General features: G+C 62.0%; 46 protein-coding genes (1 of these 46 only partly in view). 15 read left to right on the forward strand and 31 right to left on the reverse strand.

Translation table 11 applies throughout. The features are described from left to right. The 3 genes from J2S96_RS16610 to J2S96_RS16620 form a co-directional block, all read right to left on the reverse strand. Positions 1 to 315: the beginning of an alpha-1,2-fucosyltransferase gene (locus J2S96_RS16610; protein ID WP_306865848.1), read on the reverse strand. 507 nt of this gene lie to the left of the window's left edge; the window shows 315 of its 822 coding nt (coding positions 1-315); its start codon is at positions 313 to 315; its stop codon lies off the left edge, out of view. Then, positions 315 to 1,649, reverse strand: a complete 1,335-nt coding sequence (locus tag J2S96_RS16615) for a hypothetical protein (RefSeq protein ID WP_306865850.1) — start codon at positions 1,647 to 1,649, stop codon at positions 315 to 317. The genes J2S96_RS16610 and J2S96_RS16615 overlap by 1 nt, the downstream gene beginning before the upstream one ends. Positions 1,650 to 1,761: 112 nt before the next feature. Then, positions 1,762 to 2,574 (reverse strand): glycosyltransferase, encoded by an 813-nt coding sequence (locus J2S96_RS16620; RefSeq protein WP_306865852.1) that lies wholly within the window; start codon positions 2,572 to 2,574, stop codon positions 1,762 to 1,764. A 519-nt stretch (positions 2,575 to 3,093) separates the two neighbouring features. On the opposite strand from J2S96_RS16620, the gene gmd reads away from it, so the two are divergent. From gmd to J2S96_RS16655, 7 genes are all read left to right on the forward strand, one after another. After that, on the forward strand, positions 3,094 to 4,122 hold the full coding sequence (gene gmd / locus J2S96_RS16625) for a GDP-mannose 4,6-dehydratase (protein WP_306865945.1): 1,029 nt from the start codon (positions 3,094 to 3,096) through the stop codon (positions 4,120 to 4,122). Then, on the forward strand, positions 4,122 to 5,096 hold the full coding sequence (locus J2S96_RS16630) for a GDP-L-fucose synthase family protein (RefSeq protein WP_306865854.1): 975 nt from the start codon (positions 4,122 to 4,124) through the stop codon (positions 5,094 to 5,096). The genes gmd and J2S96_RS16630 overlap by 1 nt, the downstream gene beginning before the upstream one ends. 38 nt (positions 5,097 to 5,134) lie before the next feature. After that, on the forward strand, positions 5,135 to 6,571 hold the full coding sequence (locus tag J2S96_RS16635) for a sugar transferase (protein ID WP_370873146.1): 1,437 nt from the start codon (positions 5,135 to 5,137) through the stop codon (positions 6,569 to 6,571). 44 nt (positions 6,572 to 6,615) lie between these two features. Next, positions 6,616 to 7,929 carry a UDP-glucose dehydrogenase family protein gene (locus J2S96_RS16640; protein ID WP_306865858.1) on the forward strand — a complete coding sequence of 438 codons (1,314 nt, stop codon included), beginning with the start codon at positions 6,616 to 6,618 and terminating at the stop codon, positions 7,927 to 7,929. 2 nt (positions 7,930 to 7,931) lie between these two features. Next, positions 7,932 to 9,815, forward strand: a complete 1,884-nt coding sequence (locus J2S96_RS16645) for a DUF4012 domain-containing protein (protein ID WP_306865861.1) — start codon at positions 7,932 to 7,934, stop codon at positions 9,813 to 9,815. 181 nt (positions 9,816 to 9,996) lie between these two features. Beyond that, positions 9,997 to 10,614 carry an LPXTG cell wall anchor domain-containing protein gene (locus J2S96_RS16650; protein WP_306865863.1) on the forward strand — a complete coding sequence of 206 codons (618 nt, stop codon included), beginning with the start codon at positions 9,997 to 9,999 and terminating at the stop codon, positions 10,612 to 10,614. 315 nt (positions 10,615 to 10,929) lie between these two features. Next, complete coding sequence (locus J2S96_RS16655) at positions 10,930 to 11,532, forward strand: arsenate reductase/protein-tyrosine-phosphatase family protein (protein ID WP_306865865.1); 603 nt, start codon at positions 10,930 to 10,932, stop codon at positions 11,530 to 11,532. On the opposite strand, the gene galU is transcribed toward J2S96_RS16655, so the two are convergent. Beyond that, a complete protein-coding gene (gene galU / locus J2S96_RS16660) occupies positions 11,529 to 12,419 on the reverse strand; it encodes a UTP--glucose-1-phosphate uridylyltransferase GalU (RefSeq protein ID WP_306865867.1) in 891 nt (296 codons plus the stop codon). The two genes, J2S96_RS16655 and galU, sit on opposite strands and share 4 nt — an antisense overlap. 243 nt (positions 12,420 to 12,662) lie before the next feature. Here galU and J2S96_RS16665 point away from each other — a divergent pair, with 243 nt between their 5' ends. Beyond that, positions 12,663 to 12,857, forward strand: coding sequence for a hypothetical protein (locus J2S96_RS16665; protein ID WP_306865869.1), 195 nt, complete (start codon positions 12,663 to 12,665; stop codon positions 12,855 to 12,857). 25 nt (positions 12,858 to 12,882) lie between these two features. Here the strand turns inward: J2S96_RS16665 and J2S96_RS16670 are convergent, their stop codons facing one another. After that, a complete protein-coding gene (locus J2S96_RS16670) occupies positions 12,883 to 13,365 on the reverse strand; it encodes a carboxymuconolactone decarboxylase family protein (RefSeq protein WP_306865871.1) in 483 nt (160 codons plus the stop codon). Between the two features lie 47 nt (positions 13,366 to 13,412). Next, on the reverse strand, positions 13,413 to 14,843 hold the full coding sequence (locus J2S96_RS16675; RefSeq protein ID WP_306865873.1) for an LCP family protein: 1,431 nt from the start codon (positions 14,841 to 14,843) through the stop codon (positions 13,413 to 13,415). Positions 14,844 to 15,056: 213 nt separating this feature from the next. On the opposite strand from J2S96_RS16675, the gene J2S96_RS16680 reads away from it, so the two are divergent. Beyond that, positions 15,057 to 15,584 carry a DUF2127 domain-containing protein gene (locus J2S96_RS16680; protein WP_306865876.1) on the forward strand — a complete coding sequence of 176 codons (528 nt, stop codon included), beginning with the start codon at positions 15,057 to 15,059 and terminating at the stop codon, positions 15,582 to 15,584. Positions 15,585 to 15,697: 113 nt separating this feature from the next. Then, complete coding sequence (locus J2S96_RS16685) at positions 15,698 to 17,215, forward strand: HNH endonuclease (RefSeq protein WP_306865878.1); 1,518 nt, start codon at positions 15,698 to 15,700, stop codon at positions 17,213 to 17,215. Between the two features lie 23 nt (positions 17,216 to 17,238). On the opposite strand, the gene J2S96_RS16690 is transcribed toward J2S96_RS16685, so the two are convergent. The 6 genes from J2S96_RS16690 to J2S96_RS16715 all read right to left on the reverse strand — a co-directional run bounded on the left by J2S96_RS16690 (position 17,239) and on the right by J2S96_RS16715 (position 25,578). Continuing rightward, a complete protein-coding gene (locus J2S96_RS16690) occupies positions 17,239 to 17,880 on the reverse strand; it encodes a cation diffusion facilitator family transporter (RefSeq protein ID WP_306865879.1) in 642 nt (213 codons plus the stop codon). 101 nt (positions 17,881 to 17,981) lie between these two features. Next, on the reverse strand, positions 17,982 to 20,972 hold the full coding sequence (locus tag J2S96_RS16695) for an alpha-mannosidase (protein WP_306865881.1): 2,991 nt from the start codon (positions 20,970 to 20,972) through the stop codon (positions 17,982 to 17,984). Further along, a complete protein-coding gene (locus tag J2S96_RS16700) occupies positions 20,965 to 22,422 on the reverse strand; it encodes a family 20 glycosylhydrolase (protein ID WP_306865883.1) in 1,458 nt (485 codons plus the stop codon). Before J2S96_RS16700 ends, J2S96_RS16695 begins: the two co-directional genes overlap by 8 nt. Further along, complete coding sequence (locus J2S96_RS16705) at positions 22,419 to 23,324, reverse strand: carbohydrate ABC transporter permease (RefSeq protein ID WP_306865885.1); 906 nt, start codon at positions 23,322 to 23,324, stop codon at positions 22,419 to 22,421. Before J2S96_RS16705 ends, J2S96_RS16700 begins: the two co-directional genes overlap by 4 nt. Further along, the gene (locus J2S96_RS16710) at positions 23,321 to 24,268 is read right to left on the reverse strand and encodes a carbohydrate ABC transporter permease (protein WP_306865887.1); all 948 of its coding nucleotides are present in this window, start codon (positions 24,266 to 24,268) and stop codon (positions 23,321 to 23,323) included. Before J2S96_RS16710 ends, J2S96_RS16705 begins: the two co-directional genes overlap by 4 nt. Positions 24,269 to 24,297: 29 nt before the next feature. Next, positions 24,298 to 25,578, reverse strand: a complete 1,281-nt coding sequence (locus J2S96_RS16715) for an extracellular solute-binding protein (protein ID WP_306865889.1) — start codon at positions 25,576 to 25,578, stop codon at positions 24,298 to 24,300. A gap of 162 nt (positions 25,579 to 25,740) precedes the next feature. On the opposite strand from J2S96_RS16715, the gene J2S96_RS16720 reads away from it, so the two are divergent. Beyond that, positions 25,741 to 27,027 carry a glycoside hydrolase 5 family protein gene (locus J2S96_RS16720; protein ID WP_306865891.1) on the forward strand — a complete coding sequence of 429 codons (1,287 nt, stop codon included), beginning with the start codon at positions 25,741 to 25,743 and terminating at the stop codon, positions 27,025 to 27,027. Positions 27,028 to 27,060: 33 nt separating this feature from the next. Here the strand turns inward: J2S96_RS16720 and J2S96_RS16725 are convergent, their stop codons facing one another. After that, the gene (locus tag J2S96_RS16725) at positions 27,061 to 28,083 is read right to left on the reverse strand and encodes a LacI family DNA-binding transcriptional regulator (RefSeq protein WP_306865893.1); all 1,023 of its coding nucleotides are present in this window, start codon (positions 28,081 to 28,083) and stop codon (positions 27,061 to 27,063) included. 152 nt (positions 28,084 to 28,235) lie between these two features. Between J2S96_RS16725 and J2S96_RS16730 the strand changes: the two genes are divergently transcribed. Both J2S96_RS16730 and J2S96_RS16735 read left to right on the forward strand, forming a co-directional pair. After that, on the forward strand, positions 28,236 to 29,933 hold the full coding sequence (locus J2S96_RS16730; RefSeq protein ID WP_306865895.1) for an EndoS/ChiA family endoglycosidase: 1,698 nt from the start codon (positions 28,236 to 28,238) through the stop codon (positions 29,931 to 29,933). After that, positions 29,933 to 30,355 (forward strand): hypothetical protein, encoded by a 423-nt coding sequence (locus tag J2S96_RS16735; RefSeq protein WP_306865897.1) that lies wholly within the window; start codon positions 29,933 to 29,935, stop codon positions 30,353 to 30,355. The genes J2S96_RS16730 and J2S96_RS16735 overlap by 1 nt, the downstream gene beginning before the upstream one ends. On the opposite strand, the gene J2S96_RS16740 is transcribed toward J2S96_RS16735, so the two are convergent. From J2S96_RS16740 to J2S96_RS16775, 8 genes are all read right to left on the reverse strand, one after another. Beyond that, entirely contained in the window at positions 30,345 to 31,124 is a 780-nt protein-coding gene (locus J2S96_RS16740; protein WP_306865899.1) for an enoyl-CoA hydratase/isomerase family protein, read from the reverse strand. The two genes, J2S96_RS16735 and J2S96_RS16740, sit on opposite strands and share 11 nt — an antisense overlap. A gap of 11 nt (positions 31,125 to 31,135) precedes the next feature. Next, positions 31,136 to 32,371 carry a 1,2-phenylacetyl-CoA epoxidase subunit PaaE gene (gene paaE, locus J2S96_RS16745; RefSeq protein ID WP_306865901.1) on the reverse strand — a complete coding sequence of 412 codons (1,236 nt, stop codon included), beginning with the start codon at positions 32,369 to 32,371 and terminating at the stop codon, positions 31,136 to 31,138. A gap of 10 nt (positions 32,372 to 32,381) precedes the next feature. Beyond that, positions 32,382 to 32,921: a 1,2-phenylacetyl-CoA epoxidase subunit PaaD gene (gene paaD, locus J2S96_RS16750; RefSeq protein WP_306865903.1), complete on the reverse strand. Its 540-nt coding sequence runs from the start codon at positions 32,919 to 32,921 to the stop codon at positions 32,382 to 32,384. Between the two features lie 5 nt (positions 32,922 to 32,926). Next, entirely contained in the window at positions 32,927 to 33,886 is a 960-nt protein-coding gene (paaC, locus tag J2S96_RS16755; RefSeq protein WP_370873148.1) for a 1,2-phenylacetyl-CoA epoxidase subunit PaaC, read from the reverse strand. Beyond that, positions 33,883 to 34,203, reverse strand: coding sequence for a 1,2-phenylacetyl-CoA epoxidase subunit PaaB (gene paaB, locus J2S96_RS16760; protein ID WP_306865905.1), 321 nt, complete (start codon positions 34,201 to 34,203; stop codon positions 33,883 to 33,885). The genes paaC and paaB overlap by 4 nt, the downstream gene beginning before the upstream one ends. Next, positions 34,200 to 35,195 carry a 1,2-phenylacetyl-CoA epoxidase subunit PaaA gene (gene paaA, locus J2S96_RS16765; RefSeq protein WP_306865907.1) on the reverse strand — a complete coding sequence of 332 codons (996 nt, stop codon included), beginning with the start codon at positions 35,193 to 35,195 and terminating at the stop codon, positions 34,200 to 34,202. The genes paaB and paaA overlap by 4 nt, the downstream gene beginning before the upstream one ends. Before the next feature lie 605 nt (positions 35,196 to 35,800). Beyond that, positions 35,801 to 36,193 carry a hypothetical protein gene (locus tag J2S96_RS16770; RefSeq protein ID WP_306865909.1) on the reverse strand — a complete coding sequence of 131 codons (393 nt, stop codon included), beginning with the start codon at positions 36,191 to 36,193 and terminating at the stop codon, positions 35,801 to 35,803. A gap of 249 nt (positions 36,194 to 36,442) precedes the next feature. Continuing rightward, positions 36,443 to 37,642, reverse strand: coding sequence for a sensor histidine kinase (locus tag J2S96_RS16775; protein ID WP_306865915.1), 1,200 nt, complete (start codon positions 37,640 to 37,642; stop codon positions 36,443 to 36,445). Here J2S96_RS16775 and J2S96_RS16780 point away from each other — a divergent pair. Beyond that, a complete protein-coding gene (locus J2S96_RS16780) occupies positions 37,629 to 37,964 on the forward strand; it encodes a hypothetical protein (RefSeq protein ID WP_306865917.1) in 336 nt (111 codons plus the stop codon). The genes J2S96_RS16775 and J2S96_RS16780 overlap by 14 nt on opposite strands. Before the next feature lie 432 nt (positions 37,965 to 38,396). Then, positions 38,397 to 39,239: a response regulator transcription factor gene (locus J2S96_RS16785; protein WP_306865919.1), complete on the forward strand. Its 843-nt coding sequence runs from the start codon at positions 38,397 to 38,399 to the stop codon at positions 39,237 to 39,239. Between the two features lie 24 nt (positions 39,240 to 39,263). Here the strand turns inward: J2S96_RS16785 and J2S96_RS16790 are convergent, their stop codons facing one another. From J2S96_RS16790 to J2S96_RS16835, 10 genes are all read right to left on the reverse strand, one after another. Then, on the reverse strand, positions 39,264 to 39,719 hold the full coding sequence (locus tag J2S96_RS16790) for an Hpt domain-containing protein (RefSeq protein ID WP_306865920.1): 456 nt from the start codon (positions 39,717 to 39,719) through the stop codon (positions 39,264 to 39,266). A 126-nt stretch (positions 39,720 to 39,845) separates the two neighbouring features. Further along, positions 39,846 to 40,730 (reverse strand): type II secretion system F family protein, encoded by an 885-nt coding sequence (locus tag J2S96_RS16795; protein ID WP_306865922.1) that lies wholly within the window; start codon positions 40,728 to 40,730, stop codon positions 39,846 to 39,848. 8 nt (positions 40,731 to 40,738) lie between these two features. After that, a complete protein-coding gene (locus tag J2S96_RS16800) occupies positions 40,739 to 41,671 on the reverse strand; it encodes a type II secretion system F family protein (RefSeq protein WP_306865924.1) in 933 nt (310 codons plus the stop codon). A 7-nt stretch (positions 41,672 to 41,678) separates the two neighbouring features. Next, positions 41,679 to 43,205: a CpaF family protein gene (locus J2S96_RS16805; protein ID WP_306865926.1), complete on the reverse strand. Its 1,527-nt coding sequence runs from the start codon at positions 43,203 to 43,205 to the stop codon at positions 41,679 to 41,681. Further along, positions 43,205 to 44,398 carry an AAA family ATPase gene (locus J2S96_RS16810; RefSeq protein ID WP_306865927.1) on the reverse strand — a complete coding sequence of 398 codons (1,194 nt, stop codon included), beginning with the start codon at positions 44,396 to 44,398 and terminating at the stop codon, positions 43,205 to 43,207. Before J2S96_RS16810 ends, J2S96_RS16805 begins: the two co-directional genes overlap by 1 nt. Further along, positions 44,395 to 45,144: a Flp pilus assembly protein CpaB gene (gene cpaB / locus J2S96_RS16815; protein WP_306865929.1), complete on the reverse strand. Its 750-nt coding sequence runs from the start codon at positions 45,142 to 45,144 to the stop codon at positions 44,395 to 44,397. The genes J2S96_RS16810 and cpaB overlap by 4 nt, the downstream gene beginning before the upstream one ends. Positions 45,145 to 45,186: 42 nt before the next feature. Continuing rightward, positions 45,187 to 46,218, reverse strand: a complete 1,032-nt coding sequence (locus tag J2S96_RS16820; protein WP_306865931.1) for a Tad domain-containing protein — start codon at positions 46,216 to 46,218, stop codon at positions 45,187 to 45,189. Beyond that, on the reverse strand, positions 46,206 to 46,580 hold the full coding sequence (locus J2S96_RS16825; RefSeq protein ID WP_306865933.1) for a TadE/TadG family type IV pilus assembly protein: 375 nt from the start codon (positions 46,578 to 46,580) through the stop codon (positions 46,206 to 46,208). Before J2S96_RS16825 ends, J2S96_RS16820 begins: the two co-directional genes overlap by 13 nt. Positions 46,581 to 46,704: 124 nt before the next feature. Continuing rightward, on the reverse strand, positions 46,705 to 46,950 hold the full coding sequence (locus tag J2S96_RS16830; protein WP_306865935.1) for a Flp family type IVb pilin: 246 nt from the start codon (positions 46,948 to 46,950) through the stop codon (positions 46,705 to 46,707). A gap of 75 nt (positions 46,951 to 47,025) precedes the next feature. Beyond that, complete coding sequence (locus tag J2S96_RS16835; RefSeq protein ID WP_306865937.1) at positions 47,026 to 47,253, reverse strand: Flp family type IVb pilin; 228 nt, start codon at positions 47,251 to 47,253, stop codon at positions 47,026 to 47,028. Positions 47,254 to 47,735 lie beyond the last annotated feature (482 nt).

Consider the following 47,735-nt stretch of genomic DNA (forward strand, 5'->3'; position numbering starts at 1 on the left):
GTTAACCAACCGCGGCGAAGCATCGATTCTTCTAGGCGGCAACTCCTGCTCTTCAATCCGCACAAATCCATTCTTGCGAAGGAATGACATCGAATCAGATGCCCCTACTTTGCGCCAAAAGAAACTCGGCAGCGAAACGAGCTTCGAGTTCGGAATCAGGCCGCGCAATGCGAATCCTCGTCCAAGCTGGTTTCCTCGATCGTAAAGGACAAGATGACCTTCGCGATTCAACCTCTGCCCGTACGCCCAAGCAAAAAGCTGATTTCCAAATCCACCACGCAAAGCCACGACGCTTACAGGGCGAAGGAAAGACATTAGGCCACTTCTCTCAAGTTCGACTGTAATTTCTTATAGACAACCATATAAATACCGATTAGCCCTGCTGAGAAGATAGCGCCCGGACTGACGACCCCCAAGATCGCATAACTTAAGAGCGGTAGACCCGAAACTATAATTGAGATGCAAACACTCAATATCACTGCAGGTTTTTCGACAATGATACTGGATCTCTTCAGAGCAAGAAGTGTCGCGGCGAGCGTGACTACGCTCGCCGAGACCAATCCGGCGACAATCGCGAAGACACCCACCGTCGAGGCGAACACAAGTGCCACGGCTGCTTGGACGCTAACCGTTAGCAGGCCTACGACCAGCCAGGTTCTTCTTTGGCCAAGGGGCAAGAAGCACGAACCCGCTATCCACGCCAACGCACGAAGAGGTTCGCCAGCAAACGCGAACACGATCAGTGCAGTTGACGAATGAACCAGGGTCGGTACAAAAAGGATGCTGACTGCGAAGGGCGAGAGTGCAATTACAAGCGAGATAATCAATCCAAAGAACGGGAGGATCCTCTTCGCGATCTCTGTGATCCTTTCGCCTATCAAGCCTCTATTGTCGATACTTGCAAGTTCCACAAGGGACGATGTAGCAACGGCTCCGAGGATCAAACTCATCGAGGTCGTCACGAGGAGAGCAACGGGCTGATACGGCGCGAGCTCGATCAACCCACGAAAATGGACGACAGTCGATCTTGAAGCCAACTCCGCGCCGGCAGCAAGCGCCCCCAGAACCAGGCTGGCTGATGCGAGGACAATGACCTCCTTGCGCCGGATTTTGTCCAGGCGTGGAAAGGCCAAGAACCCACGCCGCGCCGTCCGGCAGATGAAAACAATCACAAGAAGCTGAACTCCGGGACCGCAAACCAGACTTAGAGCGGCTAGGGAACTATCCCCTGTGGCCATCAGTGCGGCAACTACAGCTCCGCCAACGAGAGCTGCGGTTAGAGCCGAAGCAACCAGTCTGCTAGTTTCTCGGCCTGCCTGAGCGGCAGCCAGGACTATCTGACCTGCCACAGCAAGCGGAATGCCAGCTGCTGCAAAAATAGATTCCAATCCATACGCACTGCTGCCGAGGACAATCTGTGAAACCCCGGCATTGAGCGCTGTAATAACCACGACGAGCCCGAGCGAGAATGCAGCAGGCACCCACAGCAACCAACTCTGGGCCTGATCACGGGCCTTTCCGCTCAAGTCATTTCGTGCGAGAATCACTCTCGTCGCGGTAGCAAGTCCCGCGCCTCCGAGGGTGATCAGAAGCGTCTGCATTTGAGATAGCTGGCCAAACAGAGCTATGCCGTGGGCGCCCATTGTCATTCCGGCGACTTTGGTTCGAATGAGGCCTGGGACCATGAACCCAATGGACGCCATCGTCAGAAGGACGCTCGAAGTGAAAACCTTTCGTCCTGCCGAAGTTACGTCAATAGAGCTAACCATGGTGGTCGTCACCGATTACAATCCGGCGAAGAGCGAGATCGCGCGCGTACCTCAGTCTCTGGCGAACATATTGCTTTGAGCCGTCGATCATCCATGAACCGCGTATTTGATTACCGCCAGTGTGCCGTTCTTCTACTCGACTGCGCCAATAATTAGCATGCATGACATAGGCCGCAGAATCGAGCCGTGCTCGCTCGTACACCACGCTCTGAGTTCTTGAATTAGTAAACTTCAAATCGGAGTGTGTTTGCCTTAATCGCAACATAAGGTCCAGATCTTCCGCAACCGGGAAGGTTTGATCATACCCCCCGACCGATTTCAAAAGTTCGGTTGGAAGCAGCATAGAAGGATGGGCAACTGGTGTTCTGAACGTTGAGAGCAGAGCCTCCGTATCGGCGAAATTATCAGGCCAACGAGCTCCGGAATAAACGCCTTTGCGTTTGTCCTTCCATACAAGTTGGGTTCCTACGACTGACTTCCCATCTAGAGCAAGCGGAATCGTTTCCTGAAGTCGATGCGGAAGGGAGTAGTCATCAGCATCTTGGATTGCAACAAAGTCAGTTGTAATCGCTTCGAGCCCACGGTTTCGAGAGCCAGATCGACCGAGGCGCCGTTCATTTCTAATTACTTCCACGCCATCTAGCGAAGAAGCGACATAAAGCGTTCGATCTGCCGACGCATCATCAACAACAACCACATGGACAACGCCATCGTAATCCTGGCTCAGAGCGGATTCCGCTGCTCGCCTAATCGTTGTCTCAGCGTTTCTTGCTGCTATTAAAAAAGAGACTGAGGGCGTCAACATAGATTCAAAGACCACCTTATGGATTACGGATCAATAGACACTGATCATTTGAATTCGAGTGACTTTCGCGCCCGTAGCTTGCAACTGGATACGAGATCTTGCGTCAATCGTCCTAAATCCGACCCTGTCGCGGTCCACGCTGTGATGGTGCCAGACCTAGGCAAATTTCCCCCAAAGTTTCCTAAACTGCCGACTATAACGCTGGAGACTGGTAGACGTGCTCGTCCCTATCGCACAGCGTGAACAAATCGGCTGTAGCTATAGACCCACACAGCTCATTGCTTCGTGCACGTCGGATACGAGCTGAAGACACCCCCAAGACGCCGATCTCCATTCCCTGAACCGCTGGCCGCAGTGATGACTGACTTCGTAAGTGTGACACACACGGGATACCGTTACGACCGGCTTTTGGTGCCGGGGGTCCTCCCTTATGATGAACTCGCATCTACAGGTCTAGTGCCTGCGCATTCGTTGCTGGTGTTGCTCACGGCTACATCACTTCTCTTACTGGGGGCCCTCTTGACTAAACGCGCATTCATCACCGGCATCACAGGGCAAGACGGGTCCTACTTGGCTGAGCTACTTCTCAGTAAAGGCTACGAGGTCCATGGACTCATTCGCCGAGCATCGACATTCAACACCGCGCGTATCGATCACCTTTACGTCGACCCTCATGATCCGAAGGCAAAGCTCTTCCTCCACTACGGTGATCTCAGCGATGGAGCCAGGCTCGTCACGTTGTTGGCGGATATCAAACCGGACGAGGTCTACAACCTCGCGGCGCAGTCTCACGTCAGAGTGTCTTTCGACGAGCCCGAACACACTGGAGACACGACTGGAGTCGGATCCATCCGACTACTTGAAGCGGTCAGGATGTCTGGGATTGACACCAAGTTCTATCAGGCGTCTTCTTCTGAGATGTTCGGCGCTACACCCCCGCCACAGAATGAGGAGACTCCGTTCTACCCCCGTTCTCCCTATGGCGCAGCCAAGGTCTACAGCTACTGGGTGACAAAAAACTACCGTGAAGCATATGGGATGTTTGCGGTCAACGGAATCCTGTTCAACCACGAGTCACCCCGACGCGGTGAGACTTTCGTGACACGGAAGATCACCAGGGCGGTGGCCGCGATCAAGGCCGGTCAGCAAGACTTGCTCTACATGGGGAACCTCGACGCGGTCCGCGACTGGGGCTATGCCGCTGAGTATGTAGAGGGCATGTGGCGAATGCTCCAAGTTGACGAACCGGACGATTACGTCTTGGCTACCGGCGGCGACTACACCGTCCGAGACTTCCTGCAGATCTCCTTTGAGCACGCTGGCCTCAATTGGGAGGACCACGTTCGCTTTGACGAGCGTTACCTCCGTCCGACAGAAGTAGACGCGCTCGTGGGCGATGCATCGAAAGCACAGGAGAAACTCGGTTGGAAGGCAACCGTCCATACCCCTGAGCTCGCTCGAATTATGGTGGATGCTGATATTGAAGCTTTGAAGCACGCCGGAAATCAATGGATTGATGGCGTAGACCTCGATAGTTGGAAGAACTGATGTCACAGACTGCCGCATTCAAGCCCGGCGACCTAGACCGCGACTCGACTTTCTATGTTGCTGGACACCGCGGGCTTGTGGGCTCCGCCATCTGGCGCAGGCTGGAGAACGAGGGCTTTATGGACCTTGTCGGTAAGGCTTCCAACGAACTGGATCTAAAAAACCGCGAGGCTGTTTTCAACTTCTTCGCCCAAACCAAGCCACGCTATGTGGTCTTGGCGGCCGCAAAAGTGGGCGGGATCCTCGCGAATAGCACATACCCCGTGGACTTCCTGAGCGACAATTTGCGAATCCAGGTGAATGTTCTTGATGCGGCGCGCGAGCATGGGGTCGAACGGCTACTCTTCCTTGGGTCATCCTGCATCTATCCGAAGTTCGCTGAGCAACCTATCCGCGAAGATTCACTGCTCACAGGCCACCTTGAACCGACCAATGACGCCTATGCGATCGCGAAAATCGCAGGCATCATGCAGGTGCAGGCAGTCCGCCGGCAGTATGGGCTCCCGTGGATATCTGCCATGCCCACTAACCTTTATGGAGCGGGCGACAACTTCTCGCCGGAAGGCTCTCACGTCCTGCCAGCACTGATTCGCCGCTACGACGAAGCTGCCAGGTCCGGCACTCCAGTGGTCACCAACTGGGGCACCGGGTCGCCCCGCCGAGAATTCCTCCACGTAGACGACATGGCCGCGGCTTGCCTTCACCTGCTCGAGAACTACGACGGGCCGGAACAGGTCAACGTCGGAACCGGGATGGACGTAACTATCAAGGAACTCGCCGAGATTGTGGCAAAATCCGTTGGCTTCTCCGGTGCCATCGAATGGGACACTTCCAAGCCCGACGGCACGCCACGAAAGCTACTAGACGTTTCCAAGCTGTCCGACGCCGGATGGTCTGCTTCCATTGGTTTGGAAGAAGGAATCACGGCGACGGTGGACTGGTACAGATCAAATTTGACCGAAATCCGTAACTGAGAAGTCTGAGCGGCACTCAAGTTTGAATGGGGGATCCTTTGAGTCAGGAGGCAAATTGGAGGGTACGCACATCGCGTACTCTCCGAATAGTCGACGCCTTTGTCATTATCTGGGCGGTGGCAGGTGCGTACGGCATCCGGTTTGGCCTTGACTCGGGTTTCACCGTCTCCGGACGAGATTCCAGCTACGTCTGGCTCTCAATAGTCCTGGCCATTACTTGGTGGCTCATGCTTGGGGCGTGGAGCACGAGGCAAAGCAGAATCCTCGGTTCCGGACCTGACGAGTACAAGCGTGTAGCGGCGGCGTCCCTTTGGCTGTTCGGTTTTGTTGCAATCTTCTCTTATGTCTTTCGTGTGGATACGGCTCGCGGGTATGTAGGAATCGCCTTACCGGCTGGCCTTGTCGGGCTGCTTTTGGCTCGATGGCTCCTCCGTCAGCATCTGAGCGTCCACCGACAGCTGGGCCGACGGATGTCGCGGCTTATGCTGCTTGGCGGTTCCAGTGGGATCGTCCACCTAGCAGAGACCCTGGTGCGCGAGAAGCATGCGGGCTACGTGCCGGTTGCCGCCTACACGCCCGGCGACGCATCCCCCTCCCCGGAATTGATGGACCTCGGACTGCCCGTTCTAGGGTATGAACCTGAGACGCATTCAATTCTTGACTCCCTAGAGCGATGCCACGCCGATGCCGTGGCCATATCGGCAGGCGTGCAGCTCCACCCAAGGATCCTTCGCCAGCTCGGATGGGAATTGGCTAACCGAAACGTGGGGCTCATCATGGCCCCGGCCCTCACCGATATTGCCGGTCCCCGTATCCATACGCAGCAAGTTGCTGGCTTGCCCCTTATTCATGTCACGACGCCCTCCCTTGAGGCCGGTCAACGGGTCGCGAAACGGCTTTTCGACATCGTGGTTTCCGCTGGCCTTACCGTCCTCTTTTCCCCGTTACTTGCAGCCCTCGTTCTGTTGGTGAGGTTCGACAGTCCTGGCCCTATCCTCTTTCGACAGGAACGCGTGGGGTTTGAAGGCACCCCTTTCAAAATGCTCAAATTCCGCTCGATGGTGTCGGATGCCGAGTCACGGCTCGCTGAGCTAGCTGACCGGAATGAAGGCAATGGGCTTCTGTTCAAAGTCAAAAACGATCCACGCATCACACGCGTTGGAGGATTCCTCCGCAGATACAGCCTCGATGAGCTTCCGCAGTTGTTTAACGTTTTGGCCGGGTCAATGAGCTTGGTGGGCCCCAGACCTCCTCTACCGAGTGAAGTGGAGGCCTACGAACGAGATGTGCGACGTCGGCTTCTAGTCAAACCAGGGGTTACAGGGCTTTGGCAGGTCAGTGGAAGATCCAATCTTTCCTGGCAAGACTCCGTCCGCTTGGATCTCTACTACGTGGAAAACTGGTCATTGGCCGGGGACCTCATCATCTTGCTCCGCACCGCCCGGGCCGTCCTCGGCGGCCATGGCGCCTACTAACCAATTTTTGACGCAGGAACGACCCTCTGGGGGAAGGCAACACAATGCGCATATCAGTCATCGGCTGCGGTTATCTCGGGGCTGTGCACGCTGCCTGCATGGCCCAGCTTGGCCACGAGGTAGTTGGCATCGACGTTGACAAGCAGAAGATCAGCACCCTCTCCGCGGCCCGAGCCCCGTTCTTCGAACCCGGGTTGGATGAACTCCTTCGAGATGTGCAGGACACTGGACGGCTGTCCTTCACCACGGACGTATCCGCGGCCGATGGCAGCTCTGTCCACTTCATCTGCGTGGGAACACCCCAGAAGAAAGGCGAAAACGGCGCAGACCTCCGCCATGTTGATGCCGCTGTGGCGGCGCTGCTGCCCTACGTTCGGCCAGGCGACATTGTGGTCGGAAAGTCAACAGTCCCGGTAGGGACTGCTTCCCGTCTGGCAGACGTCCTGCTCGAAAACGAACCCGGAGCACATCTCGTGTGGAATCCCGAATTCCTGCGCGAAGGTCATGCCGTCCAAGACACGCTTTCGCCGGACCGTTTGGTGTACGGCGTGCCAGATGGCTCGGAAGATCACTCCGCCGTCTCGGTGTTGGACGAGGTGTACGGCGCTTCCCTCTCCGGGGGAACACGTCGATTAGTCACCGACCACCCCACCGCGGAACTTGTCAAAGCCGCAGCCAACTCCTTCCTCGCGACCAAAATCTCTTTTATCAATGCGATGGCCGAGGTCTGCGAAGCAGCGGGGGCTGACGTCACGCGGCTGGCCGATGCAATCGGACTCGATGACAGGATCGGGCGGAAGTTCCTCAACGCCGGGATCGGTTTTGGTGGAGGCTGCCTCCCGAAAGACATCCGGGCTTTCATGGCAAGGGCCGGGGAACTTGGCGCCGATCAGGCGTTGACCTTCCTGCGGGAAGTGGATTCCATCAACATGCGCCGCCGAACGCGCGTCGTTGAGCTCACCCGCGAACTTTGCGGTGGAAGCCTCCTGGGCCAACGCATCACAGTGCTCGGTGCTGCCTTCAAACCGGAAAGCGACGACGTCCGGGACTCGCCGGCGCTCAGCATCGCTGCACAACTCCAACTCCAAGGAGCCGTAGTGACAGTCACAGATCCGAAAGCGCTTGAGAACGCAGCGAAGCGATTCCCTGAGCTGCAGTACGAACCCGATCTGGATACGGCGATGGCAGGAGCCGATACTCTGCTTTTGCTCACCGAATGGCAACAGTACAAAGCCCTTGACCCCTTCGAGGTGAGTAGTGGCGTCTCCGCACTCAGGATCCTCGACGGACGGAACGTACTCGACGCTGCCAAATGGCGTGCGGCAGGTTGGCACTACCGCGGACTCGGAAGGCCATAGGCATGACGGAAATTCAACGATCCGAGAAGGATCAAGGCGAAGCAAAAGCCCGAGGCGTTCGTAAAACCGCGCTCGCTGGCAAGGACCGCCCTCGACTTTGGACCATAGGAATCTGCGTCGCTGCCCTTTTTGTGATCGGTGGAATTACCACGCTGTGGTTAGGGGCGAAGGCGGCCACGATCAAGTCAGAACTCGAGGCCTCGACGCAGCTGATACCCGAACTCAAGGAAAGCGTCCTCCAGAACCGTCCGGCGGACGCGTCCTCGATAGCCGACCAGCTACAGCACCATACCTCTACGGCCCGGGAAGCCGCATCCGACCCTCTTTGGTCCTTAGCTTCTGCACTTCCCTGGCTCGGCGCGAACTTCTCCGCGGCCACCGAGATTGCACGTTCCGCGGACGACGTCGCAACCCAAGGCGTTGCTCCTTTGGTGAAGGTTTACGACTCCGTGAATTGGGACAAACTCGTGCCCAGCGCAAGCGGAACAAACTTGGAGCCGCTCCGCAAGGCAGCTCCAGCTGTGACCTCCGCTGCACACGCTGTACGTGCTTCGTCTGAGCGATTGAATGCTATAGACAATGGCAGCTTGATTCCCCAAATCGCCGCACCGCTAAAACAGGCACAGGAACAACTTAGCTCAGTCGTCGACGAGCTAGACTCAGCCGCCGATGCGGCAAGCCTGGCCCCAGTGATGCTTGGCGCCGATCAGACGAGGCACTATCTACTCCTCGTACAGAACAACGCAGAGGCTCGCGCCACTGGCGGGATTCCCGGCGCCTTGGCAGTGCTCACCGCGGACAAAGGGAAACTCAGCCTTACCGCGGAGAGCAGCGCCACGGCCCTTGGCCGATTTGATCCGCCCGTGCCTGTGGACGAGGAACAACAGCGCATCTACAGCACCCGTATGGGAATGTTCATGCAAGACGTGAACTTCACCCCGGACTTCCCCACTGCAGCAACCACAGCCTTGAAAATGTGGGAACAGAAGAAGGGCGAGCATCTGGACGGCGCTATTTCGATTGACCCGGTGGCACTCGGATACATTCTGGACGCCACAGGACCCATCTCTCTTCACGATCCGCAGCTCGCGGCGCTTACTGCGGGGAAACTGCCGAACCAGCTTTCGGGCAAGAACGTTGTGAAGACACTGCTTTCGGACGTCTACGCGCAGATCGAGGACCCGAAGGTCCAGGATGTCTACTTTGCAGCCGTAGCGAAGGAAATCTTTGGAGCCCTCTCATCGGGCAAGGGAGAGGCTAAGAGCCTACTTGCCGGCGTCGGTAAGGGCGTGGATGAGCACCGGGTTCTACTTTGGTCCTCGGACGCCAACGAACAGTCAGTTCTTGGCAAGTATCCTTTCAGCGGTTCTATTTCCGGCCCGAGTGTTCCGGCGGCTCAGTTCGGTGCGTACTTCAATGACGGCACGGGTGCCAAAATGGACTACTACGTGAAGAGCACCGTGCAGTTGTTCACGCAATGCCCTGTAGCCGGCTATGGAACGGTCAAAATGCGAATCACGAGTACGAACACCGCGCCCACGGATGCGGCCACCTCCTTACCCTCCTATGTGACCGGCGCCGGAGCCTATGGCGTTCCGGCCGGCACGGCCCAAACCAACTTAATTGCCTACGGACCGGCCCAATCCCAGATTGAAACCGCCACACAAGACGGGAACAATGTCCCCTTCGGCGCGGGGCAGCATGACAACCGGCCAGTCGGCACGCTCTCAGTTCGCCTGGCTCCGGGACAAAGCAGCGTTGTCGAATTCACCTTCGGAAAAATCGTGCAGCAAGGCCAGCCCGAAGTCGTTGTTACACCAAGCGTCGAATCCATGGACAAAGTAATACTCCAGACTCAATCGGAGAGCTGCGGCGCCGTTAAATAAACGAGGCGTTAAGCCTTTGTAACGTCCTTGGATTTACTTTGCGTAAGTACCCTTAGGGTGGTAGCTTCGGTGTGGGGTAGGTCTCAGATTTCAGTTCACGTGTTCGTGGTGGATGGAATCGCATCACCACAATGAATTACGTATCAGGTCTCAAGCATGTACCAGGTCTCAGGGGGACAAATTGAAGAAAGCTCTTTCAGTGCTCGCGCTCGCGGGCACAATTGCACTTGCCGCTTCCGCACCAGCAATGGCCGTTGACTACCCGGCACCGGCCCCGGGCACCGTTTCCAGCGCCACCGTAACTGTGGGCGGAACTGTCGTATTCTCCGGCACCGGCTTCACACCCGGTGAAACCATCACCATCACCATCACCTTTACCCCTGCTCCCCAAGGCGCAGCAGCGCCCGGCACAAGCAGCGGGATCGCCATGGGAGTGCCCGGCGCGCTGCCGCTGGCACCCACCACTACCCAGACAACCGCCGTGGCCAACAGCTCCGGCGGTTTCTCCACCGACGTAACGTTGACCGCACCGGGCACCTACCAGCTGACCGCGGAGGGCGCGATCTCGCACCACACCGTGACCGCAACCGTTGTTGCCGCCGGGGTCAGCACCGCGGGCCTGGCAAACACCGGTGGTACCGGTCTGGCAAACACCGGTGGTACCGGTCTGGCTAACACCGGCGTCGACTCCAGCCTGATTCTGTGGGGCGTAGTTGGTGCAGGCGCACTCGTGGCCGGCACGGCCTCCGTCGTGGTGGCCCGCCGCCGCGCAAAGAACGAAGCCGTAACCGCGGCCTAAACGCAAAACAGAAGGAGGGGTTGTTTCCGGGCTACGGAAACAACCCCTCCTTGTTTGCGCATACGGTACTTTATGACCATGGGGAGACATTGGCGACGCCGAAAGAGGCTGAGCTTCGCCGAGGGGTTGCCGGGGATTCCACGAATTCCAGCGATTCCGAACCAAGCCTGGCCGATCATTTTCCTGATCCTCCTGGCCGCGGTTTCGTTCGGCGTGGCCGCTTTCGCCCTGATGCGGCACACGTGATTCGACTCTCGTGTAACTTGAAAACACAGGTGTCACGCGCGCCTGCCAGCTAGTGAAAGAGCTCCACCTTTGGAATCGCCCCAACCCGTCAGGATCCTGACCGTTTGCACCGGCAACATCTGCCGCTCCCCCGTAGCCGAACGTCTGCTTCAGGCAGGCCTGGACCAGGTCCTCCCCGGCGGCTTCGAAGTCCGCAGCGCCGGCACCAGGGCCATGGCGGGCAGCCCCGTCCAACCGCTGTCAGCGGACATCATCCGCACGTACGGAGGCACACCCGACGGCTTTGTTGCGCGCCAGCTCACCTCGAAAATCCTTCGGGAAGCGGACCTGGTACTCACCATGGCTTCAAACCATCGCGGAGAAGTCCTACAAATGGACGCCTCACTGCTCAAGCGGACGTTCACCATCCGTGAATTCGCGCGCATGGTGACGGCCCTTGAGGACCGCGGCGACGCGCCGCCGTCGGGCTCTGACTACAGCCAACTATGGCGGGACCTCCCCGCACGAGCAGCGTCCGTGCGCCACCTCGTCCTGGCCGCAAAACCCACGGACAACGACGTCGCGGACCCCTACAAACAGGGCGCCGAAGCATACCTGCGGATGGAAGACGAGTTGGCCCCGGCCATCCTCAGGATTCTTCGCTACGCCCGGCTAAGCATGCAGCCGTCCTAACCCAGGAATTCCTTCATCCAGGTTTTGAGGTCTTCACCGAATTCCGCCCGCTCGGAAGCCAACGTGATGACGGCCTTCAAATAGCTGAGCTTGTCACCGGTATCGTAGCGACGTCCGCGGAAGACGACCCCGTAAACGCCCGTGCCTTCGCCTTCGCCTTTTGCGAGGGTCTGCAGGGCGTCGGTCAATTGGATCTCACCGCCGCGTCCAGGGGCCGTCTCTTCGAGGACATCGAAAACGGCGGGGTGCAGGACATAACGCCCAATGATAGCCAAATTTGACGGCGCTTCTTCGACAGAAGGCTTCTCGACAAGGCTGTTGACCCGGACATAGTCCTCGCCCGCAATGGGGGTGATATCGGCGCAGCCGTACGCGCTAATCTGTGAATCGTCCACCTCGATAAGGGCGATCACAGAGCCACCGGTCTTTCGCTGGACGTCGATCATCGTGGACAGGAGCTGATCCCGCCCGTCAATGAGATCGTCGCCGAGGAGTACGGCAAACGGCTCGTCGCCCACATGCCGCCGCGCACACAAGACAGCGTGGCCCAAGCCCTTCGGCTCGCCCTGCCGCACATAGTGGATGGGCCCAAGCTCAGAGGCATGCCGCACCGCGTCGAGGCGGGTGTCGTCGCCCTTGAGCCCCAGCGCAGTTTCGAGGTCGGGCGAGCGGTCGAAATGGTCTTCGAGCGCGCGCTTGCTGCGGCCGGTGATCATCAGCACGTCGCTCAGGCCGGCGCCCACGGCCTCCTCAACCACATATTGGATGGCCGGTTGATCCACTACCGGCAACATCTCCTTCGGCATCGCCTTCGTGGCAGGCAAGAAGCGCGTGCCCAATCCGGCGGCCGGAATAACTGCTTTACGAATCGGTTCCCCCTGAGTCATAGGCAAATCCTACGAATGGATTTTAAAAAGCGCGAATATAAGGCAAGATTTCGATGCCCCGAAGCGCGCTAACTCACAGTGAGCCGTCTGCGCACCACTCAATTTGCTCGGGTTTGGCACTCAATTAGTCAGATTTGGCACTCAATTCTGCGGATTCCAGACCCGAAGGTGTAACCGGCTGGTTAGGATCAGCGCAGGTGTAGCCTGCCTCCTTCCGAGCATTCACATCCGAAAGGAGGTCGCGTGGCCAACAAGATTCCGAAGGCCTGGATGAGCGGCTCGTTCTTCGTCTGGGCGGTCCTGTTCGCCGCATGGCAGCCTTTTGTCTGGTGGCGAGGAGTTGCATCAGTGATCGCATTGGGCCTCGGATGCTGGGGTCTTTACCTGCGGTGGCACAGTAGGCGGAAGAATTCGAGCACCGAGCCTCCTCCACGCTGAGAGGAATCCTGCGACTTCCCACGTTTCAGGGCAACGAACGCGCCTTGCGCACCGGGTGCTCGCTCAGGATGGACAGGCGGTTGAACGCGTTGATGCCGATACACGCCATGCACAGCACGCTGATCTGCTCCTCCGTGTAGACCTGCCGCGCTCGGGCGAACAGCTCGGCCGTGGGGCGGGCGCTGCTCATGCGCGTGATCTGCTCGGCAAGCTCAATCGCCACCTGCTCGGTCTTGTCGAAGAGGTCCGTCTCACGGTGCACGGACACCAAGGCAAGCCGTTGCTCCGTCTCTCCGTAGCCGATGGCGCGGCGGTGATGCAGGTCCAAACAGAAAGCACAGCCATTGATCTGCGAAGCCCGGTAATTCACCAACTCCAGGGTGATGCGTGGAATCCCGGTCCTGTCGGCCTCCGCAGTGACCTGCTCCGCGTAACCGGTAAGGGCCTGATAAAGTCCGGGCTGTTGCTTGTCCAGATAGCCAGCCAGCCTGGGTGTGTTTTCGTTCATCCGCAGAGCCTAGCGGAGAGAGCCACCTAACTCCTGAAGAGTGCCCGTTATTTGACGCACGGGATGGCGCCTCCTTGGAGTGCCCCGGTGGAATCCGCGTAGACGTTGCTTGCGGGTGCTGACGGAGCAGCTGGCGCCGGGGCTGCAGCCCCTGCGGCGGGCGCGGCTTGCTCTCCGGCGGGCGCAGGCGAGGCAGCCGCCGTCGTGGTTGCCGTCGTCGTCGGCGTTGGAGGAGCCGGCGGGACTGGGGTGAGAAGTTCTTTGACCGTCGCCTGCACTTGGGCAATATCCACAGTGTTAATGGACGCGCCGTCCGGGGACCAGCCGAAGCCGGTGATCGGCAGGGTGGAGAAGGCTATGTTTCCTCCGGTCAGGGAGCTCGCCTGCTGGGCCAGCTGGATCAGGTTCAACTCCGAATCCACCACGATGTTCTTGCTCACCGCGTCCAGGACCCCCTGCATTTTCCCGATATCGGTGAAGGTCCCGGCGTCCTTGAGCTGATGGGAGACCGAAGCAATGAAGGCCTGCTGGCGGCGTTCGCGGTCCAGGTCCGAGAAAAGGTACGTCGGATCGGACGTGTCCCGGCGCTGCCGGACGAAAGCCATGGCCTGTTTGGCATCGATCTGCTGCATGCCCGCTTTGAAGTCGGCTCCGGAGAAAGTGTCCTGGGTGGCGCGGTTGATACACACGGTAATTGGAGCAATAGCCTGGGCCGTTTGGTAGAACGCGGCCATGGTCACTTCGATGAAGTGGTCGATGTGCACGCTGCCCAGGAACTTGGTCACGGTAGCGATTTCGGCCTTGCGTCCGGCGTCGCGGGCGGCTTGGTAGGTCGCATCGTCGTCGGGCTGTCCTGCGTTGATCAACGAGGTCTTCTCCGCCGCGAAACCGTAGCCATATGCCTCTTTGATCTTGGCTTTGAACGGGCCACTTCCCGGGATGCCGTCAACCTGGACGTAGTCATCGCGGGGAATTGAGATGCCCGCGGCTTTGGAGCCGTCCGCCGGGATGTGGATGAGCATCAGGACGTTGGAGTTGTAGCCGCCGATATTCTCATCCCCCGCGTGCAAGGCGTCATACATCTCCGGGGGAAGAGGCTTACCCTTCTCGTCAACCCTTGTGTCCAGTCCCATGACGAGGATGTTGGTGTCCTGGCTCAGCTTCGGCACCGCGGCGGCCTGCGTTTTCAGATCCTTCAGGACATCCGAGCGGTGGACGTTGTTGTTAACCGCGACCGCCGTCGCGCCCACATAGGTGACAGCGGTGGCGACCGCCAAAGCCACGGCGGCTGCGACCGCCGTGGCAGAGATCAGGATGACGGACTTGCGCCGGGACTTACGACGCATGTGCCGAGGGCCGCAGGATGCTGACGCCCTGGCTGCCTCCCTGGCCGACGATCCGGCCGACTCGCTGGCCGACTCGCTGGCGGGTGATCCGGCGGGTGATCCGCCGAGGAGACGGTGGTGCCCGTCATTCATGAAGTTCTCCTGTCCCCGCCCATGCTGGCCTGGTGGCTGGATGCGCGGCGCGCCAGATCGTATGGAGATTGTAGTCGCCTATCCCCGTAATAAACCTCATGACGCGGAAACCACGGTCAGACCCAGAATCCCGGAGGCTAGGACAATTAATCAACTGCCCGCCGCGATTCGCTCCATTTTTGGCTGTAGCTTGGGTTGCTAAAGGAAGGTGACATGGGAACGAAATCATCTGAGACCACCATGCTCGACAGGACATTTCGTGTCAGCCTCGTCCTGAAGGGCCTGGACGGTGTCCTGGAGCTGATCGGCGGCATACTCCTTTTGGTGGTGACGCCCAAAGAAATCGGCGACCTGATCCGGTTCCTCACCCAGCACGAACTCGCCCAGGATCCTCACGACGTCGTGGCGAATAGCCTTCTGCACGTGGCCTCGAATCTCTCGGTATCGTCGTCGCTGTTCGGCGCCATCTACCTGCTGCTGCACGGCCTGGTCAAAATCGTCCTGGTCTGGGCCGTCCTGAAGGACAAGCTCTGGGCGTACCCATGGATGATCGCGTTCCTGCTGGTCTTCATCGTTTACCAGGCGTATCGGATCCTCGTGGCGTTCTCCTGGGGCATGGTTCTCCTGACCGCCTTCGATATTTTCATCGTCTGGATCACCGGGCGCGAATACCGCATCCGGCGAGCGCGAAATCAGCAGCCCTCCCCCACGACCCGCTCGGCAGAATCACGGTCAGACTGAGGCGCAGGCTCACGGCCGCAACGCACTTCGCTGGCCCGCATGCCGGCGAACTATTTTGGGTGGGGTGCGGTCCCCGGCCTAAAAATGTCAGTGGTCCCTGAAATGCTTTGGTTATGTCCGGAATTCGGGGAACAGTTCGGGGAACACAGCTGATCGGATCAGGCGCGCCTTCGGGCGTTGCGGGTCCGGAGGCCATCCCGGGTGCCGCTGTCCCGGGCCTTCGTGTTGAGGATCTGATCGGCGTCGTGAGCTCGCTCCGGCCGGACGGCGCGTCTGAATCGACCGACAGTGCCGAACTGATCAACCAGTTGCGTGCCCTGGAGGATCTGAAGTCCGCAATCGCCGGGGCGCAGGCCCGCATTGCTGTCGCGTTTGACGCCTCCCGGCGCAACACCGAGAAAGAAATCGGCGTGCCGGCCGGGGAGCAAGGACGCGGCGTGGGAGCGCAGATCGCGTTGGCCCGGCGGGAGTCCCCCGCCCGCGGCTCCCGGCTCCTCGGACTCGCCAAAGCGCTCGTCACCGAAATGCCGCACACCCTTACCGCCCTCGACAACGGCCGGTTCAACGAATGGCGCGCGACGCTGCTGGTGAAAGAAACGGCCTGCCTGTCCGCCGAAGACCGGTGCGCCGTGGATGAAGAGCTCGCCGCGGACACCGGAACCTTTGACGGCGCCGGAGACAAGACCATCACCGCCGCGGCACGGGCGGCCGCGTACCGGCGGGACCCGCGCCAGGTCGCGGAGCGGGCGGCCCGTGCGGCGACGGAGCGGTGCGTGAGCCTGCGCCCGGCACCGGACACCATGACCTACCTGACCGCCCTGCTTCCCGTCGCCCAGGGGGTGGCGGTGCACGCGGCCCTGTCCCGGCACGCCGACACCCTCCGCGCCACCACCGGGGACTCCCGGTCCCGGGGCCAGGTCATGGCCGATGCCCTGGTCGAACGCATCACCGGCACCCCGGGAGGAATCAGCGGGGTCGAGGTCCAACTCGTCATGACCGACCGCACCCTGTTGGAGGCCGACAGCGAGCCGGCCCGGCTTGCCGGGTACGGGATCGTCCCCGCAGGCTGGGCCAGGGAACTCCTCAACGAACGGCCCGACAGTTGCAATGAACCCAACCAACTTGGCCAGGCCCAGGCCTTCAAGGTCTGGCTCCGGCGCCTCTTCACCGCCCCCGGAACCGGGGAACTCCTCGCCGCGGACTCAAGGGCGCGGTTCTTCCCGCCCGGGATGCGGCGTTTCATCCAGGCCCGCGACGATACCTGCCGCACCCCGTACTGCGACGCGCCCATCAGGCATTACGACCACATCGTCCCTTGGCACCGCAACGGACCCACCGGCCTGGACAACGGGGCAGGCCTGTGCGAAGCCTGCAACCACACCAAAGAACTCCCCGGCTGGACAGCGCAAACCGGGTCAACAACGCGCCACAGGACACGGCATGTCCTCGAAATCCGCACCCCCACCGCACACACCTACCGCTCCACGGCACCGCCCCTGCCAGGAACTGAGCGGCAAGGAACCCACCAGCCAGAAACTCAAGCTGCGACGGCCAGACGCCACCGACGCAGGCTGCGGCACCAAGCCAAGGCCCTCAAATACGCCCATCTCACGGAACTCAATGCGGCTTGAATCGTGTCCTGCCCGCGGGACGCTTACGGCCGCGAGGCACTGCGCCGATTCGCCCGCAGGGCCTGGAAGATCTCGAGCAGCAAGCGGACCGCGTGGTATCCCACCACCACCGCGATGATCGCCGCGACCAGAGGATCAAGCCAGTAAAGGCCCTTGGCCACGTAGATAACGGCACCGGACACGGCGACTCCGGCCGCAGCCGCGGCATCGCCGGCGGTATCAAGAAGGACGGCACGCATGTTCAGATCACCGTCCCCGTCCCCGTCGCCGTCGCCACCGAGGATAAGGGCACCCACGAACATCACGACGGCGGCAATCCCGCTGACAATGAGCACCGGCAGCCCGTGAACCTCGCTCGAACCGCTGAGGAGGCGTCCAGCCGCGCCCACCAGGATCGCGATGCCCAACACGAACAACCAGCCCGCATTCACCCCTGCAGCCCACGTAGTGGCCATCGGATAGCCCTGTGGACGCTGAGGAGTCGGCGGCAGCTTGGACATCCGGACAGCCAGCAAGGACACCCCTATCGCGGCAGCATCGGCCAAGTAGTCAGCGCCCTCAGCGAGGACGCCCAAAGAGTGCGCCGAGATACCCACAACAACCAACCCGGCCACCAGGACCAAGTTCAAAATCAGGACGACACTCAACCGACGAACACGAGTCACGCTTTCAGGGTAACCATCCCGGACGAAAGGCAAGCTCGGAGCGCTAGGAGAAATACGCCCATCTCACGGAACTCCGGGCGGCTTGAATCGTTGGCTAGGCCTCACCGCACAACCCGGAGGGTGCGCACCTCGAACGGCCGCAGGCGCAGCTCGCCACCGAGGCGCGCGTCGTCTAGCGCGTCCTCGATGAGGCTCACCTCACGCACCTCGCGATGCGGGAAGTCGACCGAGAGCTCTCCGACCGTGCGGCGGCCCAGCGATTCGTAGACACGCACGATCACGTCCCCCGAGTCGTCGTCGGCTAGCTTCACGCCGGAAACGACGATCCCTTCGCCTCGGACCGCTACGAGCGGCGCGACGTCGTGGCCGCCGCGGACCGTGGTCCCTGGAGCGTTCAGCTCGATGCCCGCGCGGGTGGCCTCGGCGGGACCGGCGCCGATCACCATGCCGATCGTGATGACGTGCCGTCCGTGGTCGGCGTCGGGATCGGGGAAACGCGGCGCGCGGAGCAGCGAAAGCCGCACGGTTGTCGTCACTGCATCAGCCGACACTTCGCGGGACGTGTCGTATCCATAGATCGAGTCGTTCACCAAGGCGACGCCGAAATCGGCCTCGCGCAGCAGCACAAAGCGGTGCATCGACGTCTCAAACTTCGCTGCCTCCCAGCTCGTGTTCGTATGCGTGACCCGAGACTGATAGCCGAACTGGGTCTCGGCCTCGGAGTGTGCCGCCTGCAGGTCGAGCGGGAATGCCAGCTTGAGCAGCTTCTCGGTCTCGTGCCAGTCGATGTCGTTGACGATCTGCAGCGTCCGCGAACCGGGCGCCAAGGTGATCGTCTGGGTGATGGTCGACTTGGAGAAGGCCCGATCGACGACCACCTCGGCGCCCGCCCCGGTGAGCCGTGAACAGATGCCTGTTACCTCGCGCAGCTCGCTGACGCTGTTGCGGTAGTAGCGGTCGATGTCCCAGGCGTCCCACATGTTTGGAAAGTCCTGGTGCAGCTGCAGCAGGTTCGCCGCAAGGCCATCGGCGACGGCGTCGCGCCCTGTCTCGAGGTCGACGGCGGAGACGATGAGTCCCTCGTCGGAGATGCGTACACGGACGAGCGCATTCTCCAGCACGATGCCTTCGCCTGAATCGTCGAGAGTGACCTGGTCATCCGAGGCGTCGGCGGCGGTGGCGCCGAGCGGCAGTGGCCCGGCCAACGACGACGGCGAGAAGACGAGCTCACGGTCCCCGTCGCCGGCGAGCGAGCGGAGCGCGGCATCCGAGATCGCCTGAGCCCTGTCGATCACGCCGTCGAGGACGGCAACCGCCTCGCGGTGCACCCAGGCAATGGAGGTACCGGGAAGGATGTCATGGAACTCATGCAGCAGTACCTGTTGCCACAGCTCGTCGAGTTCGGCGCGCGGGTGAGCGGCCCCGGTACGGACGGCATCCGTCGCCGTCCACAGCTCGGCCTCTACGAGTGCGTGCTCGGCCCGCCGGTGGCGCGACTTGGTGCCTTGCTGGCTGGTGAGGGTGCCGCGGTGCAGCTCGAGGTACAGCTCGCCAACCCAGACGGCCGGGTGCGGCAGCTCCGCCTTGGCTGCATCGAAGAAAACGTCCGGGTGTTCCCAAACCACTCGGGCGCTTCCTTCAAGGTCCTGCAAGCGTCGGGCGCGGCCCGTCATCTCGCGGGTGGTGCCGCCCCCGCCGTCGCCCCAGCCCACGGGAGCGATCGACCGGGAGCTGACACGGTTCTCTTTGAACTGGCGCGACGCTTTGGCGACCTCCATCCCGCTCAGCTGCGAGTTGTAGGTATCCATGGACGGGAAGTGCGTGAAGATTTGCGAGGCGTCGATGCCCTCCCAAAGGAACGTGTGGTGGGGGAAGGCGTTCTGCTGGTTCCAGGAGATCTTTTGCGTGAAGAACCACTCGAAGCCGGCGCGGCGCATGAGCTGCGGCAACGCCGGCGAATAGCCGAAGCTGTCGGGCAACCATACGCCCTTTGAACGGATACCGAACTCCCGCTCGAAGAACCGCTGACCGTACGAGAACTGCCGCACCAGCGATTCGCCCGTCGGCATCACCGTATCGGACTCGACCCACATGCCGCCGAGTGGCAGGAAGCGGCCCTCGGCCACGGCGGCCTTCACCCGTTCGAACACCTCGGGGCGGTGCTCCTTGAGCCACGCATACTGCTGCGCGCTCGACATACCGAACTGGAAATCCGGCTGCTCTTCAAGCAGTGCCGCCATCGAGGACGAGGTCCGCGCGACCTTTCGGATTGTCTCGCGCACCGGCCACAACCAGGCGGAGTCGATGTGGGCGTGGCCGATCGCCGAGATGCGATGGGCACTCGCCTCCGCGGGCGCCGCAAGCACGTCGGCAAGCTTCGAGCGGGCGTCCGCAGCGGTCACGACGATGCGCTGAAGGTCGAGCACATCGAGGGCATCGTCCATGGCCTGCAGGATGCGCATGCGCCGCGGGGAGGTGTGCGGGAGTTCGGCCTGCAGCTGGAACAGCACGTCGAGGTCGAGGGAGAGTTCGAAGACCTCCCGCTCGAAGACGGCCAGGTCCATCCTGCGCGTGCGGTAGAGCGGCTCCCCGGACGAAGTGAGGATGTCACCCTCCTGGGTCGGGAGGAATGGATGGTAGTCGAGCAACACCGGGTTTGATGCAGCTTCGAGATACAGCTCCACCGGCTCGTCGCCGTCGGCCGCCACGGTGATCGGCACCCACTGGTTGCGCGGGTTGATGCTCTTCACCGGCGTGCCGTCAGGGCGGTAGACAAGCGCCTCGCACTGGAATCCCGCCATATTCACGTCGAATCCGAGGTCGACGATGGCTTCGACCGTGCGCCCTGCCCATTCGGTGGGCACACGGCCCGTGAGCCGGAACCAGGTGGTGCCCCAGGCAGGGCCCCACGGCACCCCGACGGATCCCGGCGCGTAGTCCAGCGCCAGCGCGTCAGCAGGGCGGATCGGCTCGCCGTCGAGCTCATGGATCTCGACGGCGAGAGGCACGGATGCCGAGTGAATCGCCGGGAGGATGCGTTCCTCAAGGACGCGATTGACGCGCCCAATGGTAAGCGAGGTGTCGTCATGCATGGATAGTTCTCCCGTTCCTCAGCACGCCGATACGCGCGTCGATGTCGCAGAACTCGGTGTGTGTGAGCCGGCTTCCGGCGTTCCAGGCGCGCTCCGCCATCGCACGCAGAGGACGGCGGATGCCGTCGAGGACTTCGCTGGGGGACTGCGCCCCTGGGTCATCCGACCAAACTGAGAAGAAGACGCCCCGCAGCAGCGCGGGATACGGGGCCGCGATCTCCTGCCTGGCGCCGCTGGGCAGCGACGGGAACAGGCCAGGGTGCCAGTCCGCTTCCCAGACCCGCTCGCTCGTCGGGTAGCTGTAGTCGGCCTTCTCGCCTAGCACGTAGTAGAAGAGCGAGTCGTTGAAGTTCATCAGGCCGTAACCCGCGTTGACGGCCTCCGCCAGCGGCCGTATCTGCACATCCCAGTTCGTCCACCAGGCGAGTACGACGTCGCGGTCGAGCTCGATGACCCGACTGCGCAGCATGCCGTCATTCCAGACCCGCGCGGCGAAACCTCGCGAACGCAGGTGCGTGGCCGTCCGGTTGATGAAGTCCGTGAGGAGATCGAAGCCCGTCCCCTCCTTGCCGTACCGTTCCAGCGCGGCGTCGCTCAGCGTGCGGTAGTCCTCGATCCTGGTGAAGTCGACGAACTCGTCGCCGCCGAGGTTCCAGCGTGTGCTCCGGGAGAAGACCGGTGCCATGTCATCGATCAGCGCCCGTGCGAACCTCTCGGCCTCGTCGCGGGTGATGTCCAGCGCGTGAGCAGTATCCGGCGCGCCGGAGGGGAGCCTGAACTCCGGGTGCGCGGTCAGGACGTGCCTGAGGTGACCCGGCATGTCGAGCGACGGCACCACCTCCAGATGCAGGTCTGCCGCGACCTCCACGATGCGGCGGGCCTGGTCCCTGGTGACGTGGTCGGCGGAGACGATCTCCGGGAAGGACTCCGACTCGAGCCGGAACCCCTCGTTCTCCGAGAAATGCCATTGGAAGCTGTTGATCCCGACATCCGCGAGCGAATGCAGGAGTCCGATGATCCACTCCGCGGGGAAGTGCTTGCGGGCGGCATCCAGGTGAAAGCCCCTCTCGCCCGCAGACGGCTCGGAGGCGACGCGTCCGTACGGCACGTTCCCCTGGGCCCGCAGGTTGTGCAGCAGCTGACGGGTTGCCCGGAACACCCCGACCGGAGCGCCTGCTACCACCTCGATGTCGTCAAAGACAGCAAGGCTGAACGCCTCGCCGTCGGGGCCGCCCTTGCGCAGGCAGACGGTCGCCCCCTCGCCCCTCGCGATCCCGAGCGCCCTCAGCTCGCGCTCGAGCCGGACGGCCTCGCGGGCAAACTCCGGCGCTTCGGCGACGACTAGGACCGCGGCGGGTCGCCATTCGCCCCCCGTCAACATGGCCGTCGTCGGCTGCGGGAGGGCGAGCCAGCGCGGCTCGCCTGCTCCAGCATCGGTTGCATCGATCATCCTTTGACGCTGCCTTCCTCGACGCCGCGGAAGAACTGCTTCTGCAGCACGGCGAACAGAACGATGATCGGGACCAGCGCGATCATGGTTCCCGCCGCGATCACACGCGGGTTCGCGGCGAAGTTGGAGCTGAGGTACTGCATGCCGACAGTCAGGGTGTAGTTCGCCGGGTCCGAGAGCACGACGAGCGGCCAGAGGAAGTCGTCCCAGGCACCGATGAAGGCAAAGAGCGCGACGACGGAGACCATGCCGCGGACGTTGGGCCACACGATGTGGCGCAGGCGTTCCATCGTGTTGGCACCGTCGATCGTCGCGGCATCCAGTGTGTCCGGCGGGATCATCCGGCAGACCGCGGTCATCAGCAGCACGTTGATTGCCGCGATGGCACCGGGCAGGAACACGCCCCAGAGCGTGTTCGCCAGTCCCAGTGACTTGACCGTGAGGTACTGGCTGGTCAGGGTGACCTCAGCGGGAAGCAGAAGCGTCGAGAAGATGATCGCGAGCACGATCCACTTGCCCCGGAACTTTATGGTGCCCAGCGCGTAGCCCCCCATCGTGGCGAAGACCACGTTGGTGATGACCGTGCCGACGCCGACGAGCAGCGAGTGCCAGGCATAGTCGAGCACGGGGATGGCTCGAAACACGTTGGCGTAGTTGTCGATGGTGGGTGCTGCCGGGATCAGCGACGGCGGAAAGTCGTAGATGTTCTCGGTGGCGCCCCTGAAGGATGTCGACATTTGCCACAGGAAGGGGAACACCATGATCCCGAGGATCAGGATGAGCAGGGCGTACTTGCCGATCAGCCCGGGGAGGGACGGTTTCATGATGTCTGCCGAGCCCCGCGTCCGGTACGCCTTCTCCCGGCGAGGCGCCGTTGTGGTCTGTGCCTGCGCGGCGCTCATCTCGCTGCTCCCTTTGCGGCGCGTGCGACCCTGGCCGCCTTCGTGACGCGCCTGCTCGCCAGCGCGTCTTTGATGGTGTCGCTGTTGTTGAGGACGCCGACGACGGCGAGCGGCACGAGGGTGAGGAGGAAGAGAACGAGGGAGATCGCGGAGGCGTAACCGATCTGCCCGTTCAACCCCTTGCCCATCGACTGGATCAGCATCACCATGCTCATCGCGCGCCCGCCGGGGCCGCCCGAACCGTTCGAGAGCACGTATAGCTCGGTGAACACCCGAATCGCGCCCACGCACACCAGCACGGAGACGAGCATTATCGGCCCGCGCACGCCCGGCACCGTGACCGACCAGAACCGCCGCCACCACCCGGCCCCGTCCGTCGCCGCGGCTTCGTGCAACTCGCGTCCGACGTTCCCGAGGGCGGCAAGGTACACAACCATGTAGTAGCCCAGTCCCTTCCAGACCGTGAGCCCGACCGCGCAGCCGATGAGCAGCAAGCGGTCGGAGAGGAACTCGATTGGCCGGTCCACGAAGCCGAAGAACTGGAGAGCGGAATTGACCGTGCCGCTCCCGGAGAAGAGGAACTCCCACACGATCGCGACGACGACAGCCGAGGCGATCACCGGGAAGTAGAACGTCGTGCGGAAGAAGCCGATCGCGGGGATCTTGTGGTGGACCAGCAGTGCGAGCAGGAGGGGCAGGAAGGTCAGCAGCGGCACGCAGACGACCACGTAGACGAGGGACGTGGACAGCGCGTAGCCGAACCTCTCATCCTCGAAGAGCTTCCCGAAGTTCTCCAGCCCCACGAAGCGTGCCGGGCGGAGGGGACGAGCATCCGTGAAGGCCAGGACCACAGTGTTCAGGAATGGCCACAGCGCGAACACGAACACCCAGATCACCGCCGGCAGCACCAGTAGGTACGGCGTGAACCACCTCTGTCTCTGCACGGCCTATCTCCCCTCCGCCCGGCGCGAGATCATTTGGCGACGTTCTGCTGCGCGTACTGCACGGCTTTGTCCAGCGCTTCCTTGCCCGAGATTTCACCGGTGACCGCCAATGCGATCTGCTGCTTCGCATAGGTCTCCATCGCCTCGGTGTACTGTGGTGCGCCCGTCATCTTCGCGTTGGCCATCTGCTTGGCCGCAAGGGAGGTGGCCGCCTTCTGCAGCTCGTTGATCGGTGTCCCGGCGAACGCAGCCGGGTCCGCGTTGGCAGCCTTGGTACCGGGGAAGAAGCCAGCAGCGAGCTTTACGAAGGCGATCTGGTTCGAGGTGTTCGTGACGAACTCCGCGAAGGCCATAGCGGCGGCCGAGTTCTTCGACTTCTTCGACACGCTGATGCCTTGCACGAACAGCGGCGGGTTGCCGAACCCGTTGGTGACGTCGACGGCGGGCAGGAGGTTCGGCGCGTTGACCGCGACGTCCTTGTCGATGTAGTTCGGTCCGGCGGTTGTCCACACCACCCCGCCGGTGTTGAAGATGTTGACGTTGGAGCCTTCGGTGCCTGCGACCTGCAGCGCTTGCGCCGTGATGGCGCCCGCCTTGTAGAGCTTGGCGTAGCGATCGATGACCGCCGCGGCCTTCGGCGTGTTGAACACGAATTTGCCGTCCTTGTAGATTGCGTCGGTGGCGCCGACTATCTGCAGCATCTTGGGGCTGGGGACGGAGGACATGGTCGCCACACCGGATGCGGCGAGTTTCGCGGCCGCGTCGAGAGTGTCTTCGAAGGTCGCCGGCGCCTTGGCCACGCCACCCTTGGCGAGCAGGTCCTTGTTCCAGTAGTTCAGCTCGGTGCCCAGGTACCAGGGGAAGCCGAACGAGCCATCGATCCCGTCGAACTTGTATGCGCCGACCCCGCCCTCGAGGTAGTCGCCGAGGACCTTCGAGTCCTTCTTCAGGTCGACGAGCTGCCCGGAGGAAGCGAGCGAGTATGCGTACTCCGGCGGAAGGTTGACGACGTCCGGGAGTTCACCGGACCCGGCCTGCTGCAGGATCTTGTCCTCATAGCCGTCCCCCGGCTGGTCGATCCAGTTGACCTTGACTCCCGGGTGCTCCTTCTCGAACGCCTTGACGACGCCCTCGAAGTATGGGGTGAACTTGTCGTTCTTCAGCGACCAGGTTTGGAACGAAATGTTCCCGCTGATCTTTCCATCGCCACTGGAAGTGCCGGGCGAGGACGACGAGCCGCCAGTGCAGGCGGTGAGGGCGAGTGCCGTGGCCACCGCGATGCCTGCGGCGACAGTGGTGCGGATCTTCATAGAGGTTCTCCTTCGAAAGGTCCAGGCTGCTACGGCATGGATGGGACACGGCCACAACCTGCTACTAAAGCGATATAGTTGCCACAGCTTGCCACACAGAACGTTGAATAGTCCAGTGCCGGAAAACATGGGCCGGACATTGAGCCCCCGGAAAGGACCCCGATGACCCGCACCGCCGCCCCGCTGCGCTTCGGCGCCAACTACACCCCGTCATCCGAGTGGATGCACGCATGGATGTCCCTGGACCTCGACGGAGTACGCAGGGACTTCGCTCCGCTGGCGGCAATAGGCCTCGACCATGTGCGGATCTTCCCGTTGTGGACGCTGCTCCAGCCCAACCGCACGCTGATCCGCGGGAAGGCCGTGGACGACGTTCGCGCAGTGGTTGACGTGGCGGCGGAGTTCGGACTGGATGCCAGCGTCGACGTCATCCAAGGACACCTGTCGAGCTTCGATTTCATCCCCGCCTGGCTGTCCACCTGGCACGACAAGAACATGTTCACGCACCCGGATGCGCTCAGCGGACAGGCCCAGCTCGTCACCCGCCTCGGCGAGCGGCTAGGCGATGCCGCCAATTTCCTCGGTTTCACCCTCGGCAATGAGACCAACCAGTTCTCCACGCCGAGCCACCCCTCCCCCTGGCCGGTCACCGAGGCCGAGGCTGCGAACTGGATCACCACACTCCTTGACGCGGCGCACACGGCCGCCCCCGCGCAACAGCACGTCCACAGCGAGTATGACGCCGCGTGGTACATGGACGGCCATGGCTTCACGCCCGCCATGGCCTCGCGCCTCGGCGGCATGACCACGGTGCACTCGTGGATCTTCAACGGCACGGCGCAGCGGTATGGCGGCCGCTCCGTGGCATCGGACCGCCACGCCGAGTACATGATCGAACTCGCGCGCGGGTTCGCGACCGACCCCGGACGTGCGATCTGGCTTCAGGAGGTCGGCGCCCCCTCGAACTGCCTGACTCCCGCGCAGACCCCGGACTTCCTTGAGGCGACGCTGCGTTCCGTAGCACGTACCGAGAACCTCTGGGGGGTCACGTGGTGGTGCTCGCACGACGTGAGCCGCAGCCTCGCGGACTTCCCGGAGCTGGAGTACACGCTTGGCCTCATCGACCAAGACGGCGAGATGAAGCCGATCGGTCGCCGTTTCGCCGAACTCATCCCGGAGCTTCGCGGGCGGCAGCCCAGGCCCGCACGCACCCTCGGCATCGTCGTCGAGGTCGACGAGGACGAGACGCCGGTCAGCCGTGGCGAGATGGGCCCGGGCGGGGCGATCTTCCAGGCCTGGGTCGATGCCTGCACGGCCGGCGCAGAGCCTGCCATCGTCACGTCGATCGACGCCGCGAAACCAGAGGTTCTCGCCGCGCGCGGCATCACAGAGCTCATCCGCCCGTCTGTCAGCCGGCTTGCTTATGCTTCCCGGAACACCGTCATCTGAGCAGCCACCCAGCTGCCTTCGCAGGCGCCGGCCTCACCGCGGGACGGCGGTACTCTCGCGGACGGTGAGCTGCGGCATGGCGCCGATGCGGTCAGCCAGCACCTCCGGGGCATCGATCTGTTCGAGCAGGAACTTTGCGGCCTCCGCACCGAGTCCGAACGTATCGCGGGTGACGCAGGTGATCGAGGGGTGCACGAGCGCCGCGACGACCGAGTCGTCGAAAGACGCGACGGACAGATCCTTCGGCACGGGCACCCCCATCTCCTGCGCGACGCGAAGGCCGGCGATCGCCATCACATCGTTGTCGAAGACCACAGCGGTTGGCCGCTCCAGCCGACTCAGGAGGCGGCGCATGGCCGCCGATGCCGCGGCCGGCGAGAAGTCGGTGGCGATTACCTCTCCGCGCGCCCCGCGCTCACCGAGCCGCGCGAGCACCTCGGTGCGCAGGCGAGTGTGTTGGAACTCCGCCGGACCGGCGACGTACGCGATTGAGCGATGACCGAGGGCGCCGAGATAGTCGAAGAGAGTGTGCGCCACCTGGCTGTCGTCGAGCCAAATCGTCGCAGGGTGGCCCTCCTCGGACGCATGGCTGCCGAGCACGACTGCGGGGAGCGCGAGATCGCGGAGCACGGGCAGGCGCGGATCCTCGTCACGAGGATCAATGACGATGACTCCATCGACCTGGTTGGCACTGTGCCAGCGGCGGTAGGTCGCGATTTCCTCCTCGATCGAGGAAACGAGCACCATCTGCATCGCAATGCGTCGCTCCGCCAGGGCTGACTGGACGCCGGCGACGAGGTCAGTGAAGAACGCCTCCGCACCGAGGGTGCCTGCCGAACGGTTGACGGCGAAGCCAATGACCCCGGCTTGCGAGCCGACGAGCGCCCGCGCGGCCGTGTTCGGAAGCCACTGGCTTTCCTCCGCGATGTCGAGAATGCGCTGACGCGTCTGCGCACTGACGCCCGGCCGACCGTTGAGTGCGAATGACACTGCCCCCGGCGACACTCCGGCGAGCCGGGCAATGTCCGCGATGGTCACCCGCTTCGTTTTGTTCATGCTTCAACTGTAGCGATACAGGGTGGTCTCAAAACTTTTTCTGTGCATGGACCACTCCTGCTGCTACGGTTTTACTAAATCGCTATAGTTGCACCCCACTCAGGCATCTTCACGACGATTTTCGAAGATGCTTCCTCAAAGAAGAGAGAGCAATGAGACGAACACCAGCATTCGGCGCAGGGTTATTACTTGCCGGACTTGTCGCTTTCGGCCCGCAGTCTGCGGTGGCCGCTGAGACCCCCAAGGCATCCGTGGGGAACACCGCGCACTGCGAAGCCGAGCCACTCACGATGGCGTACTACCGGACCTGGCGCGACGTCACCGTGCCGCACACCGCCAACTCGAATTTGCCGCATCCGAATGTCACACGCATGAGCGACCTCCCTCCGGAGATCGACGTGGCGATGGTCTTCGACGCCGGCGCCACGGCCGGCACGGACTATTGGCGCACCCTCCGCGACACCTACGTTCCCGCGCTGCACGCCCAGGGCACGAAGGTGGTCTACACCCTGTGGATAGATCGGCTCGCCAAGGCCGACATCCCGCTGACAGAAGACGCGTACCGGGCCTACGCGCGGCAACTCATTGCCACCTATGTCACCCCGTACGGCCTCGACGGGATCGACATCGACGTCGAGTCGTATCCGAAGGGCGACGAGCTCACCCGGGCGATCGGCGTTTTCAACGCCCTCGGCGAACTGATCGGCCCGAAATCCGGCACCGACAAGATCTTCATCTACGACACCAACCAGGACGGCAACACTCCGTTGTTCAAGGCCGTGCACCAAAACATCTCCTTCGTGCTCCTACAGGCATACGGCCGGGGCACCTGGGGGATGCAGGGCACGTGGAACACGTTCGCGGACAAGATCGCTTCTTGCCAGTTCCTGCCCGGTTTCTCCTTCCCCGAGGAGCAGGATCCGACGCGCTGGGGTGACGCCGAGGGCCTCTACAATCCGGCCACGGCACCGCAGAGCACGGCATACAAGTACGCGACCTGGCAGCCCGAGGGCACGTCCAAGAAAGGCGGGTTCTTCGCCTACGCAGTGGACCGCGACGGCAAGGTCTGGGGCGATGACACCATCACGCCCACCGCGTTCTCTTGGATGAGGAACCTGTCCGCAGTGCAGGACAAGGGCGACGTCAGCGTACCTCAAGCACAAACCTGGTCGCTTGCGGTAGCCGTCTCTCCGTCCCACGGGAGCAAGGTGGGCCCGGGTGACACCGTCGCATGGACCGTGACGGCGAGCGCCGGGGCCGTGGACGTGCCGCGCGCCCTCGTCGGCGTCGACCTCAAGGACCTGGTTGACGACGCCACCGTCGAAAGCCTCACGACGTCGGCCGGCACCACCCAGGACTATAGCGGGGCCACGGTGTGGACGGTGGACCTGTCCGCAGGGAAGAGCGCCACCCTGACTGTTTCGGCGCGGATCAACGCTGCAAATCCCGGATCCGTGGCGGCGTCACCGGCTGCCGACGGTCCCCTTCCGGGCCGGGTCTCGGTGGCAGTCGCCGGCTACGCGCAGAGCGCCGAGCTGCGAGCCTGCGACGGCTGCAGGGACATCTCCCTGACGGTGGCGGCCGCCCCCACGCCGACGCCGACACCTACCCCGACGGCCACTCCCACCCCGACGGCGACACCTACCCCGACGGCCACTCCCACCCCGACGGCGACGCCCACCCAGACGGCGGCCGTCACGCCAACGCCGAGCGAGACGGCCGCTGCGGGAGCGGGGCCTGGGTCACCACTCGCGTTCACGGGCGGGTTTGATCCGATCTCCTGGCTTGGCCTGGGCGGACTGCTAGCTGCAATCGGCGGGGCCGTGGCTGTGTGGCACCGGAGGACGTGATGTGCCACTTCCCGGCGGTTCGTCTGGTGCACTACGCCGACAAAGCCGCCGCTGCTGCGCACGAAACCTTGTCCTACTCCGCCTGGATCGTCAATGAATCCGGGGAAGAGCTGTCTAAAGTCACCCTTGTTCTGAGGTCATTCACCAATGCGGGCATGGAGGATCTGCAGTACGCAACCCGCCCGTCGGTCTTGAGCATCGGCCCCATGGCAGCAGAAGCGGAGACCGAGTTCGTCTTCACCTATGTGGTCACCGAAAACGACGAACGCCATGCAGGAGAGCTCATCAGCGCTATGGCCGTCCAGGCGGTGACCGCCTCCGGCAAGAAACTCTGGGACGAAAACGACGCCATCACGCCGTTCGCATGCCCGGAAAGCGCCGCGCCTCGCCTCGGTGCACGAACCAGCCTCCCTAGCCCTTGAAGACCGGTGCCCGCTTTTCCTGGAACGCCCGGAAACCTTCGGCGTAGTCCTCCGTTTTGCACAGCCTGGCTTGTTCCTCGTTTTCCTCGGCCATGGCATCCCACAAACCGAGCCGCTTGTCCCGGATATCGGCCACGAGCTGCTTGCTCGCCAGGAACGCTCCGGTGGCACCTGCCGCTACGCGTTCCACAACAGCCCTGGTACCGGACAACAGATCGTCATCAAGCATGACCCGACTGAACATTCCCAGCGCCACTGCCTCGGTACCGCTGATCAGGTCGGCGGTGTAGATGAGGTCCAAGGTCCGGTGCATGCCAAGGCGTTCCGTGAAGTACCAGTGCCCGCCCGAGTCCAAGGTGGCGCCAAGCTTTGCAAACGGCGAGCCGAACCTGGCAGTCTCGGCCACATACACCACGTCCGTGGCCAGCAACAGGCCAAGCCCGACGCCGAGGCACGCACCGTGCGCGGCGGCAAAGGTGGGTGCGGGGAAGGCTGCCATCTTCTTGAGCAGCGGCTCAACGAGCCCGTTCAAGTACGCTTTCGCGTCGTCGTTCTCCGGGGTCACGCCGGCAATGTCGCGTCCTGCGCAAAAGGCGCGTCCCTCTCCGCGGAGGAGCAGCGCCCGCACCATCCCGCGCGTGGCGGCGGCAGCGGCGTCGTCGTACGCTTTATCCAGTTCCGCGAGCGCTGCCTCGTCAAGCGAATTGAGCTTTTCCGGGGCGTTGAGGACAATTTCGGCGATGCCGTTGGCGATGGAGAGCTCGATCATTCGTTTATTCCTTAGACGTCGAAATCGACCGTGACGGATTCACTGGTGGGATGGGACTGGCACGTCAGCACGTAGCCCTTGTCCAACTCATCCTGCTCCAAGGCGTAGTTCTCGTCCATGCTGACCGTCCCGGAGACCAGTTTGGCGCGGCATGTGCCGCACACGCCACCCGCGCACGCGAACGGGACGTCCGGGCGTACGCGCAACGCCGCGTTCAGGATTGATTCCCGGGCGTGGGTGGGGCTGGCGACATCGCCCGTCAACCCGTCCAGCTTGAAGGTGATCTTGAACGTGTCCTTCGACTCGTCCTCCACAACGGGGCGGCCGGCGTTGCCCTCCGGGCGGTCCGGGCGGCCCGTGGTGAACAACTCAAAGCGCACATGCTCGGGCGCAACACCACGGGCAGCAAGGGTGTCCCGGCACAGTTGGACCAGCTCAAAGGGTCCGCAGAGGAACCATTCGTCCACGTCCTCTGCGTGGATGGCGGTGCCCAGCAATTGCTGCAGCTTCTCGGCGTCGATACGTCCAGTCATGAGCGGCGCAATGCGCTGCTCGCGCGACAAAACATGGTGCAGGGCCAACCGCGAGGGGTACTTGTCCTTCAGGTCCGCCAATTCCTCGAGGAACATGACGTCCATCGCGGCCTTGTTGGCGTAGATCAGGTCGAACCGCGTTTCCGGGTTCGCGGCAAGCAGCGTGCGGGCGATCGCGATCACCGGGGTGATGCCCGAACCGGCGGCGATGGCCACGAAGGAACCGGCGTCCGGCAGTTCGTTGGCCATGTTGTCCGGATTGTTCATCGAGTTCATGACATTCCGCTGGACCGTCTTGCCGTCCAAGCCATGCTTGGAAACGAATGCGCCCATGGGGCTCATGACGTCCAGGGTGTCGCCGGCCTTGAGTTCCGCATTCGCCCACGTGGAAAAGATGCCGCCCAAGTCCTTCTTGATGGCCACGCGGATCTCGCTGCTGCCGTCCGCGAAGCTGCGCGGCTCGGCGCAAATGGAGTAGCTGCGGCGGACCTCGTGCGGCTCCCCGCTCTCATCGGGAAGCGTGGTCCGCAGCGCCACATACTGGCCGGGAAGGTAGTCGTACTGGCCGGCGAGCTCCGCCGGAACATCGAACGTGACTTCGATGGCGTCTTCAGTCAGGCGGCGGACCTCGGAAACGGTGAGGGAATGAAAAGACGCACGACGGCGGCCGGTGGCCTCCGCTTGTTCGGCTGCGGTCTGGCGGACAACGGGCATGTCAGATTCCTTAGAGGACTTTGAAGTAGTCGAACGGTTCTTTGCAGTCCTGGCAGACGAAAAGTGCCTTGCAGGACGTGGAACCAAAGCGGGTGAGTTCCTTGGTGTTCAGCGAAGAACACTGGGGGCATTTCACGGCGAGCTTGAGCCGCACCGGGCCTGAGTGGCCGCCGGCTGCTGCCCTGCCGCTCGGAGGAGCGATGCCGTATTCCTGCAGTTTGGCTTTGCCGTGCTCTGTCATCCAGTCCGTGGTCCACGCCGGAGCAAGAACCAGCTCGACGTAGACGCTCGGGTAGCCCTCTTTGTGGAAGACGGCCTTGAGGTCGTCACGGATGGCGTCCATCGCGGGGCAGCCCGAGTACGTCGGCGTAATGGTGACCTGGACAGCGGGAACCAGCCCGCCGTCGTCGAACAATGTCACTCCGCGAAGGATCCCCAAGTCCTCGATCGTGAGGACAGGAATCTCCGGATCGCAGACCGTGGCCGCAATGCCCCAGGCCTTTTGCTCGGCGGTTTGCCTGGTCTTGACGTTTGTGTCCTGAACGAACATGACGGTTACCAGCTCGCCCCGGGGTGTTCGCGGGCCAGCACCTGCATCTCGGCCAGCAGGTAGCCCAAGTGCTCAGAATGCTTGCCCTGGCGGCCACCGCCCAAGGATTGCGGGATACGTTCGAGGGCGAGTTCCTCCTCGAGACCGGCTTCCTGCAGCACGGCGCCGGTGAGATGGTCGAAGTCCGCGCGGAGGCTGGAGGGCTGCACGCCTGTTTTAGCTTCGGCGAGACGGGTGGTGAGCTCGTCGTCTTCGAAGAGTTCTTCCACATACGGCCAGACGAGCTTGAAAGCCCGGACGATACGACGGCGGGACTCCTCCGTGCCGCCGGCAAGCCTGAGGACCCACTGCGCGCTGTGGTCGCGGTGATAGTCGACCTCTTTGAGGGCCTTCGCAGCGATGGCCGCGATGGTTTGGTCGCTTGAACCGGTCAGCCGCTTGTAGAGCTCGAACTGGTAGTAGCTCACGATGAACTGCCGTGCGATGGTGACGGCGAAGTCACCGTTCGGCTGCTCGAACAAGTGCGCGGAACGGAACTCGTGCTCCCGGCGGAAGTAGGCCAGATCGTCCTCGGACTTGTCCCATGCCGCACCGGCGTAAGTGAGGAAGGAACGGGCATGTCCCAGCTGGTCGAGCGCGATATTGCCCAGGGCGACGTCTTCTTCAAGCTCAGGAGCACGGGAAATCCAGTGGCCCAAGCGCTGGGCCAGGATCAGGCTGTCGTCGCCGATGCGCAGGGCGTACTCGGCGACATCTTCGTTCGGCTTTACTTGTCCGCGACGGATTTCCAGAGCGATGTCTTCCGGGCGCAGGGCGTTCCCAGGGGTGATGCGCGTGGCGCTCGCCGAACCGTCTCCGGAGGCACCTGCGCCCTTGACGCCAACGGAGATATCGCCGTGGCCCTCGATGGCGAAGTCCGGGTTGCGCCGTTCGTGTTCGGGCGTCGTGTTTTCGGGGGCGGTCACAGGTGCTTCACGCCTTCGCTCTTGGTGTAGTACGTCGCGTGGCGGTAGTCCTTGCCCTGCGGCGATTCGAAGAAGGAACCCTTGGAATCCGGGTCGCTCGAGGAAATGGCATCGGCCGGAACCACCCAGATGGACACGCCTTCGTTGCGGCGCGTGTACAGGTCGCGGGCGTTGCGCAGCGCCATTGCCGCATCGGGTGCGTGCAACGATCCGGCGTGCACGTGGGACAGGCCGCGGCTGGAGCGGACGAAGACCTCCCAGAGGGGCCAGGGAGTTTCGTGGGGTTCGTTGGTGGGCGCGTTGGCTGGGGTGCTCATGCTGCGAATTCCTTCTCTGCTTGCTTGCGGGCGTACTCGGCGGCCGCTTCGCGGACCCAGGCGCCGTCGTCGTGCGCTTCACGGCGGCGCTCAAGCCGCTGAGCGTTGCAGGGACCCTTTCCGGCGAGAACGTCTTTGAACTCGTTCCAGTCCAGGGGGCCGTGCTCCCATTTCTTGGTCTCTTCGTTGAAACGGATGTCCTGGTCCGGGAGCGTGAGGCCCAGGACCTTGACCTGCTCCACCATCATGCCGACAAAGCGGCTGCGGAGCTCATCGTTGCTGAACCGCTTGATGTTCCAGGCCATGGACTGCTTGGAGTTGGGTGAATCGTCGTCCGGCGGGCCGAACATCATCAGGGCCGGCGCGTACCATCGGTTGACGGCGTCCTGGGCCATTTGCTTCTGGGCAGGCGTGCCGTTGGACAGCTCAAGGAGGATCTCGAAACCCTGGCGCTGGTGGAACGACTCTTCCTTGCAGATACGCACCATTGCGCGACCGTACGGACCGTACGACGCCCGGCACAGGGGAACCTGGTTGCAGATCGCGGCACCGTCCACCAGCCATCCGATCGCACCCATGTCCGCCCAGGAAACCGCGGGGTAGTTGAAGATTGACGAGTAGCGGGCCTTGCCGGCGATCAGGTCTTCCATCATTTTGTCGCGGGACTGGCCGAGGGTTTCCGCGGCCGAGTAGAGGTACAGCCCGTGGCCTGCCTCGTCCTGGACCTTGGCCATGAGGATGGCCTTGCGCTTGAGGCTCGGAGCCCTGGTGATCCAGTTGGCTTCGGGCTGCATGCCGATGATCTCCGAGTGGGCGTGCTGCGAGATCTGGCGGAGCAGGGTCTTGCGGTAGGCCTCCGGCATCCAGTCGCGGGGTTCGATGCGCGAGTCCTCGGAGATGATGCGGTCAAAGTACGCCTGACCGGCCTGTTCCCGCTCGAGCTCTTCGGGGGACAGCTCAGCGGGCACAGACTGCAGATTCTGCGATGCCATGGTTGCTCCTAAATATTTACCGACCGTTCGTTCAGAATATGCGGAGGGCGCGGGAGGCGTCAAGCGTCCGCGCCGGTTGCGACACCCGGCTGCGACGCCCGGTCAGATATCCCCCCAAATCCCCCGACGCCCGGTCAGATATCCCCCCAAATCCCCCGACGCCCGGTCAGATATCCCCCAAATCCCCCGACGCCCGGTCACCTATCCCCCCAAATCCCCCGACGCCCGGCCAGATCATGTGACCCGGCGTCGGTGAAAAACACCCCAAAAGTGACCGGGCGTCCGGGGGTGAGCACACACAAAGGCGAGTCGACGGCGAAACCGGGCCGCCGCCGTCGGGCACCAACGAACCAACGGCGCCCAACGCCCGGTCAGATATACGCCCATCTCCCGCGACGCCAGGTCAGATATACGCCCATTTCTCGCGACGCCAGGTCAGATCATGTGACCCGGCGTCGGTAAAAAACGGCCCAAAGGTGACCGAGCGTCGGTAAAAAATGGCCCAAAGGTGACCGAGCGTCGGCGAAAAACACGCTAAAGGTGACCGGGCGTCGGTGAAAAACACACCAAAGGTGACCGGGCGTCGGGACGGGAAGGGTGGGCTCTCAGGCCGAGGCCGATACCGGGACCAAGGCAGGTCGCGGGGCCAGTTGCTTCCGAGCCCAGCGGGCCAGCTTCTTGCCCTTGCCTTTCCACCAGTTGTCCTCATCCTTGTCGTGGTGCCAGCGGAAGATGATCATCACCATCACGAAAACGCCCATGGCCACGTCCGTCCAAGACCAGAGGATTGCCTTAGCCAACACGCTGACGCCCATGACGACAATCGACGGCAACGCCAGGGTCCTGAAGATGGTGCTGGCCACGTAGCGCCGATGCGATCGTGGCACCGACAGGGCACGGACCATGTCGAAGCACACGCACACCACAACCATTGCCTGGCCCAGGTCCATCAGAATCAGCGCCGGAAGCGAGCCGGCGAACATTGCAGCGGACTCCATCCCCGCGCTCAACGGACTGCCTCCGTCGCCACGGGACGTGGAAAGGACACAACAGGATTGCAGAAAGCACACATACGGATAACCCCCAGAGACCAGGAACTGCGTTTGAGACCAACTAGGTTCCATTCAATCCGCTGGCTCTGGGGCCGGTCACGAGTAGCCGGTACTCTACTTTGCCCGGCTGGCTACTTGCACGCCGGGCGGCTACCCGAGCGGCTAGCCGGGCCGGAAACGGGCCAGGAACGGTCCCTAATAAAGGGCCGGCGCGTCCGTCCGTGAGGCATCCTGGGGCGGACCGGTTGGCAGCGCCACAGTGAAGGTGGTTCCGCTCCCAGGCTTGCTGCTGCAGGAGATGCTGCCCCCATGGCGTTCCACGATGGACTTGGTGATGGACAGCCCAAGACCCACACCAGGAATCGCGGCCTGACGGGCAGCGTTGGTCCGGAAGAACCGCGTGAAAATCCTGGCCGACTCGTCCGAGGTCATGCCCATCCCCGTGTCCTTCACTTCAAGCTGGACCCATCCGTCGTTCCGCTCGGCCTTTATGGTCACCAGTCCGCCGCCAGGCGAATACTTGATGGCGTTCGATACGAGATTGTCCAAGGCCTGCCCCAGCCTCAAGGGGTCGGCGTTCGCCCACAGGGGCGCTGGTACGTCGGCGACAAGCCCCACGTGGGCAGCGTCTGCCTGCGCCCGGGCAGAAACCACACTGTTTTCGACCAGCCCTGCCAAATCCGTGCGCCTCAGATGCACGCTCTCCACAGCCGCCGCTGACAAGAGCAGGTCCTCCACCAAGGCCCGGAGCCGCTCGGCATTCCGCTCCGCAATTTCCAATCCGCTCCTCGTTGCCGGCCGGAGTTCCGGGTCGCCGCGGAGCACGAGATCCAGATTGCCCAGGATCGAGGTCAAGGGAGATCCGAATTCGTGCGAAACGTTTGCAACCAATTCGTCCTTGGCCGCAAGGGCATCCACAACATCCGTCACGTCCTTGAAAACGATGACCGCACCACCAAAGCCGTCATCATTGTCGTTTTTCATACCCCGTGCGGCCGTGGATATGGCCCGTTGTTCGGTACCGGCGCCGAACCAAAGAAGATAGTCGGAGAATGTTTCCCCTTGAACGGCCCTCCGAACAGGTCCCTTTTCGAACGGAACCGGCGTCCGCCGGTCCTGACCGAAAACCAGCGGAGCTTCTTCCTCGGATCCGTGCGAGCCTCCCGCCGGTAATGCCATCCGCAGGAATGCCCTTTGTTGGTTGTTGATCAGGAGGGTTTCACCCTTCGAATCGACGGCGACAATTCCGACGTCGATCGTGTCCAGGATTGTCTTGAGCAGCGTTTCGCGTTCCCTGCTCTCGGCCAACAATTGCCGCAGGGCCTGATCCCGCTGGCTCACCCGCCGTTGCTGAAGACGGGCATTGGCGCCAGCCAAACGAATGGAGACCGCCATTGCGAACATCATGAGAGGCAAAAGCAGCGCCGAAGAAACGTCTGATGACGTAGGGCGCGGCAAGTGCGAAACCACTGACGGAAACGCGATGAGGAAAGGACCCGCAAAGCTGAGGACCAGGCTTGTCTTGGAAAGCATCCCTGAGGCGGACAGCCAGATCACGGGAAAGATAGCCAATGTGATGAGGCCTGGAATCGCACTCAGGGCTCCGTTCCGCGTGAACCAGAGGGCGACAAAATCCAAAACGGGGATTGCCAGGCCTGCACTCGGCGACAAACGCTCCCACGGGACTAGCAGGCAGCCCAAGAACAGAATCCCGTGAAGGAAAAGTCCGGTGACAAATAACCAATTTTGGGTTAACCCCGGCCAAAGGGTGGGTGCCGCAATCGCCAGGCCCGCGATGATGAGCGTTAGTGGCAATTCACAGACAGCCAGCCGGGCGCGAGGCGTAAGCTTCCTGAAGAAACGGGCGGCCGCGCGAAAAAATGGCTGCTCACTCAAAGTCGAGACCCTTCCCTGGAGATTCGCGAACCAATTATTGCTCCACGCGATTCCCGAAGGAAGCGCCCGGAGTCCACTATTCCCCCAAGGAACCACAATGCGACGGCCCGAACGGTCCAGCTGGAAGTTCGGAGCAACGCTTAATCCACATATTAGATGCCAGATGGCGTCGATGCTTGTATCGTGAGTATTTGGGTTGCATTTACCGCATTGCGCTGGGCTGTGCGGCGATGTGCACCCTCAAGGATGTCCAATGAGCGAGCCTGGGGTAGCGGTAGTCATTGAGGATGACGAAGATGTGCGAAATTTGGTTGACGCCATCCTCAAAGAAGCTGGATTTGTGGTGCACTCTGCCGCCACGGGACGCGAAGGCGTCGAAGTCGTGCGGGATCACCATGCCTCGGTGGTAACGCTGGACATCGGGCTTCCGGATATGGACGGCCACGAGGTGCTGCGGCGGATTCGGCAGTTCAGTGACGCATATGTCGTGATGCTGACTGCCCGGCGGGACGAGCCCGACACGTTGACGGCTTTCCTCACGGGCGCAGACGACTACGTCAAGAAGCCGTTCCTGCCGCGCGAGCTGAGGGCCCGGGTCACCGCCATGATGCGGCGCCCACGCGCGGAAGCCGGGCTCGCGTCGCCGGAGGATCGCGGGGGTGCTCGGGGCGGGTACGACGGCGGTTCAGCCGGCGCCGCTTACGGCGGTTCGGGCGGGCCCGACGGCGGTTCGGCCGGCTCCCGTTCAAACGGCGCCGACCCGGCGGTGATCAAGCACAACGGCTTGGCCCTGAACTACAAATCACGCACGGTGACGATTCAAGGTTCAGCCTTGTCATTGACGCGAAGCGAATTCGATTTGCTCTTCGACCTGCTCCGGGCCAAAGGCGAGGTGCGGACGCGGGCTGACCTCGTGCGGGCAGCGCGGGGCGATTACTACGACGACGATGCGTACATTAGTGAAGCCGACGAACGCGCTGTTGAGACACATATCGGGAACCTCCGCCGGAAGCTCCGTGAAGATCCGCAATCGCCCCGCTTTCTGCAGACCGTCCGGGGAGTCGGGTACCGGCTCACGCAGAAGAGGTCGGACTAAGCGTTTCGAGCCCTGCCTTCGACGTCAGTCGTTCCGGAGTACGTAGCTGTCCTTCAGCTCCTGGACTGTGAGGTGGCCGCATTCTGCCACTTCCTTGAGGAGCGGCCGGGCCTCACGCAATTCACTTTTTCGAATGTGTTCCTCCAACTGCGCTGCGAGGTCCGCAAGGCGGACACCGCCAACCATGGTGGACGAGGTCCGGAGGCTGAGGACCGCGTTCAGGGCCGCTGCCACGTCGCCGTGCTCGACGGCGGTCGCCAGGATTTCGTATCGCTGCACCCAAAGTTTCGCGAAATCGCCGGCGAACGTGCGCGCGATCAGCGGATTGTCCACTTGATCTTCCAGGAGCTGGAATTCTGCAAGGTCAAGAATGGGAAGTTCGGCGAGCGGGACGGCGGGCAGCGCGTTCGAGCGCTCAGTCAAGCCGGGATGGCTCGGATCTGAGTCCTCGTTGACCTCGCTGGAAGCTGAACTGAACATAGCCCAATGCTACTTTCTGAATTCCGGAAAAAACCGAACTTATGACTATCTTAAGGAAATCTTAGGCCTTTCTTGATTCATCCCCTTTTTTGTGCCCGCAGCCATTCGGACAATGTAATAATGCGCCTATCCTCCGCTGAAGGTGGCTATCGCGTTGATGACGGCGGGACCCAGGATCGCGATGAACAGCACGGGAAAAATGAAGAGCAGAAGGGGGAAGAGGACCATCACCGGAAGCTTCATGGCCTTCTCCTCGGCGCGTTGGCGGCGCTTCACCCGCATCACCTTCGCTTGTACCCTCAGGACACGGCTGATCGCAATGCCATAGGTATCCGCTTGGATCACGGCCTGCACAAAACTTCGGAGCTCCGGAACGTTAGTGCGCTCGGCAAGTGCCAGATAGGACTCCCGGCGGCTCCGTCCAACCTGCATATCCTGAAGCGTGCGCACCAACTCCTCAGCCAGTGGCCCCTTCCCATTTTCTCCGGCGCGAGCCATTGCTCCTTCAAAGCCGAGGCCCGCTTCGACCGAGATCAGCATTTGGTCCATGGTATTTGCAAGTTCCAATTGCATGGCTTTTTGACGTTCTTTTCCTTTGCTGTACAGCATTAGGTCCGGAATAAAGTATCCGAGCAATACCACAAATATCCCCACGAGTTTTAGGATTCCGCTTGAGCTGTTGGCGCTGATCAAAAACCCAAAAAGTGCGCCGCACAATCCAAGGAAGGGTTTGGCTGCGAGGACCCGCCCCAAAGGGAGCGACGGCGGGCGTCCGGCAAGTGCGAGCAGCCGGTCCAGCTTCTGGACGTAGCCTCCGGGAGTCAGGCGGTAGCCGATGAGCTCAAGCCCACCGCCACGACTTTGCGGACCAGTCTCGGCGATGTCTTCGCCCCTCGTCAAAAGCACCCGCACGGCACGTTGGGCTTTGCGGTCAACCGACAAGAATGACCACGTGAGGTAGGCGATAGGCAGGGGAACCAGCAGGAGGGAGAGAAGGAGCGAGGGATTCACGGGTCACCTCAAAATTTCAAGTCGATGATCTTGCGCATCCAGAGACCGCCGATGGTCATGAGGATGACTGACAAGCCGATCATTCCCCAACCAAGCGGCTGCGTGAACATCACATTCATGTAGCCCGGATTGACGAGCAACAGCATGGTCACGATGCCGAAGGGCAGGGCCATCAGGATGTATCCCGAGAATTTTCCCTCTGCGGCCAACGATTTGATGTGTCCCTTGATCTCGCTGCGTTCGCGTATGGTCTCGTTGACCTGATCCAAGACCTCCGCAAGATTTCCGCCCACCTCGCGGTTGATTTGGATTGCTTGCGCTATCCAGACGAAGTCCTCGCTCCGCATTCGCTCCGCCGTATCGTTTAGCGATGCCTCAAGATCACGGCCGAGGCTTGTCTCCGTAATGATCCTGCGCATTTCCTCGGACGTTGGGCTGGCGGATTCTGTGGCTGCGGCATCGATGGCACGAAGTATGCTGTGCCCGGCCCGCAAGCCACCAGCCAGAAGTTGGAGGGTATCCCCAAGCTGATCATCGAATTTGGCGCGCCTTTTACCGGCCAGGGAGCTCAAAAAGAGCCTTCCCACGAAGGGCGCCGGGATAAAGAAGAGAAAGGCCACGAATGGGCCGCCGATGACCAGCCCGATCAACGCCCCGACGAATCCGCCGGCGATCACCAGGATGAAGAAGTCCGCCTGGCTCATTCGTAGCCCGGCATTCTCGAGTTGTTCACGGTTGAAGAGCCGGACGTTTCGCCTACTCAGGACCCCATGAACTACTTCGGTGGCAGAACCGGCAAAACGGGTCAGCTGGGACCCCGAGCCTTCATGATAAGGCCGCCTTCGATCGAACGGAACTTCCGGGGTTCTCGGCAGGATCACAGCCACCCCGAAGAGCAGGATGGCGGAAAACATCAGAACCATTCCAGTCAAGAGCATCATGTTCCCCTCAGGTCCTTGCCGCTGTTGCTGATGCCAGGGGAGCCGCGAATACTCCGGGAGATACATGAATGCCGAGGTCTTCGAAGCGATCGATGAAGCGGGGACGGATACCAGTCGGGACGGGCCTTCCAAGAAACCTCCCGTGAGCGTCGACTCCAGCCGAGTAGTCGAAGACAAAAGCATCCTGGAGGGTGACGATGTCGCCTTCCATCCCTTGAACCTCGGTCACGTGCGTGATGCGGCGCGTTCCATCCCGCAAACGCGAGATCTGGATGATGAGGTTGACCGCCGACGCTATTTGCTCACGGATTGCACGCAAGGGCAGATCCATGCCTGCCATGAGCACCAGGGTTTCGAGGCGCGCCACTGCGTCACGAGGGGAATTCGAGTGCACCGTGGAGAGGGAACCGTCATGGCCGGTGTTCATGGCCTGCAGCATGTCGAGGGACTCTCCACCACGGACCTCGCCGACGACGATCCTGTCCGGGCGCATACGAAGGGAGTTCCTGAGCAACTCCCTGATGGTCACTGCACCCTTCCCCTCCGTATTCGGCGGCCTGCTCTCAAGCCTGACCACATGTTGCTGTTGGATCTGCAGTTCCACGGCATCTTCAATGGTGACGATCCGGTTGTCTTCCGGGATGAAAGATGAGAGGACATTCAACAACGTGGTCTTGCCGGTTCCGGTGCCCCCGGAGACGATGATGTTCAGTTTCGCCTTGACGCAAGCATTGAGGAGCTCCGCCATTTCGGGCGTGAGCGTGCCGAAATCAATCAGGTTCCTGATGGTCAACGGTATTTTGCTGAATTTTCGGATGGTCAGCGACGAGCCGCCCACCGCAAGCGGAGGGATCACGGCGTTGACGCGGGAGCCATCCTCAAGGCGGGCGTCAACAAGCGGGGATGACTCATCGATCCGGCGCCCCACCTTGGAAACGATGCGTTCGATGACCCTCCGGAGATGGTCCTCGGAGCTGAACCCGGAGTCCGTGAGGATCAGCTTGCCTTTTCGTTCGACGTAGATCTGGTCCATCCTGTTGACCATGATTTCCGTGACCTCTGGATCGTCCAGCAAGCGCTGGAGCGGACCATAGCCGAGGACGTCGTCCGCCACGTCCGCCACGAGCCTGGTGCGCTCGTCCGCGGACAACGGGACCTGCTCGGCGTCGATGATCCTGATAAGTTCTTCCCGGGCAGTCGACCGCAATTCACGTTCACTGACGCTCGAGTCGTTAAACCTCGCCCCCAACCGCTCGAACAACGCAGTGGCTGCGCGCTGCTTGAGGGCAGCGAAGGCGTCCACGGGCTGTTGGGCCCTGAGCTTCGGCGAGTCAGGGACATCGGACAGCTTGACCGAGGTCTGGGATTTTACTGCGCTCCCGGTCTTCGCCGCGGGAAATGGCATGGCTTGCAGCGTCGACTCGGCGAATGTCGGTTTCGGGCTAGCGGGCGAGCTCGGGCCAATGCCTACTCCCGGCCCTGAGGACCCTTCGACCTTGTCCTCGGCAGCATGCAGGCGTTCGGACAGCTTCATTAGACCACCACTCTTCTGTGCAGTTTGCGCTGCGCCGTGGCACGCCACGTCGGATTGAAACGCTCGACAAGTTGCTTGAGGCCTTTGACGGCCGGATCTTTCACCGCTTCTTGGAGCACGGGAATCCCGCGGTTGGTGGAGAACGCTACGGCCTTCGATCGGGGAATGCTCACGTCTACCGGGGCGCCGACAGTGGATTCAACGTCCTGGACCGACAAGCCCGACTTGGAATCAGCCATGTTGAGCACCACGTGCCGGGTGGGAGGAAGGAGATTCAATTTCCGGAGGATATCCAGGCCGGAGCGCAGGCCCCGGACACTTGGAACGTCCATGCCGGTCACCCAAACAGCGTCCGAGCATTGTTCCAGGGCAGCGAGCCCGATTTCGGGTAGCCCTGGCGCCGTGTCAACAACCACATATTGGAACTCGTGAGCCAGCTGCTCGAGGAGCCGGCCCACCTGTTCCGGCGAGATTTCGTCCGCTTCGACGGGGTTCTTCGGCGCACACAGGGCATAGATGCTCGCCGGGTGGACCGTGAGAAAGGCTTTGAGCACCAAGGAGTCCTGGCTGGCCGAAGGGGTAACGGCGTCGGTGACGGTGTGTTCCGGATTGAGGTAAAGACCCGAGGCGACGTCACCGAATTGCAGGTCCAGGTCCACAATCACAACGCTCATCGGCGCGATCTTGCCCAACCCCACTGCGATATTCGTGGCGATGGTCGTCTTGCCCACGCCACCCTTGGGGGAAAAGACCCCGATCACCAGACCCTTCGGGGCACCCGGTTGCTTCGGTTCCATGGTTCGCTGACGGCTGGCGAAGGACTGGCACGCGCGCTCAAGCATGATCCGTATCTGGGCCACGTCCGCATCCGGGCTCATGATGTCGCGAATGCCGGACCGCATGGCTTGGAGGACGAACCCGGGATCCAATTCACTGACAAGGATCACGCTCAGTTCCGGCAACTGCACGTCGAAAACCGTCGCCAGGCGCAGGGCATCCTCCACAGGCACGTCGGGCCCCAGAATCAACACTTCGAGTTGTTCCTGATTGAGCGCGCCGAACAACTCGGCCGGGTCGGCCGGCAAAATGCTCGTGAAGAAGGTCTGCACGCTTCCGGGCAGGCCGCCCGCAACAGCTTGGCGCAACCGTTGGTCAAAATCGGTGTTGGGAGTAATCAGGACAAAACGGCTCACCGGTATACCCCGTTCTGCTGGATGACGGTGGGGCCACTGTCTTTGGCATCCAACGGCTCTTTACTGAGCCAGATCTTTTCGAACTCAGCCGCAAAGACAATCTTCGAAGCGTCCACATCGCTCACGGCAACGGTCAGCATTAGTGAACCGGTGGGCAGTGAAGTGTCCTTGGAACCGGCCGCACCGGAGCTGGGATTCGGCGTCGCTTGTGCACCCGCTGCAGGCTGCGGGGCCCGCTGGACCATGGTCACAAGAACCTTGGGGATCGCCAGTTCGGTAGTTTGCTTGTCGCTGGACATGGAGATGAAGATTCCAATGTGGTCACCAGGAGCCAGTAGTCCCCCAACCACCCGCTGGGGTTCCAGTTGGAAGGAGACCTCCTGAAGCCCTGCCGGCACCTTGACGTCTCCGGGAGACTTGAGTGCGTCCGGGGCGACCAGCCTTTCCGAGACCAGCGTCTCGCCCGGGACGAGGTCGACGGCGGCCACCTTGCCGGTGGAGTCGGCGAGAGTGTGCAGGGCTGACTGCGGGACGGCCGAGCCCGGCCGTTGCACGGTATCGAGGGAGTCTTTCATCGCGTCAACGGAAGTACCGGCCGGGATGGCGGTTTTGACTACTAGAACATCGACAGGAGCCAGGTTCTGAACTGCCCGTTGATCCGCGCCCTGAGCGTAGGAGAAGACAAGAATCACCCCGACGAGGGCTACCAGTGCCGCTGCCGAACCGGCCAACAAGCGTGACTTCACTTACTACTCCTGTGCTCGAAGATACTCAAAGAATGGATGAAGCTAGTTGGTAAGGCGGACGATGGTGGCGCCAAATGCGTCTACCGGGCCAAGCGAGTAGCCATCAGCCAGCGAGACGTACCTGACGAAACTCCCGATGATTCCACGGCAGTTTCCGGTACAGGCAAGAGCGTTGGACACATAGGAATTCGTGTTACGGAAGCTGTCCGGAAGGGTGTCGTTGCCGCTGAACTTCCATCCCGCCACTTTGAACGCGGCGAAGGACACCAGATGGTAAACAGCGCCGCTCCCTGTACCTGTGACGGCGTCGAACACCGGAAGCAGGACCACGACGTCGCGGCCAGAGGTGATGGTATCGGCCCACTTTTGAAGGGTGGCTGCGCAGTTACCGGGTGTACTGTTCCCCGGGGCGCTCCCGCCTTCATTGGTCGCGAGGTTGATGGTGCCGCCACACAGGCCAGGATCTTGGACGATCCAGCCGAATCCACCAGCAACAGTGGCTCCTGAGGGGCCGTAATTGCAGCTCGGATTAGCTCCCGAGCCGTGATCTTGGAGAAGCTGGAGCGCTCCGCCGATGTATCCCTGCACTTGGCAGATGGAATACACGAGCGGAAACGGAGTCCTGCCGGCGACGGCGCTCCCCCATTGGACACTCGAGGTGGTCACGACATCGCTCGTGTTGACGCCCATCACGCGCGCGAAGAAGAGCGAGACGGCGTTCGGCGCACCGCCCGACTGCTGGGCTCCCCCGGTAACGGTGACTTTCCGGTTTGTCAGGTCCAGATTTATCGACTTGACGTTGTTCAAGCCATCGATCGCGTTCTTGTTTGCGACGTCGGAGGCAAGCGGGGACGTGGTTGAGCAGTTCGGATCGCTCGTGTTCGCGGCGCACTTCTGCGCTATGGCGAGGGCAGCGGCGTCGGACCCGTTCTGGACCTGCGCCCGTTCCGAGTACAACAGACCCACATCCACGGCGAGCGCGGCAAAACCGAGCAGGACCACCAGCAAGAGTGCGACGAGGACGGCAATCGCGCCGCGCTCGCCGTCGTCGTTACTGGCCATCAGCCGCCGCATACCATGACTCCTACTCCTTGCATGGGGAAAGGCCCCGCGATTCCCGTGAGGGTGCTGAGGGTGTACTTGATGGTCACGGACATCTGTGCTCCGGACGTGCAGCTAGCCGGGCTGAACGTGAAGTTCGTGTCTGCCAGCTGCGGATTCAACGACACGGCAGCGTTCTTCGCCGCTGTCTTGGCGGCCGTCTGATCATTCGAAATCGCCATGACGCGAACACCTTCACGCGCCGCGTTCGAGAGCGAAACCTGCACGTTGTAAGCCCTGCCGAATTCCATGATGCCCAAGAGCAGCATGATCAGGAGCGGTGCCAGGATGGCGAACTCGACAGCCACGGCACCGCGCTCTGAAGACCTGGCCATGGGAGTCTGCCTTTCGTCCTGTGGAGGCGCGTGCGCCTGAAACAGGAAGGGAGCTTCTAGAAGGAAGGGAACTCGGTGGGTGGGATTTGAGCCCCACCCACCGATCTGGCTCCTGTGGTGACCGCTACTTTGAGCAACTGCCTGGGACTGCTGCCGTCGAGCCGGACGCTGCGACCGTACCGGTCCAGACTCCGCCCTTGACGCTGCAAGCCGTGCTATTGAAAGTCTCGACGAGATTGCCGCCGAGCAGTGACACTGCGACGATGATGACAACAGCGATGAGGGCAACCATGATGCCGTACTCGACAGCGGTGGCACCGGTCTCGTCACACTGCGCGCGAGACACGGATTTTAGGACGTTGAAAATCATTGAATCTCCTGGCGTGTATAGGCAGACGTAGCGGAGGCCCACGCCCGGGCTACGTCCAACCCTGAGTGGTGGTACTTACTTGGAGCAGGAGCCGGCAGCCGTAGCTGTTGCTGCCGTATAGACGCCGCCCTTTACGCTACAAGCCGTGTTGTTGAAGGTCTCCTTCAGGTTTCCGCCCAGCGCCGTGACGGCGATGATGATGACAACTGCGATAAGGGCAACCATGATGCCGTACTCGACGGCGGTGGCGCCCTTTTCGTCACGGCGGATCCGCGATGCGGCGTTGGAGAAGAATGTAAGCATTTGAAACTCCTGAGCGAGTTGGGGTGTGGGCTGGTCCAGCACCAGCTCTCTAGCAACTTAGCAACGCAAAACTCCCCGCAGCGCAGTCCTTGGGACATCCTGTGCCAAGACTCGCGATCCTGCGCATTTCTTGGCTTAAACCTAGAGAAACCCTGCGATCTCGGGCTTTCCTGAGGACCGCGACAAAGGTGCGAAAACAGCGCAACCGCCGTCCCGCCGTCGGGCAAAAACAGCCCCGACCCGGGCCCCTCCCCCACGACGCCCGGTCAGATATAGGGCCAAATCCCCAAACCCCCGCTCACGTATGACGCCCAATCGAGAAACCCCCACTCAGATCAAGTGACCGAGCGTCCGGCGAAAACACACCAAAGGTGACCCGGCGTCGGGGGCGGGTTCAGGGGGTCGTTGCAACGCCTGAGTGGTTGGTGGTGTTGTGGGACGTTTTGGTCGGCCTGAGGTTCGGCGTGAATTGGTTCGGGTGT

This window comes from Arthrobacter bambusae (assembly GCF_030812595.1).
In the GTDB taxonomy this organism is placed as follows: domain Bacteria; phylum Actinomycetota; class Actinomycetes; order Actinomycetales; family Micrococcaceae; genus Arthrobacter; species Arthrobacter bambusae_B.

Excerpts from the sequence above, each read along its gene's own strand:
- paaB (WP_306865905.1), bottom strand. The coding sequence starts at position 34,203 with ATGAGCACCCCAGCCAACGCGCCCACCAACGAACCCCACGAAACTCCC.
- J2S96_RS16730 (WP_306865895.1), top strand. The coding sequence starts at position 28,236 with ATGAGACGAACACCAGCATTCGGCGCAGGGTTATTACTTGCCGGACTT.
- paaE (WP_306865901.1), bottom strand. The coding sequence starts at position 32,371 with ATGCCCGTTGTCCGCCAGACCGCAGCCGAACAAGCGGAGGCCACCGGC.
- J2S96_RS16715 (WP_306865889.1), bottom strand. The coding sequence starts at position 25,578 with ATGAAGATCCGCACCACTGTCGCCGCAGGCATCGCGGTGGCCACGGCA.
- paaA (WP_306865907.1), bottom strand. The coding sequence starts at position 35,195 with ATGGCATCGCAGAATCTGCAGTCTGTGCCCGCTGAGCTGTCCCCCGAA.
- J2S96_RS16670 (WP_306865871.1), bottom strand. The coding sequence starts at position 13,365 with ATGAACGAAAACACACCCAGGCTGGCTGGCTATCTGGACAAGCAACAG.
- J2S96_RS16770 (WP_306865909.1), bottom strand. The coding sequence starts at position 36,193 with ATGGAGTCCGCTGCAATGTTCGCCGGCTCGCTTCCGGCGCTGATTCTG.
- J2S96_RS16835 (WP_306865937.1), bottom strand. The coding sequence starts at position 47,253 with ATGCTTACATTCTTCTCCAACGCCGCATCGCGGATCCGCCGTGACGAA.
- J2S96_RS16705 (WP_306865885.1), bottom strand. The coding sequence starts at position 23,324 with ATGAGCGCCGCGCAGGCACAGACCACAACGGCGCCTCGCCGGGAGAAG.
- J2S96_RS16675 (WP_306865873.1), bottom strand. The coding sequence starts at position 14,843 with ATGAATGACGGGCACCACCGTCTCCTCGGCGGATCACCCGCCGGATCA.
- J2S96_RS16685 (WP_306865878.1), top strand. The coding sequence starts at position 15,698 with ATGTCCGGAATTCGGGGAACAGTTCGGGGAACACAGCTGATCGGATCA.
- J2S96_RS16825 (WP_306865933.1), bottom strand. The coding sequence starts at position 46,580 with ATGGCCAGGTCTTCAGAGCGCGGTGCCGTGGCTGTCGAGTTCGCCATC.
- J2S96_RS16725 (WP_306865893.1), bottom strand. The coding sequence starts at position 28,083 with ATGAACAAAACGAAGCGGGTGACCATCGCGGACATTGCCCGGCTCGCC.
- J2S96_RS16740 (WP_306865899.1), bottom strand. The coding sequence starts at position 31,124 with ATGATCGAGCTCTCCATCGCCAACGGCATCGCCGAAATTGTCCTCAAC.
- J2S96_RS16645 (WP_306865861.1), top strand. The coding sequence starts at position 7,932 with ATGACGGAAATTCAACGATCCGAGAAGGATCAAGGCGAAGCAAAAGCC.
- J2S96_RS16615 (WP_306865850.1), bottom strand. The coding sequence starts at position 1,649 with ATGACAATGGGCGCCCACGGCATAGCTCTGTTTGGCCAGCTATCTCAA.
- J2S96_RS16630 (WP_306865854.1), top strand. The coding sequence starts at position 4,122 with ATGTCACAGACTGCCGCATTCAAGCCCGGCGACCTAGACCGCGACTCG.
- J2S96_RS16720 (WP_306865891.1), top strand. The coding sequence starts at position 25,741 with ATGACCCGCACCGCCGCCCCGCTGCGCTTCGGCGCCAACTACACCCCG.
- J2S96_RS16800 (WP_306865924.1), bottom strand. The coding sequence starts at position 41,671 with ATGATGCTCTTGACTGGAATGGTTCTGATGTTTTCCGCCATCCTGCTC.
- galU (WP_306865867.1), bottom strand. The coding sequence starts at position 12,419 with ATGACTCAGGGGGAACCGATTCGTAAAGCAGTTATTCCGGCCGCCGGA.
- J2S96_RS16780 (WP_306865917.1), top strand. The coding sequence starts at position 37,629 with ATGGAGACCGCCATTGCGAACATCATGAGAGGCAAAAGCAGCGCCGAA.
- J2S96_RS16640 (WP_306865858.1), top strand. The coding sequence starts at position 6,616 with ATGCGCATATCAGTCATCGGCTGCGGTTATCTCGGGGCTGTGCACGCT.
- J2S96_RS16830 (WP_306865935.1), bottom strand. The coding sequence starts at position 46,950 with ATGATTTTCAACGTCCTAAAATCCGTGTCTCGCGCGCAGTGTGACGAG.
- paaD (WP_306865903.1), bottom strand. The coding sequence starts at position 32,921 with ATGTTCGTTCAGGACACAAACGTCAAGACCAGGCAAACCGCCGAGCAA.
- J2S96_RS16735 (WP_306865897.1), top strand. The coding sequence starts at position 29,933 with ATGTGCCACTTCCCGGCGGTTCGTCTGGTGCACTACGCCGACAAAGCC.
- J2S96_RS16695 (WP_306865881.1), bottom strand. The coding sequence starts at position 20,972 with ATGCATGACGACACCTCGCTTACCATTGGGCGCGTCAATCGCGTCCTT.
- J2S96_RS16700 (WP_306865883.1), bottom strand. The coding sequence starts at position 22,422 with ATGATCGATGCAACCGATGCTGGAGCAGGCGAGCCGCGCTGGCTCGCC.
- J2S96_RS16620 (WP_306865852.1), bottom strand. The coding sequence starts at position 2,574 with ATGTTGACGCCCTCAGTCTCTTTTTTAATAGCAGCAAGAAACGCTGAG.
- J2S96_RS16805 (WP_306865926.1), bottom strand. The coding sequence starts at position 43,205 with ATGAAGCTGTCCGAACGCCTGCATGCTGCCGAGGACAAGGTCGAAGGG.
- J2S96_RS16820 (WP_306865931.1), bottom strand. The coding sequence starts at position 46,218 with ATGCGGCGGCTGATGGCCAGTAACGACGACGGCGAGCGCGGCGCGATT.
- J2S96_RS16775 (WP_306865915.1), bottom strand. The coding sequence starts at position 37,642 with ATGGCGGTCTCCATTCGTTTGGCTGGCGCCAATGCCCGTCTTCAGCAA.
- J2S96_RS16785 (WP_306865919.1), top strand. The coding sequence starts at position 38,397 with ATGAGCGAGCCTGGGGTAGCGGTAGTCATTGAGGATGACGAAGATGTG.
- J2S96_RS16680 (WP_306865876.1), top strand. The coding sequence starts at position 15,057 with ATGGGAACGAAATCATCTGAGACCACCATGCTCGACAGGACATTTCGT.
- J2S96_RS16790 (WP_306865920.1), bottom strand. The coding sequence starts at position 39,719 with ATGTTCAGTTCAGCTTCCAGCGAGGTCAACGAGGACTCAGATCCGAGC.